Here is a 57,671-nt window from a genome sequence, read left to right on the forward strand (position 1 = left end):
TTGGAACATTTAGAAGAATTATGGAAAAATGTCCTGGCACAAGTAGAACAAAAAATTTCAAAACCAAGCTTTGAGACGTGGTTAAAGTCAACGAAATTACTTTCTTATAAAGGTTCTAATGTTACAATCGCCGCGCCAAACTCATTTGCTCGTGATTGGCTTGAAAATCATTATGTTCATCTAATCGCGGGCATTTTATCTGAATTAACAGGTGAAGACTTGCTAATTAAATTTGTTGTTCAAAAGGATCAGGACGATGATAACCTTGATTTACCGGTCCCGGTAATCCAGGCAAAAAATGACGATGAACATGCAGAAATTTCACCAGGAATGTTAAATCCAAAGTATACGTTTGATACGTTTGTCATTGGATCTGGGAATCGTTTTGCTCATGCAGCATCTCTTGCAGTTGCAGAAGCTCCTGCAAAAGCCTATAACCCGTTCTTTATTTATGGTGGAGTAGGTTTGGGTAAAACCCATTTAATGCATGCAATTGGTCATTATGTGCTAGAGCATAATCCAAATGCAAAAGTCGTTTATTTATCATCTGAAAAGTTCACGAATGAATTTATTAATTCCATCCGTGATAACAAAGCAGTAGATTTCCGCAATAAATATCGCAATGTCGATGTTTTGCTAATTGATGATATTCAGTTTTTGGCTGGAAAAGAGTCTACTCAAGAAGAGTTTTTCCATACATTTAATACTTTGCATACAGAATCAAAACAAATTGTTATTTCGAGTGATCGACCGCCAAAGGAGATACCAACCTTAGAGGATCGTCTCCGTTCTCGCTTTGAATGGGGACTGATTACCGATATTACACCTCCTGATTTAGAAACACGTATCGCTATTCTTCGTAAAAAGGCTAAGGCAGACGGGCTTAATATACCTAACGAAGTAATGCATTATATTGCAAATCAAATTGATACAAACATTCGAGAATTAGAAGGAGCCTTAATTCGTGTAGTGGCTTATTCGTCTTTAGTGAATCAAGATATTTCTACTGACCTCGCTGCCGCTGCATTAAAAGACATTATCCCTAATTCAAAACCGCGAATGATTACAATTTTAGATATTCAAACAGCTGTTGGAGAGCATTTTAATATTAAATTGGAAGACTTCTCTGCAAAGAGACGTACTAAATCGATTGCATTCCCTAGACAGGTGGCCATGTATTTATCAAGAGAATTAACTGATTTTTCTTTGCCTAAAATAGGGGATGAATTTGGAGGGCGTGATCATACAACTGTAATTCATGCCCATGAAAAAATTGTAAAACTATTAAAAGAAGATCAACTACTTCAGCAAGATATTAAACAAATTCGTAGTATGCTAGGTAAATAAGCTTGTGGATAAATAATAGAATTCCGCACATTTTTATCCACAACTTATCAACATGTGGATAGGTTGATTTTATGCATGTTCCAACAAGTTATACACAAATCCACAGGCCCTATTACTATATCTATTAATATCTTTTAAAAATAATATTATTAATAAGTGAGGTATAACGATGAAATTTGATATTATGCGAGATCGTTTACTAGACGGATTGAACAATGTCATGAAAGCCGTAAGTTCCAAAACAACAATTCCAATTTTAACGGGAATCAAAATTGATGTTACAAACGAGGGAATGACTTTAACTGGTAGTGATGCAGATATTACAATCCAAACATTCATTCCAGTTGAAGAAAACGGGGACCAATTAATCAATATTACTGAAACTGGTTCGATTGTGCTACAAGCTCGTATGTTTAACGAAATCGTCCGTAAATTACCAACAAATGATGTTGAAATTGAAGTTTCAAATGGATTACAAACGCATATTCGCTCAGGTAAATCTGAATTCCATCTTATAGGATCTGATGCATCAGAATATCCTTTATTACCAGAAGTATCTGCAGATCAACAATTTGCTATGCCAGCAGACCTTTTAAAATCAATTATTCGTGAAACGGTATTTGCAGTTGCAACTTCTGAAAGCCGTCCTGTTTTAACAGGTGTTAATTGGCAAATTAACGACAACGAACTAATTTGTATAGCTACAGATAGTCACCGCTTAGCAAGAAGAAAAACAACTCTTGAACAATTGCCAACAGATGTAAAATCAGTTGTCATACCTGGGAAGAGCTTAAATGAATTAAATAAAATTCTTGGTGAGTCAACAAATCCAGTTCAAATCGTAATTACAAGTCAACAAGTCTTATTTAAAGCAGATAATGTATTATTCTTCTCACGTCTTTTAGAAGGTAATTACCCGGAAACATCTCGTTTAATCCCTGAAGAATATAAAACAAATATTACGATTAACGGAAAATCCTTATTACAAGCAATTGACCGTGCTTCTTTATTAGCTCGTGAAGATCGTAATAATGTTGTTCGTTTTGAAACATTTGATGGCAATATTGTCGAAATTTCTTCAAACTCTCCAGAAATTGGAAAAGTAGAGGAACAAATTCAAGTTGAAACGCTTGAGGGGGAAAATTTAAAAATCTCATTCAGTGCGAAATACATGATGGAAGCATTAAAGGCAATTGATGGACAAGATGTAGTGATTCAATTCACAGGAGCAATGCGTCCATTCATTTTACGTTCTGTTCATGATGATGCAATTTTACAATTGATCTTACCTGTAAGAACGTATTAATTTATTTTTGAATTTCAATCTAGTGATAACCACAGTTCGATTATAAGTATTAAAAGCATATGTAAATTTACTGTTAGAAGGGCGTCTCGACATTTATGGGACGCTCTATTTTAATTTAGAATTCAATATAAGAAACTTAGCTCTAAAAAGCAGTATTTCTCTACTTGTTTATGGACCTAAATCGTGGTTTTCTATTATATTTTGACTTTTATTTTATGAAGATGGGGGATTTCTTCTGCTTTCTTTGAGTTTTTGATCAATTTTAGGTATGATAGATGGATAGATGTATGTGTAACGGAGGATGAAATACTTTGGATGAACTTGTAATCGATACAGAATTTATTACCCTTGGCCAAGCACTAAAAATGACGGATGCCATTAGTTCAGGCGGCATGTCTAAATGGTTTCTTCAAGAAAATGATGTCTATGTAAACGGTGAAGTTGATCAACGACGTGGACGCAAATTACGACATGGTGATGTCATAAATATTCCTGGTTGTGGAAGATTCGTCATCGTAAATAAGAACGGAGAAAATTAAATGTTCATCGAGCATTTAAAGCTTACAAATTATCGTAACTATGAAACATTAAAATTAGATTTTTCACCTAAGATTAATGTGTTTATCGGAGAAAATGCTCAAGGGAAAACAAATGTGATGGAATCGATCTATGTTTTAGCTATGGCCAAATCTCACCGAACAAGTAACGATAAAGAATTAATCCGTTGGGACGCAGACTATGGTAAAATAGATGGTGTTGTAAAAAATCGTTATGGCAGCATTCCTATGGAACTATCCATTACCAAAAAAGGTAAAAAAGGAAAAATAAACCATTTAGAACAAACGAAATTAAGTAATTATATAGGTCAAATGAACGTTGTCATGTTTGCACCAGAGGATTTAAATGTTGTAAAAGGAAATCCGCAAATAAGACGTCGTTTTATTGATATGGAGATCGGTCAAATCTCACCGGTCTATCTGCATGATTTACTTACATTTCAAAAATTATTAAAACAACGTAATCATTTGTTAAAGATTAATCAAGGAAAACAGCAAATCGATGATGTTTTATTTGCAATATATACTGAGCAATATATTCACTCAGCTGTCCAAATTATTCGTAAAAGACTTCAGTTTATTGAACTTTTACAAGAATGGGCTGAAAAAATCCATTCTGGTATCTCACGCGGTCTCGAAAAATTAACGATTAAATACCGTGCAACTACAGGGCTAAATCCTGAATGGTCTGAACAAGAAATGGCTACATATCTCGAAAAGAAACTCGCAGAAGTAAAAAAGAGAGAGCTTGAAAGGGGCGTAACATTAGTAGGCCCACATCGTGATGATTTACAATTTTTTGTAAATGACTATGATGTACAAACTTACGGCTCCCAAGGACAGCAACGTACAACAGCGTTGTCTTTGAAACTTGCTGAAATAGAGTTGATTAAGCAAGAAACAAAGGAAGCACCTATTCTGCTTTTAGATGATGTATTGTCTGAGTTGGATGATTATCGCCAATCACATTTATTAAATACCATTCAAGGTGAAGTGCAAACGTTTGTCACAACAACAAGTGTTGATGGGATTCATCATGAAACAATACAGCATGCTAAGATGTTTCACGTGAAACAGGGTACAATCGAAAGTTAAAAATTATAAAAACACTTTTTGCAACTGCAATCACCTTAAATTGCTCTATGGTCTTTTTAGTGGGCAAAAACTATCGAGTTTAGGAAAAGCGTGCAAAAAGTTATGATATAGATTTTTTAAATTATATTTAGAAAGTTTTAGAAATTTTGTTAAAGCTTTTTATTTTTGACACATACTGAGGTAATGAAAGAGTAGGTGAATATGGTGGCTTTAGAAGAGAAACAAGTACAACAAGCATATGATGCCGATCAGATTCAGGTTTTAGAAGGTTTAGAGGCTGTTCGTAAACGTCCAGGGATGTATATCGGCTCCACAAGCTCTAAAGGGCTTCACCATTTAGTTTGGGAAATCGTGGATAACAGTATTGATGAAGCATTAGCGGGTTTCTGTGATCATATTACTGTTGCAATTGAAAAGGAAAACTGGATTCGAGTAGAAGATAATGGACGTGGAATCCCAGTTAGTATTCAAGAAAAAATGGGTATGCCAGCAGTTGAAGTAATTATGACTGTGTTACACGCAGGAGGAAAATTCGGCGGTGGCGGTTATAAGGTATCAGGTGGACTACATGGTGTAGGTGCCTCTGTTGTAAATGCATTATCACTTGATACAGAGGTTTATGTTAAACGTGATGGTCACATTCATAGTATTAAATTTGAACGTGGTCAAACAGTACAACCATTAAAAGTAGTTGGCGATTCTGATGAAACCGGTACAACAACACGCTTCAAAGCCGATCCGGAAATTTTTAAAGAAACAACTGTTTATGAATATGACATATTAGCTACGCGTATTCGCGAACTAGCTTATTTAAACCGTGGTATTCGAATTACGATACAAGATGAACGTGAAGAAGAATTACGTTCAGATAGCTTCCACTTTGAGGGTGGGATTCGTGAGTATGTCGAACATTTAAATAAATCAAAAGAACCGATTCATGAACCAATTGATGTGACAGGCGAAAAGGACGGAATTGCAGTTGAAATTGCTATGCAATACAACGAAGGATTCTCTTCAAACATTTATTCATTTGCCAATAACATTAATACCTATGAAGGTGGTACCCACGAGTCTGGATTCAAAACAGCACTTACACGTGTAATCAATGACTATGCGCGTAAAAATAGCATGTTAAAAGATGCAGACACAAATCTTTCAGGTGAGGATGTACGTGAGGGGTTAACTGCAATTGTATCGGTTAAACATCCTGAGCCTCAATTTGAAGGGCAAACAAAAACAAAGCTAGGAAACTCAGAGGTAAGCTCTATTACAAACTCATTATTCTCTGAAGGATTCGAACGTTTTATGCTAGAAAACCCTTCTGTTGCACGTAAAATTATTGAAAAAGGTTTAATGGCTGCTCGTGCACGAGTTGCAGCGAAAAAAGCTCGTGAATTTACACGTCGTAAATCAGCATTAGAAATTTCAAGTTTACCAGGTAAACTAGCAGACTGTACTTCAACAAATCCATCTGAATCTGAAATCTATATCGTAGAGGGAGATTCTGCGGGTGGTTCAGCTAAATCAGGTCGTGACCGTTATTTCCAAGCAATCTTACCGTTGCGCGGAAAAATCTTAAATGTTGAAAAAGCGAATTTAAACCGTATTTTATCGAACGCGGAAATTCGTGCCATGATTACTGCCTTTGGTACGGGGATTGGTGAAGAGTTCGATTTAGAAAAAGCACGTTATCATAAAATTGTCATTATGACAGATGCCGATGTTGACGGAGCTCACATTCGTATATTATTACTTACATTCTTCTTTAGATTCATGCGTCCACTAATTGAAGCAGGCTATGTATATGCTGCTCAACCGCCTTTATATCAAATTAAACAAGGTAAACATGTGGAGTATTGTTACTCTGATGAAGAGCTTCAAGAAATATTAACTCGTTTAGGAAATACACCAAAACCAGTCGTTCAACGCTACAAAGGTTTAGGTGAGATGAACGCTGAACAATTATGGGATACAACAATGGATCCTGAGCATCGTACGCTTTTACAAGTGGAACTGGATGATGCCATGAGAGCAGATGAAATATTCCAAGAGTTAATGGGTGATGAGGTAGAGCCTCGTAGACGATTCATTGAAGAAAATGCAGTTTACGTTCAAAACTTAGATATCTAACTTCATTCAGTATAATTCTTCAATCTTCTATAAGTGGTGAGATGAACGCTAAAGGTACTCAATTCAGTTGGGGTTTGTCCCACTTAATGAAGCTATGCCTCCGGCGGGTGCCACAGATTTTTAATAGGAAATTTAAAGAGGGAGTTAGCCCATGATGGTCGTGTCCCTGCGATAAAGGCTAACTCCCCCGCATCTTGCAGGCCTTAGCTAAGATAAAATCTGGGCGCACATGTTTTGACTGCCACGAAAGCCTGCGACAGTCGCACATACGCCAAGGCGAATTTGATAAGATCGTTTTAAAAGGAGGTCTTCCTTGTGTCCGAAAGTCAACACGAAGGTGTAAAAGGAATAAAAATAAGTGAAGAAGTACAAACATCATTTTTAAACTATGCTATGAGTGTTATTGTTTCACGTGCATTACCAGATGTACGTGACGGTTTAAAACCTGTACACCGTCGTATTTTATATGGAATGCAAGAATTGGGAAATACATCTGATAAGCCCTATAAAAAGAGTGCTCGTATAGTCGGGGACGTTATGGGTAAATATCATCCACATGGTGACTCATCTATTTATGATGCAATGGTACGTATGGCGCAGCCTTTTAGCTATCGTTATATGCTTGTTGATGGTCATGGGAACTTCGGGTCTGTCGATGGAGATGGTGCAGCGGCGATGCGTTATACTGAATCTCGTATGTCGAAAATCACGATGGAAATGCTACGAGATATCAATAAAGATACAATTGACTATCAAGATAACTATGATGGCAATGAAAGAGAGCCAGTCGTATTACCTGCTCGTATCCCAAATCTATTATTAAACGGTGCATCAGGTATTGCGGTAGGGATGGCAACAAACATTCCACCACATCAATTAGGTGAAACAATTGATGCCGTGATTGCATTATCTGAAAATCCTGCCATCACAACAGAAGAATTGATGGAGATTATTCCTGGCCCAGATTTTCCAACAGGCGGAGTAATATTAGGACGCAGTGGTATTCGTCGTGCCTATGAAACAGGTCGCGGTTCAATTACTGTACGTGCAAAAGCAGAAATCGAAACCAAATCAAATGGAAAAGAAACAATTATCGTTAACGAAATTCCTTATCAAGTAAATAAAGCAAGACTTATTGAAAAAATTGCTGAATTGGTAAGAGATAAAAAAATTGATGGCATTACAAATTTACGAGATGAATCCGATCGCCGTGGTATGCGAATTGTAATGGAAATCCGTAAAGATGCCAATGCCAACGTAATTTTAAATAATTTATATAAACAAACAGCGATGCAATCAAACTTCGGTGTGAACATGCTGGCTTTAGTAGATGGTCAACCTAAAGTATTGAGTTTGAAGGAAGTCCTGCATCACTACTTAGAGCATCAAAAAGTAGTGATCACTCGTCGTACACAATTCGAGCTGAAAAAAGCAGAAGATCGAGCTCATATTTTAGAAGGTTTAAGAATAGCCCTTGATCATATTGATGAAATCATTTCAATCATTCGTTCATCCCGTTCAGGTGATGAAGCAAAACCAATCTTAATGGAACGTTTCAGCTTAACTGACCGTCAAGCACAAGCAATCTTAGATATGCGTCTGGTCCGTTTAAGTGGTTTAGAACGTGAGAAAATTGAAAATGAATATCAAGAGCTTCAAGCTTTAATTAGTAAATTAAGAGCTATTTTAGCTGATGAAGGTAAAATCATCGACATTATTCGAACAGAAATGATCGAAATTAAAGAACGTTTCAATGATAAACGTCGTACAGAAATTACTGCTGGCGGATTAGAAATGATTGAAGACGAAGATTTAATTACACGAGAAGATTCTGTACTTACTTTAACGCATAATGGCTACATAAAAAGGCTTGCTTCCAATACGTATCGTAGCCAAAAACGTGGTGGTCGCGGTGTTCAGGGAATGGGAACACATGATGATGATTTCGTAGAGCATTTACTTTTCACTTCGACTCACGATACGATTTTATTCTTTACGACCAAAGGGAAAGTATATCGTGCAAAAGGATATGAAATTCCCGAATTTGGCCGTACAGCTAAAGGTCTACCGATTGTAAATCTGTTAAATCTAGAAAAAGAAGAAAAAGTAACTGCCATGATCCGTGTTGATGAATTCAAAGAGGATGCTTATTTAATCTTTACTACGAAAACAGGTATTACAAAACGAACTCAGCTTTCACAATTCGCACATATTCGCACAAGTGGTTTAATTGCCATTAATCTTCATGATGATGATGATTTAATTTCTGTACGTTTAACGGATGGAACAAAAGACGTCATTATCGGAACACATGATGGAATGCTCATCCGATTCAAGGAAGAAGAGATTCGTTCTATGGGACGAACGGCATCCGGTGTACGCGGTATCAAGCTACGTGAAAGTGATTATGTGGTTGGGATGGAAATAGTTGAACCAGGACATGAAATCTTAGTTGTTACTGAAAAAGGCTATGGAAAACGAACTCCAGAATCAGAATATCGTCTACAAAGCCGTGGTGGAGTAGGGTTAAAAACTATCCAAATTACAGATAAAAATGGGCCGATGTGTGCTGTTAAAACAGTAGACGGCACTGAAGATATTATGCTTATTACAATCAATGGTATTCTAATCCGTATGGATGTAAATGATATTTCCGTTATTGGCCGAAGCACTCAAGGTGTCCGATTAATTCGTTTAGGTAATGAGGAACTTGTTGCAACAGTTGCTCGTGTAAAAAAAGATGAAGAAGAGATAGAAGAGGATGCATCAGAAGAAACTACTGAATCAGAAATGACTGAGGAAGTAGATATTGAAGCTTCAGAGATAGATCCAGAAGAAAAATAATATAGATTATTCACTATTAACCAGAAACCTGCATATTTAGGTTTTCTGGTTTTTCTTATGTTTAAAATTGAGAAGGTTGATGAATTTTATAACCATATAAATGATTTTAAAAGATTGTAAGTGTAGTATAATTCTTATAAGTCTAACAGTAAGTAAAGAATTCATACCTCTATTAGCTTCTTAAAAACTTAAACAGAGATGAGGTTTTAGTTTGGAAACTATCTACGTTAATAGCAATAACTTAAGGGTTGGAAAGGTAATAGCGGACGATATATTTGCTAATACCAAGTATCCTATTATCCATAAAAATACAATAACTTCCAAGGAAGTACTGCATGTTCTGCAAGCATTCAATATCTTTAAAGTTCCGGTATTATTGGAAGAAAGCGAAAACCAACTAGAGCAAAAAGATGAGTTAATCAATTCGGAAATAAAAATAGAAGTACCTCAGCCTTTTATGTCGTTTGAAAAAATATATCTCGATGCCGTAGAAGAGTTTAAAAAAGTATTTTTTGATTGGGAATCGGGTTCAAAAGTAGATATTACTAAAGTAAGAGGCATTATTTTACCACTAATAGATAAAGTTCTAGAAGAACGATCGATTCTTTTTAAGCTTAACAGTCTATCTAACACTAAGGATTATTTATATCATCATTGTCTTGCTACGGGTTTAATTAGTGCGATTGTTACGCAAAAACTAGGCTATGAACGAGGCTTTATCTTACAAATGGCAGTAGCTGGGACCTTGGCGGATTGTGGGATGGCAAAAATCCCTCATCATATTAGGGAAAAGAAGGGAACTTTAACAGAACAAGAGTTTCTATTAATACGTCAGCATCCAATATTTAGTTTCAGAATGGTTGAAAGTCTACCAGCTATGAAAGAAGAAATGAAACTTGCTATTTATCAGCATCATGAACGTCTAGATGGCAGTGGATATGTGGAAGGCGTAAAGCTGGGGAAAATTTCAATATTTTCTCAAATAATTGCAGTAGCAGATACTTTCCATGCAATGACAAGTGAACGTGTTTACCGTTCTAAGGAATCGCCATTTAAAGTGATCGAAATGATTAAGGAATCGGAGTTTGGCAAATTTGATATCAAAGTTGTCCAAGCCCTTGTTGATTTAGTTGCTGGACTTCCGATAGGAACTATTATTGAATTATCAAATCAAGAGATTGGCGAAGTCATGTTTATTAACAGTTTTGCACCTACAAGACCTTTAGTAAAACTCGTTAATAAGGGTGATATTATTGATCTATCAAAACAAAGAAACATATACATTTCGCAGGTTATAACAGATAAGTAAAAACTTTATTTTGATATAAATGAGCGCAAGAAAGTTTGTTACTTTCTTGTGCTTTTATATTTGGTGAAAAAGGTGGGGAGCAAAGAAATCTCCATAAAATGAATGAAGGAATGTAGTGTATTATATAAGTATTAAGGCATTTAATTGCGAGTGAATATAAAAGGTTTTATAGAAAAATATTTTTTTTGATTAAAGTGTTGACGTTTAGTTAAATACTTGTTATTATAAATAAGTCGCCAAGAGGTGACGCGATATGAACCTTGAAAACTGAACAACAAAACGTTAATGAATATAGTTTCCTCTATTAATTTAGAGAAACGAAATTTTGGACATCAAAATTGATGCCAGCAAAAATTTGAGCTAATCAAATTTTCTCTTTTATGGAGAGTTTGATCCTGGCTCAGGACGAACGCTGGCGGCGTGCCTAATACATGCAAGTCGAGCGGACTTGATGGGAGCTTGCTCCTGTCAAGTTAGCGGCGGACGGGTGAGTAACACGTGGGCAACCTGCCCTATAGTTGGGGATAACTCCGGGAAACCGGGGCTAATACCGAATAATACATTTCATCTCCTGTTGAAATGTTGAAAGATGGTTTACGCTATCGCTATAGGATGGGCCCGCGGCGCATTAGCTAGTTGGTGAGGTAACGGCTCACCAAGGCGACGATGCGTAGCCGACCTGAGAGGGTGATCGGCCACACTGGGACTGAGACACGGCCCAGACTCCTACGGGAGGCAGCAGTAGGGAATCTTCCACAATGGGCGAAAGCCTGATGGAGCAACGCCGCGTGAGTGAAGAAGGTTTTCGGATCGTAAAACTCTGTTGTAAGGGAAGAACAAGTACAGTAGTAACTGGCTGTACCTTGACGGTACCTTATTAGAAAGCCACGGCTAACTACGTGCCAGCAGCCGCGGTAATACGTAGGTGGCAAGCGTTGTCCGGAATTATTGGGCGTAAAGCGCGCGCAGGTGGTCCTTTAAGTCTGATGTGAAAGCCCACGGCTCAACCGTGGAGGGTCATTGGAAACTGGGGGACTTGAGTGCAGAAGAGGAAAGTGGAATTCCAAGTGTAGCGGTGAAATGCGTAGAGATTTGGAGGAACACCAGTGGCGAAGGCGACTTTCTGGTCTGTAACTGACACTGAGGCGCGAAAGCGTGGGGAGCAAACAGGATTAGATACCCTGGTAGTCCACGCCGTAAACGATGAGTGCTAAGTGTTAGGGGGTTTCCGCCCCTTAGTGCTGCAGCTAACGCATTAAGCACTCCGCCTGGGGAGTACGGTCGCAAGACTGAAACTCAAAGGAATTGACGGGGGCCCGCACAAGCGGTGGAGCATGTGGTTTAATTCGAAGCAACGCGAAGAACCTTACCAGGTCTTGACATCCCATTGACCGCTATGGAGACATAGCTTTCCCTTCGGGGACAGTGGTGACAGGTGGTGCATGGTTGTCGTCAGCTCGTGTCGTGAGATGTTGGGTTAAGTCCCGCAACGAGCGCAACCCTTGTTCTTAGTTGCCATCATTTAGTTGGGCACTCTAAGGAGACTGCCGGTGACAAACCGGAGGAAGGTGGGGATGACGTCAAATCATCATGCCCCTTATGACCTGGGCTACACACGTGCTACAATGGACGGTACAAACGGTTGCCAACCCGCGAGGGGGAGCTAATCCGATAAAACCGTTCTCAGTTCGGATTGTAGGCTGCAACTCGCCTACATGAAGCCGGAATCGCTAGTAATCGCGGATCAGCATGCCGCGGTGAATACGTTCCCGGGCCTTGTACACACCGCCCGTCACACCACGAGAGTTTGTAACACCCGAAGCCGGTGGGGTAACCCTTTTGGGAGCCAGCCGTCGAAGGTGGGACAGATGATTGGGGTGAAGTCGTAACAAGGTAGCCGTATCGGAAGGTGCGGCTGGATCACCTCCTTTCTAAGGATATTTAACGGAATGGTTGACCTTCTGTGGTCAAACCAACATTAACGTTTTGTGTTCAGTTTTGAAGATTTATCATAACAATTTAATTTATATAAACTTCAAAGAGGGCCTATAGCTCAGCTGGTTAGAGCGCACGCCTGATAAGCGTGAGGTCGATGGTTCGAGTCCATTTAGGCCCACCATATATACCTTTTTGGGGCCTTAGCTCAGCTGGGAGAGCGCCTGCCTTGCACGCAGGAGGTCAGCGGTTCGATCCCGCTAGGCTCCACCAAATTTATATTACTATTCAATGACATTGTGATTGAATTTAGTATACTTGTTCTTTGAAAACTGGATAAAACGACATTGAAAGCAACAAAATTCAAGTAATTGATTGTGTAGTTCTTAAGTCTTTTCTTTTTTAGAAAAGCAGTAACTGATCTTTATAGGTTAAGTTATTAAGGGCGCACGGTGGATGCCTTGGCACTAGGAGCCGAAGAAGGACGGCACTAACACCGATATGCTTCGGGGAGCTGTAAGTAAGCTTTGATCCGGAGATTTCCGAATGGGGGAACCCACTGTTCGTAATGGAACAGTATCTTGACGTGAATACATAGCGTCTTGAAGGCAGACCCAGGGAACTGAAACATCTAAGTACCTGGAGGAAGAGAAAGAAATTATTCGATTCCCTGAGTAGCGGCGAGCGAAACGGGAAGAGCCCAAACCAAGAGGCTTGCCTCTTGGGGTTGTAGGACACTCTATATGGAGTTACAAAGGAATGAATTAGGCGAAGCGATCTGGAAAGGTCCGCCATAGCGGGTAAAAGCCCCGTAGTCGAAAGTTCATTCTCTCTTGAGTGTATCCTGAGTACGGCGGAACACGTGAAATTCCGTCGGAATCCGGGAGGACCATCTCCCAAGGCTAAATACTACCTAGTGACCGATAGTGAACCAGTACCGTGAGGGAAAGGTGAAAAGCACCCCGGAAGGGGAGTGAAATAGAACCTGAAACCGTGTGCCTACAAGTAGTTAGAGCCCGTTAATGGGTGATAGCGTGCCTTTTGTAGAATGAACCGGCGAGTTACGATTACGTGCAAGGTTAAGCTGAGAAGGCGGAGCCGTAGCGAAAGCGAGTCTGAATAGGGCGAATGAGTACGTGGTCGTAGACCCGAAACCAGGTGATCTACCCATGTCCAGGGTGAAGGTGAGGTAACACTCACTGGAGGCCCGAACCCACGCACGTTGAAAAGTGCGGGGATGAGGTGTGGGTAGCGGAGAAATTCCAATCGAACTTGGAGATAGCTGGTTCTCTCCGAAATAGCTTTAGGGCTAGCCTCGTGATAGAGAATACTGGAGGTAGAGCACTGTTTGGACTAGGGGGGCATCTCGCTTTACCGAATTCAGACAAACTCCGAATGCCAGATATTTATACACGGGAGTCAGACTGCGAGTGATAAGATCCGTAGTCAAAAGGGAAACAGCCCAGACCACCAGCTAAGGTCCCAAAGTAATCGTTAAGTGGAAAAGGATGTGGCGTTGCTTAGACAACCAGGATGTTGGCTTAGAAGCAGCCATCATTTAAAGAGTGCGTAATAGCTCACTGGTCGAGTGACGCTGCGCCGAAAATGTATCGGGGCTAAACGATTCACCGAAGCTGTGGATGGACATCTAAGATGTCCGTGGTAGGAGAGCGTTCTAAGTGCGTTGAAGTCAGACCGGAAGGACTGGTGGAGCGCTTAGAAGTGAGAATGCCGGTATGAGTAGCGAAAGATGGGTGAGAATCCCATCCACCGTATGACTAAGGTTTCCTGAGGAAGGCTCGTCCGCTCAGGGTTAGTCGGGACCTAAGTCGAGGCCGATAGGCGTAGACGATGGACAACAGGTTGATATTCCTGTACCACCTCCCCGCCGTTTGAGTAATGGGGGGACGCAGTAGGATAAGATAAGCGTACCGTTGGTTGAGTACGCCCAAGCAGTAAGGCGTGGAAGTAGGCAAATCCGCTTCCTGTAACGTTGAGCTGTGATGGGGAGCTCTTTAGAGCGAAGTATCTGATTTCACGCTGCCAAGAAAAGCCTCTAGCGAGGCGGGAGGTGCCCGTACCGCAAACCGACACAGGTAGTCGAGGAGAGAATCCTAAGGTGTGCGAGAGAACTCTCGTTAAGGAACTCGGCAAAATGACCCCGTAACTTCGGGAGAAGGGGTGCTCTCAGCAATGAGAGCCGCAGTGAATAGGCCCAGGCGACTGTTTAGCAAAAACACAGGTCTCTGCAAAACCGTAAGGTGACGTATAGGGGCTGACGCCTGCCCGGTGCTGGAAGGTTAAGAGGAGGGGTTAGCGCAAGCGAAGCTCTGAATTGAAGCCCCAGTAAACGGCGGCCGTAACTATAACGGTCCTAAGGTAGCGAAATTCCTTGTCGGGTAAGTTCCGACCCGCACGAAAGGCGTAACGATCTGGGCACTGTCTCAACGAGAGACTCGGTGAAATTATAGTACCTGTGAAGATGCAGGTTACCCGCGACAGGACGGAAAGACCCCGTGGAGCTTTACTGTAGCCTGATATTGAATTTTGGTACAACTTGTACAGGATAGGTAGGAGCCAGAGAACTCGGAGCGCCAGCTTCGAGGGAGGCGTCGGTGGGATACTACCCTGGTTGTATTGAAATTCTAACCCATACCCGTAAGCCGGGTAGGAGACAGTGTCAGGTGGACAGTTTGACTGGGGCGGTCGCCTCCTAAAAGGTAACGGAGGCGCCCAAAGGTTCCCTCAGAATGGTTGGAAATCATTCGTAGAGTGTAAAGGCACAAGGGAGCTTGACTGCGAGACCTACAAGTCGAGCAGGGTCGAAAGACGGGCTTAGTGATCCGGTGGTTCCGCATGGAAGGGCCATCGCTCAACGGATAAAAGCTACCCCGGGGATAACAGGCTTATCTCCCCCAAGAGTCCACATCGACGGGGAGGTTTGGCACCTCGATGTCGGCTCATCGCATCCTGGGGCTGTAGTCGGTCCCAAGGGTTGGGCTGTTCGCCCATTAAAGCGGTACGCGAGCTGGGTTCAGAACGTCGTGAGACAGTTCGGTCCCTATCCGTCGTGGGCGTAGGAAATTTGAGAGGAGCTGTCCTTAGTACGAGAGGACCGGGATGGACACACCGCTGGTGTACCAGTTGTCTTGCCAAAGGCATCGCTGGGTAGCTATGTGTGGACGGGATAAGTGCTGAAAGCATCTAAGCATGAAGCCCCCCTCAAGATGAGATTTCCCATTACGCAAGTAAGTAAGATCCCTCAAAGACGATGAGGTAGATAGGTTCGAGGTGGAAGTGTGGTGACACATGGAGCTGACGAATACTAATCGATCGAGGACTTAACCAAATCTTGAATGCAATCAATGTCTTTATCCAGTTTTGAGAGAACAAAGTTCTTTCAACTAAATAAGTCTAGTGATGATGGCAAAGAGGTCACACCCGTTCCCATACCGAACACGGAAGTTAAGCTCTTTAGCGCCGATGGTAGTTGGGGGCTTCCCCCTGTGAGAGTAGGACGTCGCTAGGCAAATGAAACCACTGAGGATTCAGTGGTTTTTTTATTGCAAAATGCCACAACAATAAGAACTGAAGATTATTAGTTGTGGCTAAGAAGAAGAGATAAATACGGAAGAAAGAACTCGACATGTGCCAGAACCGAGGATAACAAGGGATCAAGAAGGATCAAGCGCGGTGTACTTTTTACACAAGTCTTGACTTGACGCAGTTAGCCGACGTGTCATCGAACTTCGCAGTTAGAGTGGATGGTAGATAGGGGAATCCTGTGAGAGTTGGAACGTCACTAGGCAAACGAAAAAACACTGAGAATTCAGTGTTTTTTTTTATAAAAATTGAAAAAAGGAAGTAATTAATAATAATCATATTTATTAAATGTGAGGAAATGAAGAATATTTCAAATCGTAATTTTTAATTTAGTAATGACTAGAGAGAGAAATATATGTAAGTGTCTGTTGAAATTTATCGTGTCACTCTAACTTATCAGATAGCCTCATATAAGATGAAAATGTTGAATTTAATCTATCCTGTAGAATCTACAAAGTGTTATTAGGTAGGGTTTAAAAGATACATATTATTAGTTATATTTTATATAAATTTTTTTTATAAACAGCTCTCAACTAAAACTTAAATTTGTTTTCATAATTAATTGGAATATGAAATTATTAAAGGGAAAATATAACTAAGTAAGTTGAATTCGTTTACAAACCTTGAACATTTTATATTTAGTATTCAAATTAAATAATTATCCTATCGAGGTAAATACTAAGCTAAAGTTGTTCATAAGATTTACTAAAGAGTTGCATGAAAGGGAAAAATGCTAAAAATAATAGAATAATCGGAATAATCTTTCTTTTAAAGTGTCCTTGACACTTAGATTCCATGTTGTTAATCTTACAATTAATATTCTTTAAGAAAATGGAGGCATTTACGAAATGTGGGAAACGAAATTTGCCAAAGAAGGCTTAACATTTGATGATGTTTTATTAGTACCAGCGCATTCAGAAGTATTACCAAAAACGGTTGACTTATCTTCACAATTAACTCCAAAAATCAAATTGAATATCCCGATTATTAGTGCAGGAATGGATACTGTAACTGAATCCAAAATGGCGATTGCTATGGCTCGTCAGGGTGGAATTGGGATTATCCATAAAAATATGAGTATTGAAGAACAAGCTGAAGAAGTTGAAAAAGTGAAGAGATCTGAAAATGGTGTTATTACAAATCCGTTTTTCTTAACTCCAACTCATCAAGTATTTGACGCAGAGCATTTAATGGGTAAATATCGCATTTCAGGTGTCCCAATTGTAAATAATGAAGAAGATTTAACATTAGTAGGAATTATAACAAATCGTGACTTACGTTTTATATCTGATTATTCACTTAAAATTGAAGATGTAATGACAAAAGAAGCATTAATTACAGCACCTGTTGGAACAACGTTAGAGGAAGCTGAAAAAATCCTTCAACAATATAAAATTGAGAAGCTTCCAATTGTTGATGAAAATGGTAAGTTAACTGGGTTAATTACAATCAAGGATATCGAAAAAGTAATTGAATTCCCAAATGCTGCAAAAGATGAACTAGGCCGTTTACTAGTAGGAGCAGCGGTTGGTGTTTCAAGTGATACAATGCAACGTGTATCAAAGCTTGTAGAAGCACAGGTTGATATCATTGTAATTGATACAGCACATGGCCATTCACAAGGTGTAATTGAAACGGTAAAGCAAATTCGTGAAACTTTCCCTGAATTAGAAATTATCGCTGGAAATGTAGCAACTGGAGAAGCTACTCGTGCTTTATATGAAGCTGGTGCAGATGTAGTAAAAGTTGGTATCGGACCTGGCTCAATTTGTACAACTCGTGTTGTAGCTGGTGTTGGTGTACCTCAAATCACCGCTGTTTATGATTGTGCAACAGTTGCTCGAGAAATGGGTAAAACAATTATTGCAGATGGTGGTATTAAATACTCTGGAGATATCGTAAAAGCTCTGGCTGCAGGTGGACATGTTGTAATGCTTGGTTCTTTACTTGCAGGAACTTCTGAATCCCCTGGTGAAACGGAAATCTTCCAAGGGCGACGCTTTAAAGTTTACCGAGGTATGGGCTCATTGGCTGCAATGGAAAAAGGTTCAAAAGACCGTTACTTCCAAGAGGATGCGAAAAAACTTGTACCAGAAGGAATTGAAGGACGACTTCCATATAAAGGACCTCTAACTGATACAATCCATCAACTGCTTGGTGGTATTCGTGCAGGAATGGGTTATTGTGGAGCACCTAGCTTAGAAAGCTTGCGTGAGAACTCACAATTTATTCGTATGACAGGTGCAGGTCTTCGTGAATCGCATCCACATGATGTCCAAATCACAAAAGAAGCACCTAACTATTCACTATAAGTAGGAAACCTTAAGCATACTTTTAACGTCAATATTTGATGTTAGAAGTGTGCTTTTTATCTCTTTTTCAAGTAGATAGTAGCTCTCTAGACAGGAGTTTGATAGGAAAATAATAGTTTGATGAATAGCAATTTGTAAAAAAAACATAAATTTAACTAAATATAATGTGTAACCATGATTTTCTATTCTAAACGTAATATTTTTCTTGCACGTTCTATGATAAAATGACGAAAGTAAAGTAAATAATATATTGGAGGTTTTTTTGTGAGAACAGCTAAGAAAGCATCTTGGTTTAGCCTTTTGATAATTCCTATTCTGTTAATCAGCACATTTGTTACAGCTACACCAAGTGCAAGTGCAGAAACAGACTTAGGTATAAACGTTGATGCAGCGATTTTAATTGACGCAGATACAGGGAAGATTTTATACGAACAAAACGCAGATACTTCTTTAGGAATTGCTAGTATGTCAAAAATGATGTCTGAGTACATCCTGTTAGATGCGATTAAAGAAGGAACGATAACTTGGGATCAACAATACCGTGTTACCGAGTATACATATAAAATGTCACAAGACCGTGCTTTAAGTAATGTACCTTTACGTGCAGATGGTACATATTCCATTCAAGAATTATATGAAGCAATGGCAATCTATTCAGCAAATGCTGCAACGGTAGGAATTGCTGAAACAATTGCTGGTTCTGAAAAAGAATTTGTGAAATTGATGAATGAAAAAGCAGAAGAAATAGGTCTAGAAGGATATAGTTTTGTTAACTCGACTGGTTTAAATAACGCGGATCTTTTTGGAATGCATCCAGAAGGTACTGGTGCTGAAGATGAAAACGTTATGCCGGCTAGATCTGTAGCAAAGCTTGCTTACCATCTATTAAAAGATCACCCAGAAGTTTTAGAGACTTCTAGTATTCCAAAGAAAACTTTCCGTGAAGGAACTGAAGACCAAATTGAAATGGCAAACTGGAACTGGATGCTGCCAGGTTTAGTAAGTGAATACCAAGGTGTAGATGGTTTAAAAACAGGTTCTACACTTTTAGCAGGTCAATGTTTTACAGGAACTGCGGAACGTAATGGGACTCGTTTAATCGCTGTCGTAATGAATGCAAAGGATTCTAACGGCGATAGTGTTCGTACGGCACGTTTTGATGCAGCTGCAAAACTATTTGACTATGGTTTTGGCCAATTTACTAAACAAGAGATTGTTCCTGGTAACTTTGTTTTTGAAGGCAATGAAACACTTGCTGTAACAAAAGGTAAAGAAAAAAATGTAGAAATTGCAGTGAAAGAACCAATTTCTTTTGTAGTGAAAACTAGTGAAAAAGATTTATATGTCCCTAAACTAGAATTAGATAAGAAATCGCTTGAAGCAGCTGTTGAAAAAGGTACTGTCGTTGGGAAAGTTGTCATCGAAAAAACAGAAGGTGAAGATTATGGATTTATCGATAGCAAAAGTTTTTCAACTGATGTCGTAACAACAAGCAGTGTTGAACGTGCTGGATTTGTATCTCTATTCTTCCAAGGAGTGGGTAGCTTCTTCGGTAATGTTTGGGACGGTATTACAGGGTTCGTCGGTGGATTATTTTAATTAACTAAATAAAAAAGTTCATATAGAGCTGTTCTGTAGATGAAAATCTATAGAGCAGCTTTTTTAATAGAAAAATGCTTTCAGACTGACATATTAGAAAACCTATACCCCAAAAATTAGATTGTCACACACTTTTTTTTTTTGGACAAAACAATCTTGCCCAATTTCTTCATAAGTTAGTAGGTGAAGGAGCGTGATAAAAGTGTGCGGAATTACAGGGTGGATTGATTATACACAATCCCTAAAGAATCAAGATGGAATGATAAAGGCTATGACAGAAACATTAAATAAGAGAGGTCCAGATGATGGCAATGTTTGGTCCAGCACACATGCTCTATTAGGGCATCGTCGCTTAGCTGTAATTGATTTGATTGGTGGGAAGCAGCCAATGACGAAGGTGCACCAAAACAACTCCTATTGCATGGTGTATAACGGGGAACTTTATAATACAGAAGATATTCGCCAAGAGCTTTTAAAACGTGGCTATAGCTTTTCTACGTCTTCAGATACGGAAGTGTTGCTAGCTTCATTCATTGAGTGGAGAGAGCAATGTGTCGAGTATTTAAATGGAATTTACGCATTTGCAGTATGGGATGAACAGGAAGAGGCGTTATATGCCTTCCGAGATCGTCTAGGGGTTAAGCCGTTCTTTTATGTGTTAAAAGCGGGTTCTCTCCTTTTTGGTTCTGAAATTAAGTCGATACTCGCAAATCCTCAAATTACCCCTCAAATTGACCGCAGGGGCCTTGCAGCGTTATTAAGCATTGGTCCATCAAGAGTGCCAGGAAATGGTGTATATAAAGGAATTGAAGAGCTTGAGCCAGGAAATGCATTTAAATTTTCTAAAGAGGGCTTGAAAAAATGGCGTTACTGGAACGTAAAAAGTGAAAAGCATGAACATAACTTTGAAGAGACGGTTGAGCAAGTACGCTATTTAGTAACAGACGCCATTAAACGTCAGCTAGTTTCAGATGTACCACTTTGTACCTTCTTGTCTGGTGGTTTGGATTCGAGTATTATTACGGCTATCGCTGCCAATACGTACAATCAAGAAGGCCGTACATTACAGACTTACTCCATTGATTATGAAGGCAATGAAAAGTTTTTTGAAAAGAATGACTTTCAAACATCCCAGGATAGCTACTGGATTAACAAAATGACGGAAGAATTCAAAACAAATCACTTCGATATTATTCTGTCTCAAAAAGATATTGTTGATTATTTAGAAGAAGCCATGCTAGTACGTGACTTACCTGGTATGGTGGATATTGATAGTTCATTACTGGTAGCTTGCCGTGTGATAAAAGAAGGGTATACAGTGGCTTTATCCGGTGAATGTGCTGATGAGGTATTTGGTGGATATCCGTGGTTCCATCGTGATTATGAGCTTTTCCCATGGATTCGGTCAGCCGATGAGCGGGAAGGCTTCCTAAGAAAAGAATGGCAATCTAAACTTCAATTAAAAGAATTTATGAAGTATGCCTTTGAGGAAGCTGTTAAGGATTCACCAAAGCTTGAAGGGGAAGATTCAAAAGCAGCAAAACAACGAGAGCTATTTTACTTAAATATGCGTTATTTTATGCAAACTTTATTGGAACGAAAGGATCGCATGAGTATGGGGGCTAGTTTAGAGGTTCGTGTACCATTTGCAGATCATCGAATCGTAGAGTACGCATGGAATATTCCGTGGGAAATGAAAAACGTGGCAAATATGGAGAAGGGACTTTTACGTAAAGCAGTGGAAGGACTTTTACCAGAAGAAGTATTATATCGCAAAAAGAATCCATATCCAAAAACATATCATCCAGCTTACACAAATGGTGTGAAAGATTTGTTGAGCAGTACACTTTCCAGAAAAGATTCGATACTGCATGAGCTATTTGAAAAAGAGCAACTAGCAAGCCTGGTCGCAACAGGCGGATCCTCTTTTAAAGTGCCATGGTTTGGCCAGTTGATGGCAGGTCCACAGCTACTTGCATACTTAGTCCAAATCGATCGCTGGTTTGAAAATTATCATATTGAATTACTGGATCAATAATTAAGAAGGGAAGTCTCATAGTTCATGAGATTTCCCTTTTTTATGGCTTCTTTTAATCCCCCAACAGTTCATTAGTTTATGAATAGCTGGCTCAACATCATCTAATGCCACACCGCCAAATCCAAGTAAAAAAGTCGGTTGCTCATATTCAATTGGTCTTAATAAGTAATCAGATACGGGGTAGACTGCTATTCCACTTTTATTTGCAATCTGCTTTAAGTCATTCTCTGATTTATCTAAGGGTACTGAAATTAAAATGTGCATTCCAGCATGGTCGCCCGTAATGGAAGTAGTCGGATAAAAGCTTGTTAGAGTATTGGTTAGCCTATCATGCTTTTTTCGGTAAATTTTCCTCATTCGATTTAAGTGCTTTGAGAAGTGACCGTCCTTCATAAAATTCGCTAAGATGTGTTGGTCAAATCTTGGAACAGTGGCTGAATAATAGCTAAAAATCTCCTGATAGGATTTCAAAAGGGCAGGAGGTAAAACAAAATAAGCAACACGCAACGAAGGCATTAAAGACTTCGTAAAAGTACTTAAATAGATCACCTTTTCATTTTGATCCATCCCTTGTAATGCTGGTATTGGTTTTCCGATATAACGAAACTCACTATCATAATCATCTTCAATGATATACCGATTAGCCGCTTTGGCCGCCCAATTTAATAAGTGTGTTCTTCTAGCAGCTGATAGTACAGCTCCTGTAGGGAATTGATGGGAAGGGGTAATATATACGATATTTGCATCGGTATTTTCTAGTTCATCAACGACTAGGCCATCTTCATCTACAGCAATTGGAACAGCCTTGTTTGTTAGATGAATTCTAGGGATTGCAGAATAACCTGGATTTTCGAGAGCAATTTTTGAATTCGTCTCGATTAAACGTAAAATCATAGGCAGTAAATGTTCAGTCCCTGACCCAATAACAATCTGCTCTGGATTACAGATAATTCCTCGAGATTGATACAAATAATTAGCAATTTCTAAACGGAGTTCATACTCTCCTTGAGGCTCGCCTACTTGGAGATATTCCTTGGATGGAAAATCAAATAAATCCTTAGCATACTTTCTCCATATGGCAAAAGGGAAGGATTCCGTATCAATTTTCCCAGGATGAAAATTATATTGATAAGGCTCAGTTCCTTTTAAAACAGTTTCAACTTTTATTTTCGCCTGTTTATTTTCTACAAAGGGCAATTCGTCAATTTCCTCAACAAAGAAGCCTATACGCGGTTTAGAAGCAATATAGCCCTCTGCTAGTAATTGCCCATATGCAATCTCGACTGTTGTTTGGCTAATATTTAGAAAGTCGGCTAACTTCCTTTTGGAGGGTAATTTTGTTCCGACTTCAATTTGCTTTGTAATAATCGCATCTTTCATTCCCATATAGAGTTGTTCATATAATGGTTTTTTACTATTTTTTTCAAGCTTGAAAATTAGCATATCCATGGGCATTCCTCCTATGTGACCATAAGACTTTTTGGAAAATTGACTCTTTTTATATGGTCAATTTTTATTATACTTGAAACCATCAAAGTAGTGGAGGGGAAATTTCACATGAGACTAGTTGGAACTGAGAGAGTAAAACGTGGTATGGCTGAAATGCAAAAAGGTGGCGTCATTATGGATGTTATTAATGCGGAGCAAGCAAAAATAGCAGAAGCTGCAGGAGCAGTTGCTGTAATGGCCTTAGAACGTGTTCCATCAGATATTCGTAAAGCAGGCGGCGTTGCACGAATGGCAGATCCACGTATTGTAGAAGAAGTTATGAATGCTGTATCGATTCCAGTGATGGCTAAGGCACGTATTGGTCATATTGTAGAAGCCCGTGTATTAGAAGCAATGGGTGTAGATTATATTGATGAAAGCGAAGTATTAACACCGGCAGATGAGGAATTTCATTTATTAAAAAGTGACTATACAGTCCCTTTTGTATGTGGGTGCCGTGATCTAGGAGAAGCTGCCCGTCGTATTGGGGAAGGTGCTTCGATGCTCCGTACAAAAGGTGAGCCAGGCACTGGCAATATCGTTGAAGCTGTACGTCATATAAGAAAAGTAAATGCACAGGTAAGACGTGTGGTTGGCATGAATGAAGACGAACTAATGACTGAAGCGAAAGATTTAGGTGCACCATATGAATTACTGATTGAAATTAAACGATTAGGACGTCTTCCAGTGGTTAATTTCGCTGCTGGGGGAGTAGCAACGCCAGCTGATGCTGCTTTAATGATGGAATTAGGAGCAGATGGTGTTTTTGTTGGTTCCGGTATTTTCAAATCCGAAAATCCTGAAAAATTTGCCCGTGCCATTGTAGAAGCGACAACTCATTACAAGGATTATCAACTAATTGCTGAAATTTCAAAAGAGCTAGGAAGTCCGATGAAGGGCATTGAAATTGCAACACTTCTAGATAGTGAACGTATGCAGGAACGAGGTTGGTAGGATGAAAATAGGCGTTCTTGCTTTACAAGGTGCAGTGAGAGAGCATATTCATCAGATTAAATCCCTGGGTTGTGAAGCTATTGAAGTCAAATCCTTGAATGATCTCTCTGGATTAAACGGACTGGTGTTACCTGGTGGGGAAAGTACAGCGATGCGTAAATTATTGACCCGCTTTCAATTGCTGAACCCAATCCGTTCCTTGGCTCAACTAGGATTACCGATGTTTGGAACCTGTGCGGGGCTTATTTTATTAGCTAAAGAAATTGTAGGTTATGATGAAGCACATCTGGGTTTAATGGATGTTGTGATAGAACGAAATTCCTTTGGCAGACAGGTTGATAGTTTTGAAGTGGAAATGTCAGTAAAACATGTAGGGGACAATATTCCAGGAGTATTTATTCGAGCACCGCATATTGTTTCTGTTGGACCTGGTGTCGACGTTCTAGCTGAGTATAATGGGCGAATAGTTTTAGCAAAAGAAGGACAATACTTAGGTTGTTCTTTTCATCCTGAATTAACGGAAGATACTCGTCTAATGCAATATTTTATTGAAATGGTGAGAGATTTTAATAAGACTTCTCTTGCAAAATCGCACAGCATATAGTACATTATGGTTAATTTAATTCGCATATGGCGAATAACATATTGATAACATCGATGATAGGAAGTAGTAACAAGCGTGTTTTTTTAAGAGAGTCAGCGGTTGGTGGAAGCTGATAGAAGCACTTGTGAATCCGTCCTTGAGTTGCTTAAGCTGAATTCGCAGTAGGCTTTTGCCGGTTGAAAAGCCGTTATGAGATAAGCGGATTAGAACTTTTTCTAATCAATTAGGGTGGCAACGCGGGTAGCTCTCGTCCCTTTATGGGGATGAGGGCTTTTTTGTGTTCTCTTTCTCTAATACGGTGAAGTGGATGGAATAACAATATAACGAAGAAAATAACTATAATGGAGGAATCAACATGTTAGATATTAAACGTGTCCGTGATAATTATGCAGAAGTGAAAAAAATCCTTCTAACTCGTAATGAAGATTTAGGGAATATTGATGAGTTTGAAGAGTTAGATGCAAAACGTCGTGAATTAATCGCAAAAACAGAAGTATTAAAAGCAGAACGTAATAAGGTATCAGAACAAATTTCAGTGATGAAACGCAACAAAGAGAATGCTGATGAAGTCATTGCTCGTATGCGTGAAGCGGGAGACGAAATTAAGCAGTTAGATAATGAGCTTCGTGAAGTGGAAGAGAAATTCGATTATATGATGATGCGTCTACCAAACATCCCTCATGAGTCTGTGCCTGTTGGTGAAACAGAAGACGATAATGTGGAGGTACTTACATGGGGTGAGCAACCAAACTTTGATTTTGAAGCAAAACCACACTGGGATCTTGCAACAGATTTACGAATTGTCGATTTTGAACGTGCAGGTAAAGTAACAGGTAGTCGTTTTGTGTTCTACCGTGGCTTAGGTGCTCGTTTAGAACGTGCTTTAATGAGCTTTATGATGGACTTACATGCAGAAGAGCATGGCTATGAAGAAATGCTGCCACCAGTAATCGTTAACCGTGACAGCTTAACAGGTACAGGTCAATTACCGAAGTTTGAGGAAGATGTATTCAAATTAGTGGATACGGATTACTTCATGATTCCAACTGCTGAAGTACCTGTAACAAACTTCTACCGTGATGAAATTATTGATGGAGAGATTTTACCAAAAGGCTTCGCTGCCTATAGTGCTTGTTTCCGTTCAGAAGCAGGGTCTGCAGGTCGTGATACGCGTGGTTTAATTCGTCAACACCAATTCAATAAAGTGGAATTGGTGCGCTTTGTAAAACCGGAAGAGTCTTATAATGAATTAGAAAAATTAACAGGCCATGCAGAGAAGGTCCTTCAATTATTAGGCTTACCGTACCGCAAATTATTAATGAATACATCTGATCTTGGTTTCACAGCAGCCAAAAAATACGATTTAGAAGTATGGATGCCGACACAAAACATGTATCGAGAAATCTCTTCTTGCTCAAACTTTGAAGATTTCCAAGCGCGCCGTGCAAATGTTCGTTTCCGCCGTGAACCAGGAGCAAAACCAGAGTATGTACACACGTTAAACGGTTCAGGTCTTGCAATCGGCCGAACAGTTGCAGCGCTTTTAGAGAACTATCAGCAAGCCGACGGAAGTGTTCTTATACCTGAAGTTCTACAACCATACATGGGCGGAAAAGAAGTTATCGCTCCGCAGTAAAATAAGTAAAAATATAAAAATAGCCAAGACAATGCGCTTGGCTCCTTAATTTCATATTTCAACTTGAACAGGGCTTCCATAAAGTTGGCAAGCCCTGTTCTTTTCTATCTAGATGTTAAAAGAATAATAACCCGATACTTATAATCACACCAGTGAAAATGAGCACGAATAAGCAGAAGCCCATTATGTCTTTTGCCTTTAATCCAGCTATTGCTAAAGCTGGAAGTGCCCAAAATGGCTGAATCATATTCGTCCAAGCATCTCCCCATGCAATGGCCATTGCTGTTTTTGCATAGTCCGCCCCCAGTGATTGTGCCGCTTCCAGCATAATGGGTGCTTGCACTGCCCACTGCCCTCCGCCTGAAGGGACAAAGAAGTTTACTAAACCAGCTGAATAGAAAGTAAATAAATAGAAGGTAAAATCGTTTGAAATGCTGATGAACCATTCTGAGAAAACCCCTGCTAACCCCGATACTGTCATCATCCCCATAATTCCTGCATAGAACGGGAATTGGAAAACAATACCTGCTGTCGTTTTAATTGCACTTTGAGCGGCTGCCAAGAAGCGCTGTGGTGTGCCGTGCAAAATAATGCCAAGAATAATGAAGATTGTATTGACGATATTTAGATCCAATACAAACCCCTTTGTTGCAAAATGATGAGCCAAATAGGAAAGGCCAATAAGTCCGATTAAGATTGTTAATAATGAACTTCTCTCTGTCCAAGAAGCGAATGTTTTCTCAGCAAGAGGGAATTTTTGCTCCTCTTCCACTAATAACGCTGGATCTACCTCCACCACATCTTCGTCTTTTGGCATCATCCAACGATTGAAGAAAGGCAATGTAAATAAAATCACTATTACGATAAACAAATTATATGGTGTGAAAATTGTATCGGAAGTTGGCACTACCCCCATTATTCCTGCAAATGGATGACCTTCTGTCGCAACCGAAAGTGGGATTGAACCAGCTAAACCACCATGCCAAATCACAAAACCAGAATAGCTACTCGCAATTAATAAACGATAATCGACTTTCTTCACATGACGAGCAATCTCTTTTGCAAATAATGCGCCAATAACTAATCCAAAGCCCCAGTTAATCCAACAAGCTAGTAGTGAAATGAAAGTCACAATAATGATGGCGCTAGTCGGTTTCTTAATCTTGCTTGCAATGGAAGATAGGAATTTCTTAAAGATTGGGCTGTTAGCTAAAACATGCCCGGCAGCCAGTACGATGACCATTTGCATTGTAAAAGAAAGTAATCCCCAGAAGCCATCCCCCCAATAAACAACCATATCCAATGGTGAGCTAGGTGTCAGAATAACTCCTAATAGGAAAACAAGTACCGTTAAAATCGCAACAAATATATAGGGGTCGGGTAGGTACTTATCCATAATGGTGTTGGATATCCTTGTTAAAGTCTTCATTTAAATCTCTCCCTTCGTATAAGTTTGAAAAATAGGTAAAAGTATTTTTCGTTGCATAATATGTCATGAAGAAGATTATTATTTCGGTAATAATGAAAAATAGTTAGTGATAATAGATATAAAGGGAATTAAAATAGTAGGATTTTATTATAGTAAAGTCTGAAAATACTTCTTCAAATATTGTAAAATGAAAATAATGAATATTTGAGCAGATTTGGCTTATCACGATGAGTCTTTTTGATATGAAAAGTTTTACATTAAAGCAAAAAAGTTTACTAGAAGGGGATAATAGAATGGAACATTTAATTTATAAAAACCTAAAGAAAATTGAGCTATCCGGTATACGAAAGTTTACGAATATGCTAGTGGATTACCCTAATGCAATAAATCTAACGATTGGCCAACCTGATTTTCCTACACCAACACATGTAAAAGAAAAGGCAAAGCTTGCAATTGATCAAAACCATACATCTTATACACCGAATGCAGGGATTTTTGAATTGCGAAAAGCAATTTCTTCCTTTTATGATCAACAGTATGGATTATCTTATCATCCGCAAGATGAAATTATTGTAACGCACGGTGCTTCCGGTGCACTTACTATTGCTTTAAGAACTATTTTAGAAGAAGGTAGTGAAGTCATTTTATCAGCTCCTGCTTATCCTGGGTATATTCCACTGATTGAACTGTGCGGTGCTATTCCAGTTTGTGTGGATACAGAGGCTACTAATTTTGTTTTAACTGCTGAACTGATTGCAAAACATATCTCTGATAAAACAAGATGCGTCATTCTTCCATCACCATGTAATCCGGTGGGGACAATTATTGAAGAGGCGGAATTACAAAAAATTGCTGCCCTTTTAAAAGAAAAAGAAATCTTTATTATTTCAGATGAAATCTATAGCGAATTAATTTATGAAAATACGCACAAGTCCATTGCTTCTTATGAAGGCATGCGAAATAAAACAATTGTCATCAATGGTGTATCAAAATCTCACTCCATGACAGGCTGGCGGATTGGGTATACCTTAGCTCCGAGCTATCTAACAAAAGAAATGACAAAGCTAAATGGCTATTACATTAGCTGTGCAACAAGCATAAGTCAGTATGCGGCACTTGCCGCCTTAACTGATGGATTAAATAATCCAAATGAAATGAAGAAAGAATATAAAGTGCGTCGTGATTATGTATATGACCGCCTAGTAGGAATGGGCTTTGACGTGGTAAAACCAGCAGGAGCATTTTATATCTTCCCGTCTATTAAGAAAACAAACAGGACTTCTTTTGACTTTTGTATAAGTCTATTGAAAGAGCAGGAGCTAGCGACGGTTCCAGGCAGCGCATTCTCCCAGTTTGGTGAAGGCTACATCCGCCTTTCCTTCGCACAACCTTTAGAAGTTTTACAAAAGGGCATGGATCGCTTAGAGAAATTTATGGAGCAGTTTAGCTAATATTATGTGTGTTGGGGGCTAACTTTAATCGGTTGGCCGCCTTTTTTATTTAATAAAAATAGGAAAGATAGTTAGAGGAAAGGGAGGTTTAATTTTTCTGGGAATATTAAGGGGCGATAGAGTGCTTGGGGTAAGGGAGGCTCATCGAAAGGTAAAATAGACGCGATCAATAAGACGTTTTGAACAAAGAAAGCTTCGGAACGGTAGGATAGAGGCGATCTATAAGACAGTTGGAGCAGAGAAAGCTCCTGAAAAGTAGAAAAGAAGCATCTATAATTCAGCTACAAATAATCTTTAAAGCAGTTTATTGGAATATCTTCTTTTATTTTAATGCATTCATTCCCCACTTCCATTTACTTAAGTCCTTCAGCCTCGCAACGAATATAAAAAAACTTACTCTCTATTGAATGAGGGAAATTCTCCATTGCTAACAGGCGGCGTTTCCCAACGCGTCGGTCAAATAACGCGTATGCTCGAATCAAGGGGTCTTCTGATGTTAAAGCTTGTTCGATTGATATATTAGGGTAATTTAATAGAGCATTATAGAGATGCCAGCTCCCCCATATACCAGTTTGGATTAGCTCTTCTTCCGCTTGATCAGAAGCCGCAATTAATGCTTTTCGTTCTGGTGAATTAAACATGACCTCCCAATTTTCGCTGTATGGAATAGGCTTTAATTCGTATTGTTCTTTCAATTCCTGTTGACGTGAATTATACTTTTGTATGTGTGAAAGATCGGCTGCACTGAAAATTTGCTCTTTATCAAAGCTTAGCCAAACGCGTGACGGAGAATCATGGGCTTGTCGATAGACAGCAGCATGTACTTCAATTCGCCCCTTTAATGAAGTACACAGAAACCCTTCAATCGTTTTCTTTAATTTACTAAATTTCATGATTCTCTCCCTCTTGTATCAACCGTTTCTTCTCAAGTTTTTCTGCTTTTTTTCGTTCTCGAATCGCACGGAAGAAACTAGTCAGGATTTCACCGCACTCTTCTGCTAAAATGCCTTCAGTTACAGCGCATTCATGATTAAATCGCGAATCATTTAACAAACGGTACAATGAATCAACACAGCCCGCTTTCATATCTCTTGCACCATACACGACACGGGGGACACGGGATTGAAGAATGGCACCTGCACACATCGGACAGGGCTCTAATGTAACATACAAAGTTGTTTCTTCTAATCTCCAACTTCCAATCGCTTCACAAGCTTGTTGAATGGCCATCAATTCAGCATGGGTGACAGCATTTTGTGTCGTTTCCCGTAAATTGTGCGCTCGTCCAATTATTTCATCTTGATAGACAATGACAGCCCCGATAGGTACCTCACCTAAAGCTTGTGCTTTTTTCGCTTCTTCAATTGCTTCAAGCATAAATGTCCGATCTCTTTCAAATAGTTCCACGTTCATCTCTCCTTGCTTGCTAGTTTAACATGGCAGTTTGCAAAAATCAGTCATTATTGATTGCTAAAACAATAGAAAATAACCATTATCCTTCCCGTACCATATGCCTTATAATAATTCCTTATTTTGTTTGCAGTCTGTCTCTGTTTTTCGACAAGCTCATATGATAAAATGAATAGCATTGACAAATTTAGACTTGAAGGAGGGACTTCTCGGTGTCTGTTCCATTTATTACAGTAGAGGGTCCAATTGGTGTAGGGAAAACGTCGTTATCTAACGCCATTTCTAACGCCTTTGAATACCATTTATTAAAAGAAATTGTGGATGAAAACCCGTTTCTAGGAAAGTTCTATGAAGACATAGATGAGTGGAGCTTTCAAACGGAGATGTTCTTCCTTTGTAATCGATATAAACAACTAACTGACATTAAGAAACATATAATAGAAACAGGGTCACCTGTCGTAGCGGATTATCATATATTTAAAAATTTAATTTTTGCAAAGCGTACCTTACAGCCATCTGAATATGAAAAGTATGAGTCCATTTACAACATATTAACTGCAGATATGCCACGACCTAATATGGTGGTGTATTTACATGCTAGTTTAGATACATTAATGGATCGGATCGCCCTGCGCGGTAGAGAGTTTGAAAAAATGATTACCCGAGATTACATAGAACAACTAGCTGCTGATTATCACGAATTCATTCAGCATTTTGAAGTGATGCACCCTGATATTCCTGTCATTCAGTTAAATGGCGACGAAATAGACTTTGTAAAAAATCCTGAAGATTTAGAGAAGGTATTAAAATTAGTAGAAGAAAAGCTACAACAAAGGAGTTCACATACAGAATGAATTTACGAGAAAAATACAATATACCATCCAATACGGTGATTACCATTGCTGGGACGGTAGGGGTCGGAAAATCTACAATGACTAAAGCACTTGCAGAAGCCTTAAATTTCCGTACTTCATTTGAAAAGGTAGATACAAACCCATATTTGGACAAGTTCTATGATGATTTTGAAAAGTGGAGCTTCCATTTACAAATTTATTTTCTTGCAGAACGCTTTAAGGAACAAAAACGTATATTTGAGTATGGTGGCGGATTTATCCAAGACCGTTCTATTTACGAAGATACAGGGATTTTTGCAAAAATGCATTATGACAAAGGGACAATGAACCCAACTGATTACGAAACATATACAAATTTATTTGATGCCATGGTCATGACACCATACTTCCCGCATCCAAATTTACTTGTGTATTTAGAAGGACCAATTGACAATATTATTGGTCGCATCCAAGAGCGTGGCCGTGAAATGGAGCAGCAAACACCTAATGATTATTGGATTGAAATGCATGAACGCTATGAAAACTGGATTAACAACTTCAATTCTTGCCCAGTGTTGCGTTTGGACATTAACGATTACGACTTAATGAAAAACCCGGAACAAATCGAGAGCATTGTAGAGCGCATTGCCTATATGTTGGAACAGACAAGTCATCTCCGTAAATAGAATACAAAGTAAATAAAGGGAAGCTTACACAAATTAATAAACTCATATTAACTGCACCGAAAGCTTGCGACAGGCTTAAACAGTGATTTATGTAAGAGATATGAAAGAGTGCCTCCTTTAGTCCAAAAAAGGAGGCACTTTTTTAGTTGCTTTCATTAAAAAAAACAGGGGTAGATTCTACATTTTTTATCCATACATATGGTTCATCGTCTATGTTTTCTTTTATCCATACATCTCCTTGAACTTGATTTTCAACCTTTCGAAGCCAAGTAATTGCATTTCCAACTACTTGAGGTGAAGAATCCAATTCATTGTTTTTGGGGAATGTAAGCTGCTTTTGTTCACCGGATTTAAGGTCTATGGTATAAAGAGAGGTATACATGATTGGAACGGGGCCTTCGTTCCAATCCTTATGATCCTTAGAACGAGCCACTATGATTTTATCCGGGGAAAGCCATTCTAGATCGAGATCGACATACCCTTTAGGTGTGTACGCTTTGGGTGTGGTTGAAATTGGAATATCAGCAATAGCTGTATTTTTGTTTTCAACAAAAAATCTACCTTCCCCAGAGATAAAGGCTAGTTGATTTTTTGATGGTGCCCATTTAATCCAATCTTCAAAGCCAAGCATCTTACCTATCACTTGAAAGTTATCGCCTGTTGATGAGATGACACACAGTGTATTACTGTCGTTGGACCAGGAGGCAGTTGGAATCGCCAAAAGGCTAAGCCATTTACCGTCTGCACTCCACTTAAAATAAGCCGTATCAATTGCAAATAGGTCCTCTTCATTCGTTTGAATCGTAAAAAACGGTGTAATCTTATTTGTATCTAAGTGGGTGTCTAGGGGGACTTTAAAAAGAGGGACTGGCCCCCATCCAGTGGGCACTAAATCCGATTGAGAGGAAACGATAAATGCGTCGCCATCTGGAAACCACTCAAAATTACTTACACCGAGTGCTACATTCTCGAAACCTTGTGGTCGTCCATTCTTCATTTTTGTAACTCTCAAGATTCCATCTACTGTATAAGCCAACTGATTTGAAGTGGGTGACCATTTAAAATGATGTGTTTCAATCCCCTGATAGGGTTGGTAACTCTTATTAACTTTTGAATCATAAATCGTTAAATATTGTTTCTCTCCCGCTTTATTTCCGGCTAAATAGGCTATAAACCGGCCATCAATAGACCATTGTGGAGAAGAAACAAACAATCCTTCAGTAAGCTGGATTTCTTTCTCTCCTTCTTTTATCCAAAGCTGATGATCTCTTATGAATGTTGCCTTAAATGGAGTTTCAGCAGATACATCTAATGAAAATCCTATTAGGAATAGAATAACTAGTAAAATGCGGCTCATTACCCATAACACCTCCTTTTATAGGGTGTCCTGATAAATAACAAAAATTCTAACATAATATTACCGAATACATTATTAGTTAAGCACCATGTAGTTCTTTTCCGTTTAACTTGTTATTGACAATCGAATTAGAAAAGAGAATAATTTTGGTTAATCGTTTCATTGAGAACGATTCTTATTTACTGTAGAATTATAGGAGTTGAAATATATAAATGCGAATGAACGTAAGTAATGTCGAGGTTGGTTACGATAAGAAAGTAATTGTCAACGACCTAACTATTGGAATTCCCGATAGCCAAATCACCACAATTATTGGGTCGAATGGATGCGGCAAATCAACATTATTAAAAGCAATGACAAGAATTATCCCTCACCAAAAAGGACAGATTATGCTTGATGGTGCTGAAATTCAGAAGAAAAATACAAAAGATTTAGCCAAGGAACTAGCTATTTTACCTCAAACACAAGATAGTGCAGTTGGGTTATTAGTAGATGAGTTGGTTTCGTATGGCCGTTTCCCATACCAATCGGGCTTTGGGAGTTTAACAAAGGAAGATAAGGAAATTATCGATTGGGCATTGAAGGCTACAAATACATATGAACTAAAAAATTATTATGTGGATGAGCTTTCTGGTGGTCAGAAGCAACGTGTTTGGATTGCGATGGCTCTCGCACAAAATACGGATATCATTTTTTTAGATGAACCAACTACATATTTAGACATGGCTCACCAGCTTGAGGTTTTAGAACTGCTACAAAACTTAAATGAAAAGGAGAATCGTACAATTGTGATGGTTTTGCATGATTTAAATCATGCAGCGAGATTCTCAAATTATATGATTGCCCTTGAAAAAGGAAACTTGGTAAAAGCAGGGACGCCAGATGAAGTCATGACATCTGAAGTATTAAAAAAAGTTTTTAATATTGATGCTGTTATTAGTAAGGATCCTCGTTCAAACAAACCGATTTGCATTACCTATGACTTAATTAAAAAAGAAAACTAAACCAAATGGCTACATTTAATATTATATGAAAAAAACACTGTTTTTCGAAGACAGTGTTTTTTCATCTCAAAGCAATTCGAGAACCTCTTGTTTTTTAACAAGCTGTATATTAGCTTCTTTTATAACCTCTTCGTAATCCTCTATATTATCGTTATAGTGCATCGCATAGATTTTTTCATGTAAAGATAATGGATAATAGTCCAGCACTTCCTGAAGTGTTGCATGTACTCCGTTAAATGTGAAGCTAACATCCTGGAAAATTGCAACGGTATTTTTATCAACCTGTTCCAAAATATTTGTAGCTTCTAACTTTTTCAAGTCTCCTGAAAAAACAATGTTAGCTTCATCCGATGATAATTTAAACCCGGCACTGATTAAGCCTTCAGCATGTAGGTTCGTCGTATCAATTACTGAAAAAGTGTATTGTCCGATTGTAAAAGTATCGGCATTATTTAATATGATAAAATCACAAAAGTCTTCAACGGTACGCCCCCGATTTTCTAGACTATTCTTAAGGTATTTTCTTAAAGGTAAAGCAAGCTTTTCCTGCACGATAATCATGGTTTTTAGCGGTGAGTGCTGACCGTTTGCAAATTGCCAAAAACGGGTCATGACTAATTCCTCTAGGCCACCGACATGATCATAATGAAGATGTGAAATAAAAACATAATCGATAGCTAGATAGTCATATCCAGCGGCAGGTAAACTATTCCGTAAGGTCGTCCCTGCATCAATTAATAGGAATTTTTCGTCTACTTCAATGATATAGTTATTATGAAAGTTGCTTTTTGTAAAAGCACCACCAACGCCTAAAGGGCAAATTTTCATAGAAGGTCTCCTTTTTAACAGAGTATTAATAATTTCGCAGTATACTTGTATTATATCAAATCGAATATTGGGGGAATGAAAATGAACGTTGCTATCTACTGTGGTTCACAATCTGGGAAGAAGTCTGTTTATATAGAAAAGGCAAAAGAGCTAGGAGAAACATTAGCAAAAGCTAAAATTGGGATTGTCTATGGTGGCTCTAATGTTGGTTTAATGGGAACAGTTGCGGATTCAGCTCTGGGTCATAACGGAAGAGTGATCGGTATTATGCCAGAGCATTTGCAAAAACGTGAAATCGCTCATTTATACTTAAGTGAAATTCATTTTGTTGAATCTATGCATGTTCGAAAAAAGAAAATGGTCGATCTATCCGATGCCTTTATTGCCTTGCCAGGGGGCTGTGGTACACTGGACGAATATTTTGAAGTCTTTACCTGGGCTCAAATCGGCCTACATCATAACCCGGTTATTTTATATAATATCGATGGATTCTACGACGCCCTTATTCAACATTTCCATAAGATGATTGAGGAAGGCTTTATTCGTGAAGAGCAGCGTGAAATCTTAAAAGTCGCTACAACAGCTGAAGAAATTTTAACGATTTTAAGAAATCATCAAGAAATTTTATTGAAAAAAGGAAGCTAATATGAAACCCTAAGTAATCTATCATCCATTACTTAGGGTTTTCTATCTTAAAATAATTGCCACTAATAATGGAATTGCCATTAAAAGCAAGACACCGAAGCTCCATAACACTTGTTTGGAAGTTGACATATTTTTGGGGCGAATGCTAAACGTATCATATAAATTGTTGATTGCCCGTTGCTCTTTTTCATAGAGCATTTTTTGAAATTGATCGTAATCATCAATGTAAGAATAAGGTGAATCTAACCCAAATCGGAGTGAGCGAATATCATCTGTAACATCTTGATTATCGTGAAAATAAAGAATGGTTGGAGCAAGCCCTCCAGTTGATTTTGCAATAACCTCGATATCAAATGTCGCCATCCTATAACCTGCTTCGCCAGTATTCTTTTGAAATTGAGTTACTAATCGGTTTATTTTCATACATGTCACTCCCTACTTGTTTAGGTCTATTAAAACGCCCGTCTAGAAGAGCATGCTTAAAACCATTGTATCCAGATTATTTAACTTTAATGGGGCAAATTAGATTAAATTAATAAAAAAACCTATTTAACTTAATCTAATATTCCTATAATATTTAAATTATTACAATTTTTAGTTAATTTAAAAGGGGGCAGTAATAATGGAAACGACAAAAGTTCAACAGAGATTAATCAGTTTACCTACTACGGCTATTTCAGATGCTACAGGTGGCCATACAAATATTGATGGAGCTATTAAACCTCTTAGCGACCACTTTAAAATTGCTGGACGAGCTCTTACTGTACGATTGCCTGATGGAGAAAATGGGGCAGTTTTAGAAGCGATTAGTAAAGCGCAAAAGGGCGATATACTTGTAATTGATGCTAAAGGAAATACAAATCGTGCGGTTGCTGGAGATTTTGTCATTTCATTAGCTAAAGGTGTAGGAGTCCAAGGATTTGTCGTAAATGGAGTAATACGTGATATTGTGGCAATTCGACAAATAGATTTCCCTGTCTTTTCATTAGGTACAACGGTTGCTGCAGGTTTTAAGCATGGAGGCGGAGTTGTAGGTGTACCTATCGCGATTGGTGGTGTGACAGTCCATCCAGGAGACTATATTGTTGGTGATACTGATGGGGTTGTTGTTATTCCAAAAGAAGATGTTGAAGAAATAGCAACTGCTGCAGAAGAAAAAATGCGAAAAGATGAATTACGTGAAGCCGAAGCATTATCAAATGGTGAGGTCTCTATTCGTGAATATTTAGAAAAAGTTTTGCCTAAATAGAGTTATTATTTTTGTTCTATTAATTTTTTTGAAAATGAAAGGCTTATATATCGCTCTTTTATCCTTCGAATTTGCTTAAAAAAGATGGAAATAATCATTTATTTACTTTTCAAGTATAATAATGATAAAATTTAATTAGTTATTTTTCGCTTAATCTTAATTTAAGAGCGGGGGACCCAAATGATTTATACGGCTATTTCCGTTATAGGTGAATTCTAAAAAAGAAAGGGCTTACGTTTCCGAAGTCCTAACCCGAAAGCTAACCTCGTAAGCGTTTAAAGGAAGCGATATGAAGAGATTTAGTTAGTCTATAGTACAAGCTATTTTTTGTGTTAATTAAATTAATAGGTTTCATTCATATACTTGTTTCCCTTACCAGTGTAATTCGACTAGTAAAATCATCAAGAAGGTGGGGTAATTATGAAATTTAAATTAAGTCTAGCAATGCAAATCTTAATTGGTCTTATCTTAGGAGTAATTGTCGGCGGGATTTTCTATGGAAGTGAAACAGCACAAAGTGTTTTGCAGCCATTAGGGGATCTTTTCCTCCGCTTGATTAAACTGATCGTTGTACCAATTGTACTTTCAAGTATTATTGTGGCTATTGCAGGTGTAGGAGATTTGAAAGCTGTTGGTAAACTGGGCGGCAAATCATTGGCATATTTCATCGGCATGACATTATTGGCCATTGTAGTAGGTCTAGTTTCAGCTAATATTTTCCAACCTGGATCTGGCATAAATATGAATAATCTAAGTCAGGCTGATATTTCTAGTTATGTCGATACTTCCCATGAACAAGAAGGAAAATCCATTGTGGATACACTTCTGCATATTGTTCCTACAAATCCTATTCAGGCAATGGTTGAAGGCGATATGCTGGCGATTATCTTCTTTGCCGTAGTACTGGGCCTTGGAATCGCTGCGATTGGCGAAAGAGGAAAAGTGGCATTAGGATTCTTTGAAGGTATATCACATGCTATGTTCTATGTAACAAACTTATTTATGAAGTATGCACCGATTGGTGTTTTCGCTTTAATCGGAGTAACAATTTCTAAATATGGTTTTGCATCACTAATTCCACTTGCTAAATTAGCGATCACTGTCTACGGAACAATGATTTTCTTTGTTATTGTTATATTAGGCATTATGGCTAAAATTATTGGGTACAGCATCTTTAGATTAATAAAGGTGATAAAAGAAGAATTAATTTTGGCATTCTCTACTTCTAGTTCGGAAACGGTTCTTCCAAGAATCATGGACAAAATGGAGAAGGTCGGTGCTCCAAAACATATTTCGACATTTGTAATTCCAACAGGTTATTCTTTTAACTTGGATGGTTCGGTATTATATCAAGCAATCGCTTCATTATTTGTTGCACAAATGTATGGTATTGAACTAAGTATTGTTCAACAAATAACGTTAATGCTAGTGTTGATGGTCACATCAAAAGGTATGGCCGGTGTACCAGGTGTATCATTCGTTGTATTATTAGCTACATTCGGCACAATGAATCTACCTGCAGAGGGCTTAATGTTTATCATAGGTATCGACCGTATACTAGATATGGGACGAACTGTGGTTAACGTAGTGGGGAATTCATTGGCAGCACTTGTTGTTGCGAAATGGGAAGGTCAATTTAACCCGAATTCTGATGTTGAAAACACTCAAAAGGCTTAATAAAGAAATATCGTATAAAAGTATATAATCGAGACTATCGGCGTTTATCGTTGATAGTCTTTTTTACTTGTTTTAGTCATTGAATACTGATTTGATGATAAAAATCAGCTATAAGATAAGAGTGAAAAATAAAAAAACGACTTAAGGTGAATAGTTCATCTTAAGTCGTTATATAAAAAAAACCGCATTCACAAGAAACGGTTAAGTAGTTGATTAATTAAATTGAAAAATGGCGGAGGCAGTAGGATTTGAACCCACGCGCGGTTTAACCCGCCTGTCGGTTTTCAAGACCGATCCCTTCAGCCAGACTTGGGTATGCCTCCGTATAATATGTCGAAATCTATCGACAAGAAATACTATATCATTTATTGTAACCTTGGTCAATACTTTTATTCATTTTTTTGTTTTTGATAATAAACATTATTTGCTTTCATAAAATAATAGTGAAATGATTTGTAGATTAAGGTTAGAGCATTTTGTGAAAAGATTGTTGCTCAAAAAAAGAGAACATAAAGATAACAAATCATCATGATTCACTTACTTTAATAGGAAAATTTTATATTTCCAAATTACCCAGAACAAAACATTGCATTTACCCCTTGATATAAAGTATACTAATTTATGCCGTGCTAGGTGGGGAGGTAGCGGTGCCCTGTAACTCGCAATCCGCTCTAGCGAGACTGAATTCCTTTTCTGAGGCTGTCCGTATGTTTGGTCTGCCTCTTGCACGTAGCGTTGAAGGTTGGGTCCTGCGCAATGGATACCCACGAACCATGTCAGGTCCGGAAGGAAGCAGCATTAAGTGGCTTCATCCATGTGCCGCGGGGTAGCCTAACCTGAGCTGGCGACAAGAGTAACGCTTATGTACGGCTGTCGAAGAAAGGTGCACGGCTTTAATCTACATATTAAGCCAAAAGGCATCCAAAAAAGACAAAATCAACTTTAATGTTGGTTTTGTCTTTTTTTTTTCGCCCACCTTACCAGAGGAGCGCTTTAATTCCTTAACCATCATAAAACCTCAAAAAAAATCCTATAGTATTACGAACAGCACGAACAAAATCTGAAAATTTGATAATTATTTGGAAATACTGGAACTTAAATGTAAAATGAACGTACCAATTAAAGAGAGAAAAAGGAGGTTAGGGATTTGTTTAAGCGAATCATACCGGTATTATTTTTATTTTCATTTTTTATTAGTTTTCTACATATAGACAGTGCTAGTGCAGCACCTAAATTAGATGTAAGTGCGGAAGCTGGAATTTCCAATAAGGTAAAGTACTACACACCACTACCACTTAAATTAACCATTACGAACAACGGGTCGTCCTTTTCAGGAGACCTGGTCATTGATGCAGCTGAGTCTTATTCTGTCGGTTCAGGGTTGGTATATCCATTAGATATCGCAGAGGGTGAGACGAAAACCATTCAGCTTTATTTAAATGGACTCTCTGATGATTATATGTACAGTGGTAGTCAACAACAACCGAACCTATTCTATTTCTATGAGGGCGGTATTGAAAAAGGGAAGCTTGTGGAATATACAGGTACGAAAGCGGTACGTCCACAGTTTCATGAACAAGATGCATCATTTGTGTATACGTTAACGGAAAATAGTGATCGACTATCTGCCTTACAACGATTAAGACAATTTTCAGCTTATAACGTGGAAGTTTTCCATGTGAATCAGCTTAAAAATTTTGAATTACCTTCAGAAACAAAGGGTTTAGCGATGGCTGATGTTATTGCGGTAGATGAAATCAGTCTTGCAGATTATACAGAAAATCAACAACAAGCCATTTACAATTGGGTAGAAAATGGTGGAACGCTGCTAATCGGCGCTTCCGATCAGATTGAAGCTTCTTCAGGGCTTTTTAAGGAGCATTTACCATTAATCCTTTCAAATGAGAGGGTCAGTGTTTCAAAGGAAAAACTAACAGCTTTATCTAAGGACGGAATTTTCCCGGAGGGTATTGAAGTTTATAAAGCGCAAGAAAAAGAAGGAAGTGCCCGTTTGCTTGTTGATGGGGATACAATCCTAGCCTCAAGTAAATCTTTAGGAAGTGGACGTATCATTCAAACAACTTTTTCTTTAGGTGATCAACCACTTGCGGGTATGGACGGCTACGCAAAATTAATAGCTCAATTATTAAATTTACAAAATCCAAACCAAAATAACTCATTTGGAATGTATTATGGCGGGTTAAATGAGTACCTACCATCAGAAGTTGGCGGTGTGAATGAGCTTTTCCCTTCTTTTGAGGTCTCTACAACCTTACTTGTGATTACGGTCATCGTTTATATCTTAATCATTGGCCCATTACTATATTTCGTCTTAAAAAGAATGGATAAACGAGAACAAGCGTGGTGGATTATCCCTGTCTTATCAATTGGACTATCACTAGCCATGTTTATTTTTGGCGCGAAGGATCGTTTGCTCCAATCCCAAATTCAACAATCTGCTTTTTATAAGGTAGAAGGGGAGAATTTGGTAGGGAATTATGTAGAGTCCATTTTAACAAATCGAGGTGGGGACTTCACCTTTACAACGGATGCTAATACAACAGCTGTTGCGTCCCGTGGCTCCAATATGTATTCAAATCCATCTGAAGCTGTATTACATGAGAAATCATATGTTAAAGAACAGGCAAATGGATCAACTATAAATTTGAGAAATTTAAATTACTGGTCTGTTCAATCGATTGTTGGGCAAACAAAAATCGAAAATGCAGGGAATATGGATATTCAGCTTACACTTAAAGATGGAAAAGTAGAGGGAACTATCACAAATCATTTCCCATTTAAATTAAATGATGTAGCGATCTGGTCTGGTTCGAAAGAAATTGTTTTAGGGGATATTGAGCCCGACGATACGCTTGAAGTATCGGAAGAAGTAAAAAATTCGGTTCTTCTTTCGCCATCCTTTTCAAATTACAACTATACACAACCACAATCTAAAGATGATTTAATGCCCGTACGCTTAGAAAAACTTAAATATGGCGTAGGGGCTTTGGTAGAGGGTGAACGATTGCCTACGGTTATTGCATGGACAGAAGAAGCGTTAGTAGGTATTGAACTAGACGGAAGTGCAAAAATGTCACCCGTATCTTATATTGCTCAGAGTTTTGAGCCGACAATTGAATTATCAGGGGACTTCACTTTAGATAAAGAATCATTAGAAGAAAATTTAGAGCCAACGAATGGTTCTGGTTATATGGAATTAATGAACGAAGCTACAAATGAATGGTATTTAGATAAAGGGGATTATAACTTCACTGTTTGGGCGCCAGATGAGCTTTTGGGTAGCACAACTTGGACAGAAATATCCATTTCTAACAAAGCGGCTAATCGAACATCCCTTGCTATTTGGAATTGGACCACTTCGAATTATGAGGATATTCAAGAAAAAAGTGTAAGTTTTTCAACAAACCTAAATCAATATATATCATCAGAGGGGCAAGTGCAGATCCTTGTTCGGTTAACGGATGATATGGGGTCACCTGTAAAAATGCCAGATGTCGAAATAAAAGGGGTGGCAAAATAAATGATGGTTGATATTCAAGGATTAACAAAAAAATACGGCTCCTTTACGGCGTTAGATAATTTAACTTTGTCCCTGGATGAAGGTGTAGTCTTTGGCTTTGTAGGTGCCAATGGTGCAGGGAAATCTACAACATTTTCAATACTATCTACTCTTCTTGCACCAACAGCTGGAGACGCTTTGATAAATGGCAAAAGTGTTGTACGTGAAGCGAAGGAAGTACGTAAACAAATTGGCTATATGCCTGATTTCTTCGGGGTTTATGACCAGTTAAAGGCAGATGAATATTTAGACTTTTACGGGGCGAGTTATGGGCTGCCTGCTGCGGAAAGAAAAGTACTTATTCCGCAATTATTAGAGCTGGTGAATTTGACGCATAAACGCTACGAATATGTTGACTTACTATCCCGTGGGATGAAGCAACGACTTTGTTTAGCTCGTTCGCTTATCCATGATCCTAAAGTGTTGATTCTGGATGAGCCAGCTTCAGGTTTAGATCCCCGTGCGCGTGTGGAAATGAGAGATATTTTAAAGCATTTAAAATCAATGGGGAAAACGATTTTAATATCATCGCATATCTTACCGGAGCTTGCAGAAATGTGTGATGAAATTGGTGTAATTGATAATGGGAAACTAATCGCCCATGGCAATGTTGCTCAAATCCAGGATCAGTTGCAGAGTGATAAACGTATCATTGTTAAGGTGATGGATGAAATCGAAAAGGCCCGCGCCTTTTTTGAAGAGGACCCATTAGTTAGCTCAATTGAAGTAACACATGGAAAAAATGAGGTTGCCTTTAATTATCGCGGAAAAACAAGGGATCAAGTAAATCTTTTGCGGAAGGCATTGCTTGCAGATATTCCGATCTTCTCACTAACGGAAGAGGAAAAAGATTTAGAAGATGTCTTTATGGCGATTACAAAGGGGGCGGATGCAGAGTGATGGAGCGTTTTTCAAATCCAGTATTATCGAAGGAGTTAAAATTACGATTCCGTGCCTTTAAAAGCTTCTCTGGACTAATGTTTTACTTAGCGGTCCTCTGTATTTTTGTTACTGGGTTTTTATTAATCTACACACAATTTTCAGGTACTGCCTTTTTTAGACCAAGTGACAGCTTTACGATGTTTGCTGTATTAAGCGTAATTCAGATGGGGCTTGTAATGTTCATTACCCCAGGCTTAACTGCAGGTGCAATCAGTACTGAACGAGAAAAACAAACTTTAAATATTTTACTGACAACAACACAAAGCTCAACGCAAATTATTGTAGGGAAGCTTTTGTCGTCAGTGGCATTTTTAGTTTTAATGCTGGTGGCGGGCTTGCCGTTATATAGTCTTGTATTTCTATTTGGCGGTGTATCGCCTTCACAGTTAATAACAATCTTCTTGTTTTATTTGGTGACACTAATTGCAATCGGCAGTATTGGGATTATGTTTTCAACAATAACAAAAAGAACAATTGTATCAATGATAGCTACTTATGGATCCATGATCTTTTTAGCAGGAATTACAGCCTTCCTATTCTTTGTTGGGGTATCCATGGAGCAAATGTTTATGGGTTCGGGGAATCCTCAAGGAAATGTAACGCCTTTTTCTCCCATTTCGTACTTCTGGGCGAGTATTAATCCAGGCGTATTAATGGTGACGATCCTGTACCCTGATATGGCAACAAGTCTTGAGTCGGTAGTTGGAATTTCTATGCCGGTCTGGGTAAGCTATTTAATTTTCTATGTACTAATAACAGCTTTTTGCTTATTTATAGCCATTCGTAAATTACGTGCAAACATGAAAACAAACAGATAAGGAGGCAAAGAAGATGGATCGCCGTCGTTCATTGAAACAATTTATCAATCGAGCAAAAAGAAGTTTGAATTTGGAGCATTCACTTCCTAAATTGCAATATGGCATCCTTTTAGCATTCTTTCTAAGTGCGGCGATTCTTTTAGTTTCTCGTTTATTTGTCTTTCCTTACTATCGGAATGTTGCAATTTATGTCGGTATCGGAACTATAGTAGCCTTCGTTCTTTCTATTTGGTGGAGGCGAGTTCAAGAAAAGGAAGCAATGCACCATTTGGATAGCTTTTACCCTCATAATGAGCTTGTGACCGCTCTTTCTTTAGGGGATGAGTCCAATCCATTAGTGGGCTCCATCTTGCAAAAGGCAGTAAAAGAATCATCAGCTGCTTTTGAGCGATTTAAGAAAAGGGATAAGGTTCTTTGGAAGCCGAAAGTTTTGGTCGGCATTGTTTTGGTTTTAATCGCGATGGGGGCTTTGTCTATTTTCCCATCTGCAACACAACAACAAGCCCTTGTTATAGAGAAAGAGCAGGATGTTTTAAAGGACCTGGAAAAAGAAGTGACGAAGCTTGAGGACAAAACCAAAACAAAAGAAACTAAAAAACAATTACAAGAATTACAAAACAAATTAGACGAATTAGAAACCTCCGAGGAAGCATTACGGGAAGTAGTGAAAAAACAAAAGGAATTAAAGCTTCAGGAGCAAAAGTTAAAGGAAAAACAAGAATTAGCAAAGCAAGATAGCGGTGAAGGAATGGATGGCTTAACTGCGGAGGAACAAAAGCAACTTGAGGAGCTTATGGAGCTTCAAAAGGAACTGGCCAATACCGCAAATAGTACCCAAACTGCTTTAAGCAAACTTGGAAAACCTATTAGCTTTGATCTACAAAATGCCATTGCCAGTGAACTTGGTTCGGAATCGGCGGAAAATAGTTCGGAAAATGAACAGAGTGATTCTTCAAGTGAAGATGAAGTGGAACAAAACGATAGTGATGGCAATAATCAAGAAAACAGCCAAGGCAACAATAATGGTTCGGGTCAGAATGGGCAAGGTCAAGGAAATGGTACAGGTAACGGTTCCGGGCAAGGAAACGGCTCAGGAAGTGGCTCTGGGCAAGGAACTGGAACAGGAACCGGAACCGGCGGAACCGGTCAAGGTAAAGGTGGCAATGGTGCCGGATTAGGCCAAGGGGGTCGTGATTTACTTTCCATTCCTAATCGAGTGGGTGGTAACCAAGATACTACTGTTGATGGCGGTCCACTAGGAGATGGAACCGCAGTAGGGGAACAAAAAGGACCTGTTCCAGTTACAAAAGGAACGATTCGTCCTTACGAAGAAGTGGTAGGCGACTATAAAGATAGTTACTTAAAAAGCTCTGATAGAATGCAGCTACCCAAGGATCTACAAGATATCGTACAATCATATTTTTCTTCCATTGAGTCGGAATAAGGAGGTTTTAAGAAGTGCCTTTTAGTGAACAGCAGTATAGCGAAATAAGTCAAGAATTACAGCGGGTAAAACAAGAAATAGGTAAATTTATAGTTGGTCAAGAAGAAGCAATCGAATTTACACTGTACTCCATTTTGGCTGATGGTCATGCTTTGTTGGAGGGTTTGCCGGGTCTCGGGAAAACGATGTTAATACGGACGATTTCGGAAGTGCTTGATTTATCCTTTTCACGTATACAATTCACCCCTGATTTAATGCCAACGGATATTACGGGAACAAATATTATAGAACGAACTGAAAATGGAAAACAGCAATTTGTCTTTCAGCCGGGACCACTTTTTAGCCAGATGGTCTTAGCCGATGAAATTAATCGAGCTACACCGAAAACGCAAAGTGCACTGCTAGAGGCTATGGGGGAAAAAACCGTTACGATTTTAGGGGATACAAAGAAAATGGCAAGACCGTTCTTTGTTCTTGCTACGCAAAACCCGATTGAGATGGAAGGAACCTATCCATTACCAGAAGCACAGATGGACCGCTTTATGTGCAAAATTTTAGTCCCTTATCCATCTAAAAAAGAGTTAATGGAAATTATGAAAAGAACGACTGGTGCAGAGGAAGTTGAATTAGAGAAAGTCATGAACAGTGACAGTTTAGTTGTGGCACAGCAAATGGTCAAGGAAGTATTGGTAGCGGACGAAATGATGGAATATGCGGTTAATTTAGTTGTCGCCACGCATCCAAAGGGAGACTTCTCTTTACCGGATGTTCAGCAGTTTGTGATGTATGGAAGTGGTCCCCGGGGCTTGCAAAGTATTATCAAATTAGCAAAAGCTCGCGCTGTGATGCAAGGCCGTTTCCATGTATCAATCGCAGATATTAAATCAGTAGCTAAACCAGCTCTTCGCCATCGAATGATGATGAATTATGAAGGAGAAGCAGAGGGGAAAACAGCGGATGATTTAATCGAAAGCATTCTATCTTCAATTCAGCAAGGCGTGGGTCTATGAATAATCAAAAAATAATATTGCCTGATGAATGGGTTGCGAAAATTAGTCGTTTATCTATTGCAACCTCCTCAAAGCTACGTGGACAACATAAAGGGGGTAATCGTTCTCAAAGGTTTGGTTCATCCCTCGATTTTTCCGATTTTCGTGAATATACCCTAGGTGATGATGTGAGACAAGTCGATTGGAATGTGTATGCGCGGACGGAAAAATACTTTATAAAACGTTTTTTAGATGAGCAAGAGATGCGGGTACATATTTTATTGGATGCTACTCGGTCAATGGGTGAGGATAAGAAATGGTTGTTCGCAAGACAAATCGCTTCTGCCATTGGGCTAATGGTTTTAAATCGAGATGATCGGCTCTCCTTTTCTTATGTAGGAGAAATGAGCGCGCTTCCTTTTAGGAAAAAAGGAGCAACCTACAGAAAACACTTCTTACAAATAGTCTCTCGCTTAGAAGAAGCAGGCGGTAAGGGTAGTTTTGCGCGAGAAGGTATCAAGGTATTACCTAAAGATAGTACGGTTCTATTTGTTATTACAGATGGGCTTGAACCGATAGCTGAATGGGAGCAATTTTTCAAAAGATTACCTCGCTTTGCTGGGGATATTCGTTGTATTCAAATTCGAACTGAAAATGAAATAAACCCATCCTATACAGGAGATATTCGATTAATAGATGCTGAAACTAATCGTGATGTAAATGTATCAGTATCAAACCGTGTATTGACTGGCTATGAAAAAACAAAAGAATTACATGAAACAGAATTTGATGCATTAGTTAACCGTTTTGGCATTCGGAAAATCCAGCTTATTGTGGAGGATGGATTACAAAACGCCATTTTCCATAAATTACTCAAGTCACATTGGGTGCAGTGAGGTGAAGTGATTTGGGATTTACTAATCTATTCTTTTTATGGACCGCCTTCATCCCGGTGATTGTCCTACTTTATTACTTTTTTCGTAAAAAATATAAAGACCAGCCAGTTTCCTCTACACTCTTTTGGGATGAGGTCATGCAGGAAACAAAAGCTTCACCTTATTTGAAGCATTTACAAAAAAATGCGCTTCTTTATTTACAACTATTAGCGCTAATTTTATTTGTCCTTGCTCTTATGAACCCTTTTGTGAAAACGACAGAAATTGCAGGAGAACAGTCCATTTGGATTATTGATACTTCAGCTACTATGCTCGCCAAAAATGGAGAGAGGACTACTTTTGATCAGCATAAAGAAGAGATGAAGTCTTTGGCATCCGCATTGAGCGGTAGGCCTTTGACGATTATTACTACTGGAGACGAGCCAAAAGCAATCCTACGCCAGGAAACAAAAGCCGCGGTCATACATAATGCAATTGAGAATCTAGAAGTCACCTATGAAGAAGAACAGCTACCAAAGGCAATTGATATGGCAACGGCTTTTATCGGAGAATCCGCTACCTCGATATATTTATTCACAGATTCGGTTGAACGAGGAGAACTTCCAATTGAAAGTGAAAAACTTACGTGGGTTGTAAAAGGAGCAAGTAAAGAGATAGAGAACGTATCCATTACTCGGTTGGCTGCAACAGCGTTAGAGGATACTACACTAGCCCTTGTTCAGTTGAAAAATGAAACTAAAACTTCCCAAGTAGTTCAGCTTTCTCTATTGGATGGGGCTGAAAAGCGAATTGTTCAAGAGGAAGTGACTTTACAAGAGGGAGAGGAATGGTCTAAAACCTTTGAGGGTTTCCCTCCTGTAAATTTATTAACTGCGAAAATTGAAGTAAATGATGATTATGAAGTCGATAATACAATGATGACCCTAATTGGTAGCGGAACATCGGAAATCGTTATCGACCAGCAAATGCACCAGCTTGTGCAAAAGGGGTTTCAAGCTTTAAATACAGAAGTGAAAATTGTTCCTTCAGATCAGTTAGTAGGTATGAAGGATGCAATGATTGTAACAAATCAATCGGAACTTCTCGATAAATCTAAATCACCGCTTGTATTAATTGGACGTGATGATGTAGATGCAAAAGAAGTAAATGCCCTTGTAGATGTTTCACAAGATTCGTTATTTGCTTTTAGTTCATTAGAAGATATCTATGTTAGTTCGATTTATCCTCCTTTCGATGACTTTACGACAATTGCAACAATTGGTGAACAGCCTTTTGTTCAACGGTCACCAAGTGGAGATATTGTCATTTTAGCGGATATCGAGCAAACGGATTGGCCACTTCACCCTTCATTCCCGCTTCTTTTATGGGGGATTCAAAATGAATTAATGGAAGGAACGCAAAATTTGGGTACTTTCTCTCCAAATGAAAGGCGAGCTGTTTCACTTACTTCTGGGGAATGGTCCGTTTACTCCATGCAGGATGAGTATATCGCGTCTATAGATGGGGGTAGCGAGTTTAGGGCTCCGAGGGTTCCGGGAGTATACACAATCAGTTCAAAGGAAGAGGAAAAACACTTCATCGTTCAGATCACGAGTGGGGAACGTTCAATTCAAGAAGGCGCTAGCTTTGAATTAGGAAATGTTCAAAATGATGGACAAGAAGAAACGACAAAAAAATCATTTGTTCAATGGTTGCTTATACCGATTCTTTTATTACTCGTATTAGAGTGGGAGGTGCAAAGAAGACGTGGATTTGCGAATTGATGCCCCACTGGCACTTTTACTACTCATTCCGCTTGTTGGGTATTTCCTCTGGACATGGTGGAAGTACCGTAAGCAGCTAAAGAAAAATCAGCAAATTGTCTTTGGTATTCGAATTTTTGCAGCTGTCCTTTTAGTGTTTGCTATTTGTTCGCCTTATCTATTATTACCGGTAAAAGATGAACAGATTGTTTATTTAATTGACCGTTCCGCATCCCTGGAGGGAATAGAGGATCAAGCAATTTCCTTTATAGAGGAAGGCTTGAAGTCAAAAAAAGAAACGCATCATGTAGGGGTGTATTCCTTTGCCTCTAATCTTCAAACAGAATCGATGTTAACTGATACATTAGAGCATGTTCCAGAACTTAGTGACATCACAAGTAGAGGAGATACAGATATTGCGCAGGCAATACAATTGGCGACGGGCATTGTAGATCTAGAAAAGGCGACGCGCATTGTTTTGTTAACAGATGGTTTAGAAACAAAGGGGAATGTGGCAGAGCAACTAACAAAATTAAAGGAATCAAATGTTTCCATTGATGTTGTTAAGTTAAGTCAAAATGTAGCCGCTGACGTTTCGGTTCAAAGCTTTACGACACCACAAGTTGCTTATGCAGGGGAGCAACAACAGCTGGTGACGGAAATTGAATCGACAACAGCAACTAAAGGGGAACTTTACTTATACGAAAATGATCAACTTATCTATCAGGAACCAGTGCAGCTTGAAGAAGGGTCCAATGTGTTTACCTATCGACATGTAGGCCAGGCTGAAGGGTTAGTAAAGTATGAAGCCCTCGTTCAAGTAGATGAGGATGCGATTTTAGAAAATAACAAATTAACAAGTGTCACCATGGTCCAAAGTACACCGAGAATTTTAATTGTTAGTGACCAAAAAGAGGAATCTTCCATTAGTTCTGCGATTGGGACGAATTCAGTCAATTATGATGTGATAGCCTCAAGTGAATTACCGAGTTCTCTATCAAGCTTTTTACACTATAATGCGATTATTTTTGATAATATCCCTGGACATCTTGTCGGCGAGGAAAAAATGGGTGTTATTGAGCAAGCCGTTAAAAACTTTGGTGTCGGCTTTATGATGGTAGGTGGTGAAAATAGCTTTGGACTTGGGGGATATTTTAAAACGCCAATAGAAGCCCTATTACCAGTTGAAATGGAAGTTAAGGGAAAACAGCAATTACCATCATTAGGTTTAGTAATAGTCCTTGACCGCTCGGGAAGTATGATGGGTCCGAAAATCGAATTAGCCAAAGAAGCTGCTGCTCGATCTGTCGAATTATTGCGTGATGGAGATACCCTTGGTTTTATAGCATTTGATGACCGACCTTGGGAAGTAATTGAAACAGCGCCATTAGCGGATAAAGAAAAGGCTGTTGATACGATTTTATCGATACCTCCGGGTGGGGGGACAGAAATTTATTCCTCATTGGAGCTAGCCTATGAAAACTTGGCCGACTTACAATTACAACGTAAACATATTATCTTGCTTACTGATGGCCAATCCTATACAGCAAGCAGCTATGAAGAATTAATAGAAGCAGGAAAAGAAAATAATATTACTTTATCTACTGTTGCCATTGGAGCTGATGCAGATTCTTCTTTATTAGAGGATTTAAGTGAATGGGGAAGCGGACGTTTTTATAGTGTACTCGATGAAACAACGATTCCTTCCATTCTGTCACGCGAAACGGCCATGATATCAAGAACATATATAGAAGATAACCCTTTCCATCCAATTATCTATAATACAGAAGGATGGAATGCACTGTTTGAAGCGGGTGTTCCACAAATGAATGCTTATATCGGCACTACTGCAAAGCAAACAGCCACGGTGATTGCGGAAAGTGAGAAGGAAGATCCCGTATTAGCAGAATGGCAATATGGATTAGGTCGAACAATTGCCTTCACTTCAGACTCTACTGGTGCTTGGACGGGCGACTGGGCGCGCTGGGAGGAATGGCCAAACTTCTGGCAAACAGCAATTTCAAGAATGCTACCAACCTATAATGAAATTGCTTATGACATACGATTAGATGCCCAAGGTTCATTTGTCATCACAGATCCAACCAATCAGGCCGCATTTTTGGATATAGCCATTGTAAATGAATTTGGAGAAGAGCTGGAAGCCCAATTAGAGCCGATATCCGCAAGTAAGGTAAGGGCAACAGTTGAAGCTGAACCTGGCCTAGTTTTCCTCCGAATTACAAGTGGGGACGGGAAAATATATCAAGCTGGCCAGACGATTCCATATAGCAAGGAATATGAGCTGCATCCTCCCAATGAATCTTTAATAGCACAAATGACGGAGCAAACTGGAGGTTTACTTATAGAAGAGCCTGAGCAAGCATTCCGAGAATTTGCTATGAAGGGTGCAGAAAAACAAGGTATTACATTGTGGCTCGTTTTAGCGAGTATGCTATTATTCTTCATTGATATAACGATTCGAAGATTTGGGTGGAGCTTCCTGCAAACTGTTGGACGTGGGAAGAAGAGATCACATCAACCTGAATCTAGAGAGGAAACAAATGTCGCTCAGCTACTGAAGGAAATGAAAAAGAAATAATCATAGAGAAAATAATTTTTGAACGGATTATAAGATAAGATGAAAAGAGGGGAGCTGCTTTTTGGACAAAAGTAGCTCCTATTTTTGTTCCGTGAATAATTTAAACAATTGAATGGCAATTTTACCGTTGGAAGGGAAAACAGAAGTGGACCTATGATATAATATAGCTACTAGAAAAAAGGGTAAGTAGAAGGGGTGAAAAAAGTTGACATATCAAGCGTTTTACCGTGTTTATAGACCTCAAAGCTTTCGTGAAATGTCCGGTCAGACACATGTAAAAAGAACCCTTCAAAATGCTTTATTAGCAAATAAAACAACACATGCCTATCTCTTTTCAGGTCCTCGTGGAACCGGGAAAACAAGTACGGCCAAGATTTTTGCAAAAGCATTGAACTGTGAAAAAGCTCCAGCCAGTGAGCCGTGCAATGAATGTCCTACATGCTTAAGCATTACAGAAGGTTCGCATCCAGATGTAATAGAATTCGATGCGGCGTCTAATTCACGTGTCGAAGAAATGCGGGACATTATTGAAAAAGTAAGATTTGCTCCGGCGAACGCACGTTTTAAAGTGTATATTATCGACGAGGTGCATATGCTTTCAACAAGCGCTTTTAATGCACTTTTAAAAACATTAGAAGAACCACCTCCTCATGCAGTATTTATTTTGGCAACAACAGAGCCTCATAAATTACCTGCAACGATTATCTCACGTTGTCAACGGTTTGATTTCAAACGTTTGTCCTCAAACGATATTCTAGAGCGAATGAAAGTCGTATTAGAGGATATAAATCTTCCTTATGAGGAACAGGCATTAAAAGTGATTGCTCAAGCAGCGGCTGGTGGGATGCGTGATGCATTAAGCTTATTAGATCAGGTTGTATCATTTAGTGGAGATACATTGACACTAGATAATGCTTTACTTGTAAGTGGCTCCATTAGCCAAGACATCTTTTATAATGTAGTGGAGTCTTTAAAAGCGAAAGAAATTGCAAAAGTATTAACTGCGATAGAAGAGCTTATCGCTGATGGGAAGGATCCTCTTCGATTAGCAGAGGATTTAATCACATTTTTCCGAGATTTATTATTACTGCAAACGAGTAGTGAGCTTACGGAATTGCTGGAACTTGTAGCTCCAGAGGACAAGTTTATTCAACTAGCACATGAATTTAGTGCCGATACACTTTATGGATATATCGATATACTATCTAAAACACAACAAGAAATGCGCTTCTCACATCATACAAAAATCTATCTTGAAACGGCTTTGTTGAAAATGGCACAAGTACAGAATAGTGGAGCCGTTAATGCTCAAGCTCAAGTAGGTAGCATAGCGCTAGATCCTGCGATGAATGAAAAGGTAGCAAATCTTGAAAAAATGGTCCAGCAGCTAACGATGCAGCTCCAAAATGGTGTTCAAGGACAAGGAACTGCCAGTGTGCAGCAGAAAGAAGCTCCACGTCCTCGCGCTAAATCCAATAATTTCAACGCACCTGTTGGTCGGATTCGTGAGGTTTTAAAAACTGCAACCAAGCAAGATATTCACAATATAAAAAATGGATGGGCACAGTCCTTGAGTCAGCTTCAAAAATCGCAAGCGGCCTTGTTGGCAGAGGCAGAACCAGTTGCTGCCTCAAGTAGTGCATTTGTGATAAAATTCAAGTATGATATACATTGTCGAATGGTTGCCGAAAACAGAGAGTTTACAAGCCTTTTCGCTCAAGCCTTGTCTCAAATGACAGGAACTATGTATGAAGTGCTGTGCATTCCTGAAAATGATTGGATGACGCTACGTCAAAACTTTATTAAAGAAAACGGCCTGAATCAGAAAAAGGAAACTTCTGACGATGAATCGGATTTGGATAGGGATGACCATGAGGAACCATTTATTGATGATGCACAAGAAATCGCTTCAGAGGATCCATTGATTGTGGAAGCAGAGAAAATGTTTGGCAAGGATTTTGTCGAGGTAGTTGAAGATTGATTTGGAAGTTCAGATGAAAATACACTTACGTGTATAAATTTTATCTGATTATAAATTTATAATTAAACATTATTAGGAGGAATTTTAATATGCGCGGTATGGGAAATATGCAAGGTATGATGAAGAAAATGCAAAAAATGCAAAAGGAAATGATGCAAGCTCAAGAAGAGCTAAATGCAAAAGAATTTGAAGGTACTGCTGGCGGCGGTATGGTAACAATTACGTTAAACGGTCAACGTGAAGTGCTAGGCGTTAAATTAGATCCATCTGTCGTAGATCCTGACGATGTAGAAATGTTAGAAGACTTAATCGTTGTTGCTACAAATGAAGCATTAAAGAAAGTAGAAGAAACGACTTCATCAACAATGGGTAAATTCACTCAAGGATTAAACCTTCCATTCTAGGAGGAAACATACATGTATTACCCTGAACCAATATCAAAGCTAATTGATAGCTTTATGAAATTGCCAGGCATCGGTCCGAAAACTGCGGCCCGACTGGCATTTTTCGTTTTAACTATGAAAGAAGATACGGTATCCACCTTTGCAAAAGCTTTAATCGATGCAAAAAGAAATTTAATGTATTGCTCTGTTTGTGGGCATATTACAGATGTAGACCCATGTCAAATTTGTTCTGATAAACAGCGTGACATATCAACAATTTGTGTTGTTCAAGATCCAAAAGATGTGATTGCAATGGAGAAAATGCGTGATTATCAAGGGTTATATCATGTTTTACACGGTGCGATTTCTCCAATGGATGGGGTAGGGCCAGAAGATATTAATGTAGCCTCATTGATTACACGTTTGCAAGATGAACGTGTACAAGAGCTAATCTTGGCAACGAACCCGACAATTGAGGGGGAAGCAACAGCCATGTATATATCTCGTCTTGTAAAACCTTCTGGTATTCGTACAACGCGTATTGCACATGGTTTACCTGTTGGTGGCGATTTAGAGTATGCTGATGAAGTTACTTTATCCAAAGCATTAGAAGGCCGCCGCGAACTTTAGGTATTCTTCATCAACATCCTAAAAAGTACTTACAATGAGATTGTTGCAATTGTTTACCCACTCTTTTGTATTAGTTTTAATAACATGTTTTCGCACATAGATTATTCGGACACCAATAAATAACAATATACATGATTAAGTATAAGTGTTGTTGTCCCGCGATATTAGTATAAGGTGAGTGGAGTCGTTTGATATTTAGTCGTAAAGGGAAACTAAAGAGAGAATTTGATGAAAAGCTGGTCAATCTTATAAAAGAGACAAAAGATGACTGGAGTAATGCGAAAGTGATTGAGGATCTTGTCGATGATTATGATTTAGAGGTCATCGCACACCGGAAAATTGCGGAAAGTGTTCATTTTTATTTATTTAAAGAAGCAAGAATTCGAAAAATATTAATTAAATAAGCATACTAAGGGTAGACGCAGAAGCATATGCTCCTATGAACAGGTTTTTGAAAGGAGAGATATGATTGACAACATACATAGCAATTGGTGTTGTTTGTGCGCTACTCTTTTTTACTATATTAATAGGTAGAAAAGTAGGGTTTGGAGCAATTCTTGAAAAGTTAGCGATTCTTTGGTTTAAGCTTGCTTGCTCCTTTGCGTTATTGTACATAGCTCATATTATTGTTGACGGTTATGACATAGTAGTCCCGGTTAATCTGTTTTCCGCACTTACAATTACGATTTTAGGAATACCAGGCGTTCTTTGTATTGGAGTATTAACAGTACTCCAATAATTTTTTTGGTTAAATCTATTGCAATTGGATAGTTATGATGATATATTAATACAAGTCACTACGACACATCAAAAAAATATCATAAAACGAAGAAAGTTATTGACTTTAATGTCGTTGTTTGATAGAATATAAAAGCTGTCGGTTAATTAAATGCCTTTATTAAACTTCTTGAAAAAAGATGTTGACAAATTAATTAATTGAGTGATATAATATAAAAGTTGTCGCGTGAATATCGTGATAATGATGAACCTTGAAAACTGAACAACAAAACGTTAATGAATATAGTTTCCTCTATTAATTTAGAGAAACGAAATTTTGGACATCAAAATTGATGCCAGCAGATGTTTTTTGGACATTAGTATTAATGTCCATCAAAAATTTGAGCTAATCAAATTTTCTCTTTTATGGAGAGTTTGATCCTGGCTCAGGACGAACGCTGGCGGCGTGCCTAATACATGCAAGTCGAGCGGACTTGATGGGAGCTTGCTCCTGTCAAGTTAGCGGCGGACGGGTGAGTAACACGTGGGCAACCTGCCCTATAGTTGGGGATAACTCCGGGAAACCGGGGCTAATACCGAATAATACATTTCATCTCCTGTTGAAATGTTGAAAGATGGTTTACGCTATCGCTATAGGATGGGCCCGCGGCGCATTAGCTAGTTGGTGAGGTAACGGCTCACCAAGGCGACGATGCGTAGCCGACCTGAGAGGGTGATCGGCCACACTGGGACTGAGACACGGCCCAGACTCCTACGGGAGGCAGCAGTAGGGAATCTTCCACAATGGGCGAAAGCCTGATGGAGCAACGCCGCGTGAGTGAAGAAGGTTTTCGGATCGTAAAACTCTGTTGTAAGGGAAGAACAAGTACAGTAGTAACTGGCTGTACCATGACGGTACCTTATTAGAAAGCCACGGCTAACTACGTGCCAGCAGCCGCGGTAATACGTAGGTGGCAAGCGTTGTCCGGAATTATTGGGCGTAAAGCGCGCGCAGGTGGTCCTTTAAGTCTGATGTGAAAGCCCACGGCTCAACCGTGGAGGGTCATTGGAAACTGGGGGACTTGAGTGCAGAAGAGGAAAGTGGAATTCCAAGTGTAGCGGTGAAATGCGTAGAGATTTGGAGGAACACCAGTGGCGAAGGCGACTTTCTGGTCTGTAACTGACACTGAGGCGCGAAAGCGTGGGGAGCAAACAGGATTAGATACCCTGGTAGTCCACGCCGTAAACGATGAGTGCTAAGTGTTAGGGGGTTTCCGCCCCTTAGTGCTGCAGCTAACGCATTAAGCACTCCGCCTGGGGAGTACGGTCGCAAGACTGAAACTCAAAGGAATTGACGGGGGCCCGCACAAGCGGTGGAGCATGTGGTTTAATTCGAAGCAACGCGAAGAACCTTACCAGGTCTTGACATCCCATTGACCGCTATGGAGACATAGCTTTCCCTTCGGGGACAGTGGTGACAGGTGGTGCATGGTTGTCGTCAGCTCGTGTCGTGAGATGTTGGGTTAAGTCCCGCAACGAGCGCAACCCTTGTTCTTAGTTGCCATCATTTAGTTGGGCACTCTAAGGAGACTGCCGGTGACAAACCGGAGGAAGGTGGGGATGA

At 39.0% G+C, this 57,671-nt stretch carries 40 protein-coding genes, 3 tRNA genes, 4 rRNA genes, 1 other RNA gene, 1 riboswitch and 1 other annotated feature (1 of these 50 running past the window's edge); of the genes, 40 read left to right on the forward strand and 8 right to left on the reverse strand.

Annotation, left to right across the window (positions count from 1 at the left end; translation table 11 throughout):
- The 15 genes from dnaA (at window position 1) to asnB (ending at window position 22,075) form a co-directional block, all read left to right on the forward strand.
- On the forward strand, window positions 1-1,347 hold the full coding sequence (gene dnaA / locus C1N55_RS00005; protein ID WP_137726934.1) for a chromosomal replication initiator protein DnaA: 1,347 nt from the start codon (window positions 1-3) through the stop codon (window positions 1,345-1,347).
- 169 nt (window positions 1,348-1,516) lie between these two features.
- A complete protein-coding gene (dnaN, locus tag C1N55_RS00010) occupies window positions 1,517-2,653 on the forward strand; it encodes a DNA polymerase III subunit beta (RefSeq protein ID WP_137726935.1) in 1,137 nt (378 codons plus the stop codon).
- Window positions 2,654-2,964: 311 nt separating this feature from the next.
- Window positions 2,965-3,192 (forward strand): S4 domain-containing protein YaaA, encoded by a 228-nt coding sequence (yaaA, locus tag C1N55_RS00015; RefSeq protein WP_137726936.1) that lies wholly within the window; start codon window positions 2,965-2,967, stop codon window positions 3,190-3,192.
- Window positions 3,193-4,305, forward strand: a complete 1,113-nt coding sequence (gene recF, locus C1N55_RS00020; protein WP_137726937.1) for a DNA replication/repair protein RecF — start codon at window positions 3,193-3,195, stop codon at window positions 4,303-4,305.
- Window positions 4,306-4,506: 201 nt separating this feature from the next.
- Complete coding sequence (gyrB, locus tag C1N55_RS00025) at window positions 4,507-6,435, forward strand: DNA topoisomerase (ATP-hydrolyzing) subunit B (protein ID WP_205758497.1); 1,929 nt, start codon at window positions 4,507-4,509, stop codon at window positions 6,433-6,435.
- A gap of 315 nt (window positions 6,436-6,750) precedes the next feature.
- Complete coding sequence (gyrA, locus tag C1N55_RS00030) at window positions 6,751-9,279, forward strand: DNA gyrase subunit A (RefSeq protein WP_137726938.1); 2,529 nt, start codon at window positions 6,751-6,753, stop codon at window positions 9,277-9,279.
- Between the two features lie 211 nt (window positions 9,280-9,490).
- Window positions 9,491-10,588, forward strand: coding sequence for an HD-GYP domain-containing protein (locus C1N55_RS00035; protein ID WP_137726939.1), 1,098 nt, complete (start codon window positions 9,491-9,493; stop codon window positions 10,586-10,588).
- 377 nt (window positions 10,589-10,965) lie between these two features.
- Window positions 10,966-12,519 (forward strand): 16S ribosomal RNA (locus tag C1N55_RS00040).
- A gap of 111 nt (window positions 12,520-12,630) precedes the next feature.
- Window positions 12,631-12,707, forward strand: a tRNA-Ile gene (locus tag C1N55_RS00045).
- 13 nt (window positions 12,708-12,720) lie between these two features.
- Window positions 12,721-12,796, forward strand: a tRNA-Ala gene (locus tag C1N55_RS00050).
- A 156-nt stretch (window positions 12,797-12,952) separates the two neighbouring features.
- Window positions 12,953-15,872: ribosomal RNA gene (locus C1N55_RS00055) — 23S ribosomal RNA — on the forward strand.
- A 64-nt stretch (window positions 15,873-15,936) separates the two neighbouring features.
- Window positions 15,937-16,052 (forward strand): 5S ribosomal RNA (rrf, locus tag C1N55_RS00060).
- Together the 16S, 23S and 5S rRNA genes with 2 tRNA genes alongside form the textbook arrangement of a ribosomal RNA operon.
- Before the next feature lie 922 nt (window positions 16,053-16,974).
- On the forward strand, window positions 16,975-18,438 hold the full coding sequence (guaB, locus tag C1N55_RS00065) for an IMP dehydrogenase (RefSeq protein ID WP_137726940.1): 1,464 nt from the start codon (window positions 16,975-16,977) through the stop codon (window positions 18,436-18,438).
- Between the two features lie 264 nt (window positions 18,439-18,702).
- Window positions 18,703-20,037, forward strand: a complete 1,335-nt coding sequence (locus tag C1N55_RS00070; protein WP_137726941.1) for a D-alanyl-D-alanine carboxypeptidase family protein — start codon at window positions 18,703-18,705, stop codon at window positions 20,035-20,037.
- 202 nt (window positions 20,038-20,239) lie between these two features.
- Window positions 20,240-22,075, forward strand: coding sequence for an asparagine synthase (glutamine-hydrolyzing) (asnB, locus tag C1N55_RS00075; RefSeq protein WP_137730475.1), 1,836 nt, complete (start codon window positions 20,240-20,242; stop codon window positions 22,073-22,075).
- 15 nt (window positions 22,076-22,090) lie between these two features.
- On the opposite strand, the gene C1N55_RS00080 is transcribed toward asnB, so the two are convergent.
- Window positions 22,091-23,524, reverse strand: coding sequence for a MocR-like pyridoxine biosynthesis transcription factor PdxR (locus C1N55_RS00080; RefSeq protein WP_205758498.1), 1,434 nt, complete (start codon window positions 23,522-23,524; stop codon window positions 22,091-22,093).
- A 108-nt stretch (window positions 23,525-23,632) separates the two neighbouring features.
- Here C1N55_RS00080 and pdxS point away from each other — a divergent pair, with 108 nt between their 5' ends.
- The 3 genes from pdxS to serS all read left to right on the forward strand — a co-directional run bounded on the left by pdxS (window position 23,633) and on the right by serS (window position 26,757).
- Window positions 23,633-24,517, forward strand: a complete 885-nt coding sequence (gene pdxS / locus C1N55_RS00085; RefSeq protein WP_137726942.1) for a pyridoxal 5'-phosphate synthase lyase subunit PdxS — start codon at window positions 23,633-23,635, stop codon at window positions 24,515-24,517.
- A gap of 1 nt (window position 24,518) precedes the next feature.
- On the forward strand, window positions 24,519-25,121 hold the full coding sequence (gene pdxT, locus C1N55_RS00090; RefSeq protein WP_137726943.1) for a pyridoxal 5'-phosphate synthase glutaminase subunit PdxT: 603 nt from the start codon (window positions 24,519-24,521) through the stop codon (window positions 25,119-25,121).
- A 44-nt stretch (window positions 25,122-25,165) separates the two neighbouring features.
- Window positions 25,166-25,379, forward strand: a binding site (T-box leader).
- A gap of 97 nt (window positions 25,380-25,476) precedes the next feature.
- Complete coding sequence (gene serS, locus C1N55_RS00095; protein WP_137726944.1) at window positions 25,477-26,757, forward strand: serine--tRNA ligase; 1,281 nt, start codon at window positions 25,477-25,479, stop codon at window positions 26,755-26,757.
- Between the two features lie 115 nt (window positions 26,758-26,872).
- Here serS and C1N55_RS00100 read toward each other — a convergent pair whose 3' ends face one another.
- The gene (locus C1N55_RS00100) at window positions 26,873-28,186 is read right to left on the reverse strand and encodes a short-chain fatty acid transporter (protein ID WP_137726945.1); all 1,314 of its coding nucleotides are present in this window, start codon (window positions 28,184-28,186) and stop codon (window positions 26,873-26,875) included.
- A gap of 293 nt (window positions 28,187-28,479) precedes the next feature.
- Here C1N55_RS00100 and C1N55_RS00105 point away from each other — a divergent pair, with 293 nt between their 5' ends.
- Complete coding sequence (locus tag C1N55_RS00105) at window positions 28,480-29,637, forward strand: aminotransferase A (protein WP_137726946.1); 1,158 nt, start codon at window positions 28,480-28,482, stop codon at window positions 29,635-29,637.
- A gap of 353 nt (window positions 29,638-29,990) precedes the next feature.
- On the opposite strand, the gene C1N55_RS00110 is transcribed toward C1N55_RS00105, so the two are convergent.
- The gene (locus C1N55_RS00110) at window positions 29,991-30,530 is read right to left on the reverse strand and encodes an SF0329 family protein (protein WP_137726947.1); all 540 of its coding nucleotides are present in this window, start codon (window positions 30,528-30,530) and stop codon (window positions 29,991-29,993) included.
- Window positions 30,520-31,044, reverse strand: a complete 525-nt coding sequence (tadA, locus tag C1N55_RS00115; RefSeq protein WP_205758499.1) for a tRNA adenosine(34) deaminase TadA — start codon at window positions 31,042-31,044, stop codon at window positions 30,520-30,522. The genes C1N55_RS00110 and tadA overlap by 11 nt, the downstream gene beginning before the upstream one ends.
- 215 nt (window positions 31,045-31,259) lie before the next feature.
- Between tadA and C1N55_RS00120 the strand changes: the two genes are divergently transcribed.
- Window positions 31,260-31,901: a deoxynucleoside kinase gene (locus C1N55_RS00120; RefSeq protein ID WP_137726949.1), complete on the forward strand. Its 642-nt coding sequence runs from the start codon at window positions 31,260-31,262 to the stop codon at window positions 31,899-31,901.
- Window positions 31,898-32,566, forward strand: coding sequence for a deoxynucleoside kinase (locus tag C1N55_RS00125; RefSeq protein WP_137726950.1), 669 nt, complete (start codon window positions 31,898-31,900; stop codon window positions 32,564-32,566). Before C1N55_RS00120 ends, C1N55_RS00125 begins: the two co-directional genes overlap by 4 nt.
- Window positions 32,567-32,708: 142 nt before the next feature.
- Here C1N55_RS00125 and C1N55_RS00130 read toward each other — a convergent pair whose 3' ends face one another.
- A complete protein-coding gene (locus C1N55_RS00130; protein ID WP_137726951.1) occupies window positions 32,709-33,923 on the reverse strand; it encodes a translocation protein TolB in 1,215 nt (404 codons plus the stop codon).
- 212 nt (window positions 33,924-34,135) lie between these two features.
- Between C1N55_RS00130 and C1N55_RS00135 the strand changes: the two genes are divergently transcribed.
- Window positions 34,136-34,927: an ABC transporter ATP-binding protein gene (locus C1N55_RS00135; protein WP_137726952.1), complete on the forward strand. Its 792-nt coding sequence runs from the start codon at window positions 34,136-34,138 to the stop codon at window positions 34,925-34,927.
- A gap of 66 nt (window positions 34,928-34,993) precedes the next feature.
- Here the strand turns inward: C1N55_RS00135 and C1N55_RS00140 are convergent, their stop codons facing one another.
- Window positions 34,994-35,755, reverse strand: coding sequence for an MBL fold metallo-hydrolase (locus C1N55_RS00140; RefSeq protein ID WP_137726953.1), 762 nt, complete (start codon window positions 35,753-35,755; stop codon window positions 34,994-34,996).
- 81 nt (window positions 35,756-35,836) lie between these two features.
- On the opposite strand from C1N55_RS00140, the gene C1N55_RS00145 reads away from it, so the two are divergent.
- Window positions 35,837-36,400, forward strand: a complete 564-nt coding sequence (locus tag C1N55_RS00145; RefSeq protein ID WP_370452558.1) for an LOG family protein — start codon at window positions 35,837-35,839, stop codon at window positions 36,398-36,400.
- Window positions 36,401-36,442: 42 nt separating this feature from the next.
- On the opposite strand, the gene C1N55_RS00150 is transcribed toward C1N55_RS00145, so the two are convergent.
- On the reverse strand, window positions 36,443-36,823 hold the full coding sequence (locus C1N55_RS00150; protein WP_137726954.1) for a sodium:proton antiporter: 381 nt from the start codon (window positions 36,821-36,823) through the stop codon (window positions 36,443-36,445).
- Between the two features lie 199 nt (window positions 36,824-37,022).
- Between C1N55_RS00150 and C1N55_RS00155 the strand changes: the two genes are divergently transcribed.
- Window positions 37,023-37,649, forward strand: coding sequence for an RraA family protein (locus tag C1N55_RS00155; protein WP_137726955.1), 627 nt, complete (start codon window positions 37,023-37,025; stop codon window positions 37,647-37,649).
- Between the two features lie 137 nt (window positions 37,650-37,786).
- Window positions 37,787-37,939, forward strand: a riboswitch (cyclic di-AMP (ydaO/yuaA leader).
- A 130-nt stretch (window positions 37,940-38,069) separates the two neighbouring features.
- Window positions 38,070-39,326 carry a cation:dicarboxylate symporter family transporter gene (locus C1N55_RS00160; RefSeq protein WP_205758501.1) on the forward strand — a complete coding sequence of 419 codons (1,257 nt, stop codon included), beginning with the start codon at window positions 38,070-38,072 and terminating at the stop codon, window positions 39,324-39,326.
- A gap of 230 nt (window positions 39,327-39,556) precedes the next feature.
- Here C1N55_RS00160 and C1N55_RS00165 read toward each other — a convergent pair.
- Window positions 39,557-39,649, reverse strand: a tRNA-Ser gene (locus tag C1N55_RS00165).
- A 301-nt stretch (window positions 39,650-39,950) separates the two neighbouring features.
- Here C1N55_RS00165 and ffs point away from each other — a divergent pair.
- From ffs to C1N55_RS00240, 15 genes are all read left to right on the forward strand, one after another.
- Window positions 39,951-40,217, forward strand: an RNA gene (gene ffs / locus C1N55_RS00170) — signal recognition particle sRNA large type.
- A 256-nt stretch (window positions 40,218-40,473) separates the two neighbouring features.
- On the forward strand, window positions 40,474-42,867 hold the full coding sequence (locus tag C1N55_RS00175; RefSeq protein WP_137726957.1) for a cytochrome c oxidase subunit II: 2,394 nt from the start codon (window positions 40,474-40,476) through the stop codon (window positions 42,865-42,867).
- Window positions 42,868-42,870: 3 nt separating this feature from the next.
- Complete coding sequence (locus C1N55_RS00180) at window positions 42,871-43,806, forward strand: ABC transporter ATP-binding protein (protein ID WP_137730478.1); 936 nt, start codon at window positions 42,871-42,873, stop codon at window positions 43,804-43,806.
- Complete coding sequence (locus C1N55_RS00185) at window positions 43,803-44,666, forward strand: ABC transporter permease (protein ID WP_137726958.1); 864 nt, start codon at window positions 43,803-43,805, stop codon at window positions 44,664-44,666. Before C1N55_RS00180 ends, C1N55_RS00185 begins: the two co-directional genes overlap by 4 nt.
- A gap of 13 nt (window positions 44,667-44,679) precedes the next feature.
- Entirely contained in the window at window positions 44,680-46,110 is a 1,431-nt protein-coding gene (locus tag C1N55_RS00190; protein ID WP_137726959.1) for a hypothetical protein, read from the forward strand.
- Window positions 46,111-46,124: 14 nt separating this feature from the next.
- The gene (locus C1N55_RS00195; RefSeq protein WP_137726960.1) at window positions 46,125-47,120 is read left to right on the forward strand and encodes an AAA family ATPase; all 996 of its coding nucleotides are present in this window, start codon (window positions 46,125-46,127) and stop codon (window positions 47,118-47,120) included.
- Window positions 47,117-47,995, forward strand: coding sequence for a DUF58 domain-containing protein (locus tag C1N55_RS00200; protein WP_137726961.1), 879 nt, complete (start codon window positions 47,117-47,119; stop codon window positions 47,993-47,995). Before C1N55_RS00195 ends, C1N55_RS00200 begins: the two co-directional genes overlap by 4 nt.
- An 11-nt stretch (window positions 47,996-48,006) precedes the next feature.
- Complete coding sequence (locus tag C1N55_RS00205; RefSeq protein ID WP_137726962.1) at window positions 48,007-49,758, forward strand: vWA domain-containing protein; 1,752 nt, start codon at window positions 48,007-48,009, stop codon at window positions 49,756-49,758.
- Entirely contained in the window at window positions 49,742-52,336 is a 2,595-nt protein-coding gene (locus tag C1N55_RS00210; protein ID WP_137726963.1) for a VWA domain-containing protein, read from the forward strand. Before C1N55_RS00205 ends, C1N55_RS00210 begins: the two co-directional genes overlap by 17 nt.
- A 205-nt stretch (window positions 52,337-52,541) precedes the next feature.
- Window positions 52,542-54,317, forward strand: a complete 1,776-nt coding sequence (gene dnaX, locus C1N55_RS00215; RefSeq protein WP_137726964.1) for a DNA polymerase III subunit gamma/tau — start codon at window positions 52,542-52,544, stop codon at window positions 54,315-54,317.
- 89 nt (window positions 54,318-54,406) lie between these two features.
- The gene (locus tag C1N55_RS00220) at window positions 54,407-54,721 is read left to right on the forward strand and encodes a YbaB/EbfC family nucleoid-associated protein (protein ID WP_137726965.1); all 315 of its coding nucleotides are present in this window, start codon (window positions 54,407-54,409) and stop codon (window positions 54,719-54,721) included.
- Between the two features lie 12 nt (window positions 54,722-54,733).
- Window positions 54,734-55,330 (forward strand): recombination mediator RecR, encoded by a 597-nt coding sequence (gene recR / locus C1N55_RS00225; protein WP_107937661.1) that lies wholly within the window; start codon window positions 54,734-54,736, stop codon window positions 55,328-55,330.
- 188 nt (window positions 55,331-55,518) lie between these two features.
- A complete protein-coding gene (locus C1N55_RS00230; RefSeq protein ID WP_137726966.1) occupies window positions 55,519-55,734 on the forward strand; it encodes a YaaL family protein in 216 nt (71 codons plus the stop codon).
- 65 nt (window positions 55,735-55,799) lie between these two features.
- Window positions 55,800-56,069 carry a pro-sigmaK processing inhibitor BofA family protein gene (locus C1N55_RS00235; protein ID WP_137726967.1) on the forward strand — a complete coding sequence of 90 codons (270 nt, stop codon included), beginning with the start codon at window positions 55,800-55,802 and terminating at the stop codon, window positions 56,067-56,069.
- A 401-nt stretch (window positions 56,070-56,470) separates the two neighbouring features.
- Window positions 56,471-57,671 (forward strand): 16S ribosomal RNA (locus tag C1N55_RS00240) (it continues 353 nt past the right edge of the window).

It is taken from the genome of Lysinibacillus sp. SGAir0095 (assembly GCF_005491425.1).
In the GTDB taxonomy this organism is placed as follows: Bacteria; Bacillota; Bacilli; order Bacillales_A; family Planococcaceae; genus Ureibacillus.

Excerpts from the sequence above, each read along its gene's own strand:
- C1N55_RS00125 (WP_137726950.1), top strand. The coding sequence starts at position 31,898 with ATGAATTTACGAGAAAAATACAATATACCATCCAATACGGTGATTACC.
- recR (WP_107937661.1), top strand. The coding sequence starts at position 54,734 with ATGTATTACCCTGAACCAATATCAAAGCTAATTGATAGCTTTATGAAA.
- C1N55_RS00200 (WP_137726961.1), top strand. The coding sequence starts at position 47,117 with ATGAATAATCAAAAAATAATATTGCCTGATGAATGGGTTGCGAAAATT.
- C1N55_RS00140 (WP_137726953.1), bottom strand. The coding sequence starts at position 35,755 with ATGAAAATTTGCCCTTTAGGCGTTGGTGGTGCTTTTACAAAAAGCAAC.
- serS (WP_137726944.1), top strand. The coding sequence starts at position 25,477 with ATGTTAGATATTAAACGTGTCCGTGATAATTATGCAGAAGTGAAAAAA.
- pdxS (WP_137726942.1), top strand. The coding sequence starts at position 23,633 with ATGAGACTAGTTGGAACTGAGAGAGTAAAACGTGGTATGGCTGAAATG.
- dnaN (WP_137726935.1), top strand. The coding sequence starts at position 1,517 with ATGAAATTTGATATTATGCGAGATCGTTTACTAGACGGATTGAACAAT.
- C1N55_RS00180 (WP_137730478.1), top strand. The coding sequence starts at position 42,871 with ATGGTTGATATTCAAGGATTAACAAAAAAATACGGCTCCTTTACGGCG.
- C1N55_RS00150 (WP_137726954.1), bottom strand. The coding sequence starts at position 36,823 with ATGAAAATAAACCGATTAGTAACTCAATTTCAAAAGAATACTGGCGAA.
- C1N55_RS00190 (WP_137726959.1), top strand. The coding sequence starts at position 44,680 with ATGGATCGCCGTCGTTCATTGAAACAATTTATCAATCGAGCAAAAAGA.
- C1N55_RS00220 (WP_137726965.1), top strand. The coding sequence starts at position 54,407 with ATGCGCGGTATGGGAAATATGCAAGGTATGATGAAGAAAATGCAAAAA.
- C1N55_RS00145 (WP_370452558.1), top strand. The coding sequence starts at position 35,837 with ATGAACGTTGCTATCTACTGTGGTTCACAATCTGGGAAGAAGTCTGTT.
- C1N55_RS00105 (WP_137726946.1), top strand. The coding sequence starts at position 28,480 with ATGGAACATTTAATTTATAAAAACCTAAAGAAAATTGAGCTATCCGGT.
- pdxT (WP_137726943.1), top strand. The coding sequence starts at position 24,519 with ATGAAAATAGGCGTTCTTGCTTTACAAGGTGCAGTGAGAGAGCATATT.
- C1N55_RS00155 (WP_137726955.1), top strand. The coding sequence starts at position 37,023 with ATGGAAACGACAAAAGTTCAACAGAGATTAATCAGTTTACCTACTACG.
- C1N55_RS00130 (WP_137726951.1), bottom strand. The coding sequence starts at position 33,923 with ATGAGCCGCATTTTACTAGTTATTCTATTCCTAATAGGATTTTCATTA.
- gyrB (WP_205758497.1), top strand. The coding sequence starts at position 4,507 with ATGGTGGCTTTAGAAGAGAAACAAGTACAACAAGCATATGATGCCGAT.
- guaB (WP_137726940.1), top strand. The coding sequence starts at position 16,975 with ATGTGGGAAACGAAATTTGCCAAAGAAGGCTTAACATTTGATGATGTT.
- C1N55_RS00160 (WP_205758501.1), top strand. The coding sequence starts at position 38,070 with ATGAAATTTAAATTAAGTCTAGCAATGCAAATCTTAATTGGTCTTATC.
- C1N55_RS00135 (WP_137726952.1), top strand. The coding sequence starts at position 34,136 with ATGCGAATGAACGTAAGTAATGTCGAGGTTGGTTACGATAAGAAAGTA.
- recF (WP_137726937.1), top strand. The coding sequence starts at position 3,193 with ATGTTCATCGAGCATTTAAAGCTTACAAATTATCGTAACTATGAAACA.
- C1N55_RS00080 (WP_205758498.1), bottom strand. The coding sequence starts at position 23,524 with ATGGATATGCTAATTTTCAAGCTTGAAAAAAATAGTAAAAAACCATTA.
- C1N55_RS00100 (WP_137726945.1), bottom strand. The coding sequence starts at position 28,186 with ATGAAGACTTTAACAAGGATATCCAACACCATTATGGATAAGTACCTA.
- C1N55_RS00110 (WP_137726947.1), bottom strand. The coding sequence starts at position 30,530 with ATGAAATTTAGTAAATTAAAGAAAACGATTGAAGGGTTTCTGTGTACT.